Genomic DNA, 57671 nt, shown 5'->3' on the forward strand with positions numbered 1-57671 from the left:
TACCGAAACGCGCCCCGTAGGTCAGGATGGCCGCTCGGCCATATCTGCGCCCAATCAGGTAGGCAACGTTATCCCCGGCAATGGCCGCAACCGTTGCAACCACTGCGACCGCGACGATGTTCAAAGACCCTTTTGCCGCAAGCGCCGATGTTGCAACCAAGGCGCTTTCGCCCGGAAGGGGCAACCCAAACGTCTCAAAGAAAATCGTAGGGAACAAGGCGATGAGCCCGTAGTTTTCAACAAGACTTGCAAAATGTTCTGCGAGGTTGTGCATCTTGAAGTCAGACCCTAACGAAATCGATTGCAAGTTCTAGGTGAATAACTTGAACCTGATACGCCAAGCTTTGCGTGCAGTTCACAAGCCCGAGCATCCGGCAAAGTAAAAAGGCTTTGAGAGGTCCGTCAAGCGGCACAACCGGGTCTGATTGAACGCAAGCGTGAACGAGGACAAGAGAGCCTTGACTGAGATCAACAGGAACGGTGTAGTTTCTGCAAAACCCAAATTCAAACAGGGAATCCGATGAAACAATTGCTGCTCACCATTAAGATCGCTCTATTTCTGCCGCTACTGGCAACCGCCGCCCTGTCCCAGACACAGGGCTTCACAACCACATCAGTCCACATGCGCGCCGGACCCGGTACAAACTATCCTGTCGTCGCGACGCTGCCGCAAGATGCGACGATCGAGATTTACGGCTGTCAGACAGGCTATAGCTGGTGCGACACGGGGTGGAATAGCGCCAGAGGCTGGATTTCATCCAATTACATTCTGACCGAAAGCGACGGCACAAAAAAAGTCATGAACCCGGTTGTTGCCGCCGCTCTGGGAATTGCGATTGTGGAATTCAGTCAGGCCTATTGGGAAAACCATTACCAAGCCTATCCGTGGTTCGCCTACTGGAACCAGTATTACCATCCGTACCACCCTTACCATCCCGTTCCGGGACCGTACTGCTATCACGCGCCTCAGGACCCGGCATGTCACTATGGCCCGTACTATCCCAACCGGCTGTATCAGCCCGCCCCCAACCAGCATCCGCATGGAAACGGCCACGGGCATCCGCACCATCACGGAGGGCACGGCCATCACCACCATTGATGCGGGGCCTTGGATTCCGGACAATGCACCGACTGTATCACTGATCTCGGTGAATATGAGAAATGCAAGCGCGCGCTCAACCACAAGCGCGCGCCGTTTTTGAGGCAGACGTACCAGCCAATTGCGCTCATCGAAACCTAAGTAGTTTCAGTTTTCCCAAGCAATGAAAATAACCCAAAGCCGGTGATCTTCCTCATGCTTTTGGGGGAGAATTCGCACGCACTACGCCCAAGCCGGCCTCGGAGTTTCATGCACCATCAACCGCTTTCGAAGGGTTCCAATTTGAACGCAGAACTCAAATCGACATGAGCCATTTCTTGAAAATTCTCACCGTGACCCGCTCCTGATCGCCGGGGCGGCAGACAAAGTATAGCGCTCGGTCCAAGGGAACGCTGGTTTCATCCAGGCGGATCAACCGACCAAGCTCCAAATCCCTCTCTGCCAAGAGATGTCTGGCCAACGCCACGCCTTGGCCGTCTATCGCCGCCTCCAACAGAACCGCGCTGTCTACGTATTTGATGCTCTGCGCATTGATCCGATCTGTTCCAAGCCCAACTTGCGCGGCCCAGCTTTCCCAACCGACGTTGAAGGCATCTTGCAGCAATGGCAGGTCGGCCACATCGCAGGCACGCATTGGCAACTGCGTTTTCTGCACAAGAGACGGCGCAGCAACAACAACCAGTTCCTCTTTTCGTATTTGCTCATGATACAGCCCGTCCCAACCGGGTTCCCCAAACCGCAGGGCGACATCGACCTCGGACGTATCAAAGTCCGCGAAGGCATCATTGGTGTCCAGCAACAAAGCGATACCTGGATGTTCCTGCTGAAACGAACTGAGCAACGGGACCAGCCATTTAAGCGCAAGTGATGTGGACAGAGACACCGTAATCGACTGGCGGTGATGTAACCGCTTCACCTCCATGACGCCCAGTTGCAGGGCAGAAAATGCCCCACGTGTTGACTGATGCAGGCGTTCCCCGGCCTTGGTCAGCTCAACGCCATTGGGGCGACGGTGAAACAGCGTCACGCCAAGGTGCAGTTCCAGCAGCTTGATCTGCCGACTGATCGCCCCGTGGGTGACGTTCAGAACATCCGCTGCCTTGGTCAGGCTGGAGTGAGTCGCGGTTTCGTCAAAGGCTTGAAGGGCACGAAGGTGCCTGAGGTTTTCTGCCATGTGAGGAAATCTAACAGCAAAGCCTCAAAACTCGATAGGCGCGTTTGTTCTCGAGTAGTTACACTGATTTCATCTCAAAAAACCTCACACGCAACGCGCTCAACGAAAGGAAACACTATGCCCGAGGTCAAAGTCGCTTTGATGACAGGCACAGGACAAGGGATCGGTCGGGGCTGCGCCATCGAAATGGCAAAGGCTGGATACAAAGTCTCGCTGATGTCTCCGTCCAACCGGTCTGTGGAACTGGCTGAGGAGCTTGGAGGGATTGGTCGCCGAGGCTCGGTGCTGGATGTGGACGATCTGCAAGCAATGATCGACGACACCATGAGCAAATATGGCCGAATAGATGCAATCGTCAGCAACATGGGCCACGGCGGAACGGTGCCGGAGGCCATCAAGACGGTGGGATTTGATCCCGACTTTGATGGGCCGCTTTTGGAACTCAGTGACGAATTGTGGCACGAAAGTCTGGACATGTACGTGCTGAACGTCGTCAAAATCGCCCGCATCGTCACCCCTATTCTGATCGAACAAGGCGGCGGCGCTTTCGTAAACATCTCGTCCATGAACGCGGTCGAACCACGTGCGCCCTATCCAATGAGCATGTTGCGCGGCGCATTGCACAGTTTCTCAAAGCTATACGGGGATCGTTACGCGCGGCACAACATCCGCATGAACAACCTGCTTCCTGGGTTCTGCGAAAACGTGAACCTTTCCGAACGCGCCCGTCGGGAAATCCCTGCCCAGCGGCCCGCAACATTCGAAGAAATTGGGCAAGCCTGCGTGTTTCTCGCCAGCGACGCAGCCCGATATATCAACGGGCAGAGTATTCTGTCCGATGGTGGTATGAATCGCGCGGTACGTTAGCAAATAGGCGGTGAAACATGATCGTTACGGCACTGAAAGATATCCTTGAAACAGATCGGGACGTTTCCGGCCCGGGTTGGAGCAGCAGAAGGTTGCTGCTGGCCTCTGATGGAATGGGGTTTTCTCTGACGGATACGATCATCAAAAAAGGAGCAGAGCTTGAGCTTGAATACACCCATCATCTAGAGGCGTGTTATTGCATCGAGGGTAAGGGTCAGGTCAGGGCGTTTGACAACGAAACCTGGAATGCTCTTGAACCGTTCACCCTCTATGCACTGGATCGGCATGACCGGCACGTGGTCCGGGCTACAGACGCTGACTTGCGGCTTGTCTGCGTCTTCACCCCACCGTTAAGTGGGCGCGAGGTGCACCGCGAAGACGGGAGTTATGCGCCGGCTGAAACCTGAGATCGCTAGGGGCCTTTCCAGCCCCCGCTTTTTGCTTCGGCGCAGGGTAGTTTCGATGGGCTATGCCGGGATCGGCCCGACGGGCAGACCAATGGCCTCTCTGACCGGGTCAGGCAGATGTAGGTTTTGGGCGAGGATATCTGCCTTCTCTGGCAGCGTTTCGGCCCGCTCCGCAGCTGTTTCGGCATCGGCCTGCCGCCCCGAATTTCTGAGAATCCACGCCGTTACCAACCACAAATGCCGGGAGTGCGGGCGCATTTCCGTCGCGTCCGAGATGGCCTCAATCGCTCGTTGCTGATCGCCTGCCATCATGTGGGCAATCGCCAGCGGATAAAGCCGATAGGGCAGAAAGGGATCTTCGGCGGAGCGATCGACAGCGTCAACTAAACTCTTCTGGGCAGCCTCCCAGTTGCCCGCAATAAGTTCGGTGTAACCGCTGGCCTCCATGCCCAGAACGTAGCTCGGGTTCAGCCGAATAACCCGCTCAATGTCCTTCCGTGCACCATGCAGATCACCCGCGATGCGCGCGCGCACCTGCGCCCGCGTGTACCAGCAATAGTCCGAGCGTGGCGCGGCCTGTACAGCCTTATTCGCTGCCTCGATGATCCGCGTGCGCAGGTCCGGACCAGCCTCGCGATAACAGGCCTCTAACGGGTACAGTTTGGCCTCGCACCACATGGCTAGCCCGGACCCATTCTCGGGATCAAGGCGCAGCGCCCGCTCGAGCAGTTTACCGGCATTGTGATAATCCTCGACCGTGGCACGATAGAACAGCATGGCCGCGCGGGATCTCAGCTCGCTGGGGCTGAGTTGATCGTCCGGAATGTCGCTCAATCGGTCGCCGTCAAAGGCGTTGATCTGTAGGCGCAACGCGTCTGAAAGCTGTTCAGCGGCCCGGTCGGTCAGTTCAAACAGATCCTGCGCATCTCCGTTCAAAAAGCGCGACCAGGTCACCTGCCCGTCGCCAAGGCGGGTCAGGGTTGAAGATATCCGTGCCTCACGGTTTCTGCAGCGCAACCTGCACTTCAAACTATAGGTCGCCTCGGTCTCGAATGTCGCATCCGTTGCGATCACGCGCACGCCGGTGCGGCGCGAAAGCCTGTGAACCAGTTGCTCTTGCAAATCGGCGCAGACCTCAAGCGTCTCTTGTGTTTCCGGGGCGCTTGTAACCGGCTCCACTGCAATCGAGGGCAAATCGGTATGCGCAATGTCGCGCGTCGCTTTGGGTCGCCACTGAAACCCGTTCACCGGATTTGCGAGGTTCTTCAGATCGAAGGTCCCGGCATCGCTGAATCCCTCGGCAAGCCGTTCGTCCAACTGCCGCTTGAGGTCTTCCGAGATCATCACACCGCCCGGTGGCGCCTCGGTCTGTAGGCGCGCAGTGATGTTGATGCCTGCACCATAAATGTCGGTCTCATCCTGAACGATCTCGCCCAGATGCGCAGCCATCCGCAGCCTTATTTTCTCATGACTGGCCAATGCCAGTTGCACGGACTGGGCGGTTTCGATGGCAGCTGACACCGATGGAAAAGCTATGATCCACCCATCGCCCATCCGCTTGAGTATCTCGCCGCCGCGTCGTACGGCCTCGGGTTCTAGGTGCCTATCCCGAAGTTCACGGACCAACTCGATTGCGCCCGACTGATCCGCCTCCATCGCGGATGTGTAGCCGACCATGTCGGCCATCAAGATCACGGCAAGGCGGGGTCCCATGCGGTAAGAGTATGTCAGCGCTCAAGTTTTGTCATCTTTTGAAAGCGAACGATGCGATTGCAGGCCTTCGCCATACTCGCCTGCAACTCAACCAATGTCGGCTCAGGCGGATTGGTATTACAACTTTGCCTCAACGCCGGTCGATGACACACTGGTCTTGAAACGGGTAAGATGTTCGCAAGTAGCCGTTCTGCAATACAGGGAATACATCGGATTGCCGTCGGTCAGGGGTAGATTGAGGTCCCTTGGCCAAACGATCGAACAGATTAATTCGCTCACAGAGTGTCAGAAGGCTGGAAGGCAAGATGGATCGACAAACGCCCGAGATACCCAAGGAAACGGTTCAAAGTTGGCAGCGAATCGTAAATCTGATCGCCAACTTGGCGGATGTTCCTGCCAGTCTGGTCATGCGAACGCATTCCCCGCACCATTCTGTGTTTGTTGCAAACGACACGAAGGACAGCCCCTACAAGGTCGGATTGAGGTTCAAGCTGCATGAAAAACTGTATTGCCACGGCGTTTTGAAACATGGCGAATTGCTGGTGGAAGATGCCACCCACGATGCCGAATGGGCAGACAATGACGACATGGAACATGGCATGAGTTTCTATGCCGGCTATCCGCTTTATTGGCCCGACAAAACTGTGTTCGGTACGATTTGTGTTCTAGACAAGCGACGCAATCCCAAGGCGATGTTGTTTCTCGAGGGGTTGAGGGAATTTGCACGGGTCATCGAGGCCGACCTGAAACTGCTGGTCGAGGCAGACACCCGCGCGCGGCTTGAGCGTCAGCTTCAGGACAGTCTGGACCAGCTGGAAAACCGGGTAGATGAACGCACCGCCGAGTTGGAAGAGGCAAACATTGCCTTGCGCGTTCTTCTCGAGAACGTGGAGCAATCGAAGGACGAATACGAAAGACGGGTCGCTCGCAAGATAAAAGGCCTCGTGGCGCCAGTCGTTGCAAAGTTGCGTGGCCGTCTGACCGGAAACCCGCGCGCAATGCTGTACTTGGACCTTCTGGAAGACAACCTAAGATCGGTTACATCCTCGGTGTCAGATCGTCTGGCTGATGTAATCGAAGACCTGACGCCCGCCGAGCAAGAGATCGCACTGATGGTCATGCGCGGGCACACCACCAAGGATATCGCGGCCACTTTGGCCCGCGAGCCAAGCACAATTGAGTTCCACCGGAACAACATTCGGAAAAAGCTTGGACTGAGAAAGTCCGGCCAGAACCTGCGCAGCAAGCTGCTTTCCATTCAGTAAACATGGGTTTTTCCCCCATGTTTTCCCCTTTCTTTTCCCATGTCAGCTTACAGTCGACGCGCTGTTAGGCTTTTCCCGGGCCGGAACCAGAGCCCAACTTCAACGGGGAAACACAAAATGGAAAGAGAAGATCTTAACCTCAAGCCAACATTGATCAATGGTCAGAAAGACGAGTTGACACAAGGCCTATCGCGCCGATCCTTCTTCATCGCGGCCGGAGCAGCGGGCGTAGGCGGGGCTGCCTCGCTTTTGTCCACAACTTCGGCACAAGCGCAATCGACCGACTGGACGCAGCCGGGCAACAACAACGGCGTCATCGAACTGCAAAAGACCACCGGCACTGCAGTCGACGGCGATCTGGGCATTGATTTCTACGGCCATTGTGCCTTGAAGTTTACTTCACCCAGCGGGGCAACGGTCCTGTTCGATCCGTGGCGCGATGATCCGTCCGGGGCTTGGGGTCTGTGGTTCAAGAATGAATTCCCGGAAACTCCGGTCGACATCTGTATGTCCACCCATACCCATTTCGATCACGACGCCATTCACCGGCCTGTCTCGACCATGGTTCTGGACCGGATGGTCGGCAATTTTGAATTCGCCGACATCAAGATCACCGGGTTTGCCGACAAACACGCCTGCAAGGCTCCGGGATGGTACAATTGGACGAATGCTCTGGCCGAATTCGGTGTCGAGGCCTGCCCGCCCAACAACGTCAGCCATATGGACATGGTGGTCTACGTGATCGAGGCCGGTGGCCTGCGAACCCTGATCTGGGGTGACAACCGGCACAACCCGCCGCAGGAATTCTGGGATGCCATTGGTGAGATCGACATTCTGACCCTGCCGGTCGATGGCTCGCAACATATCCTGAGCTACGGCCAAGGCGATGACATCGTTTCGCGTCTGAACCCCAAAGTGATCATCCCAACGCACTATCTGAGTGAAACGACCAGCTACACTCTGACGACGCTTCAGGACGCGGATGAGTGGGTTAAGTCGCAAGCCAGCTACAAGATGCTGGACGGTCCCAGTCTCTCGCTCGACGCGGGCGAGGTCGCTGGAATGGACAAAGAATTCATGTATTTCGGGAACCACGCACAAACCTCGTGATGGCATAACCGTAAGGCTGCTGCCTTGTTCGGACGGAAATGAAACGAGCGGCCATAGGAAATCAAAATGGCCGCTCGTTCGTCGTTTGATTTGTCTCGCAGTGGGCGTGAGACAAAGGTCACTACCGGTCAAGTTCTACCTCAGCAAAGTATCAATCACTGGCTGGAGTGGCACAACTTTACCCACGCTCATCCGGCTTCAACTTGTGTCCACCGGTGCCAGAAACCATGCTGGAAAACACCAAATCAGCGACCCAAAGACAGCTGGTGAATTGAGCTCTTATCGATTGAGTTCAACGAACCGGTGTGTCGGATTGAACGTTTCTGCGGTGCTAGTTGCTCCCTGACAGTTTTGAGATTCCTAGGTACGAGTCTGAGCCTTCTCTAGCGTGTCAGCTATGCCCAGAAGGCCATGAAACTGGCCCCGCGCGAACCATTCACCCCGAGGTCGCGCGCCTTTTTGTCAAACGTTCTCGCAGTCGTTCAATAACGACATACAAAACAGGTACAAGCACCAGGCTCAGGACCGTCGCGACAATCATCCCGCCAAAGACAGCCGTCCCAAGGGACCTGCGAGCCGCGGATCCGGCACCGCTGGCAATCACCAGCGGTATGACGCCAAGAATGAAAGCGAAGGCCGTCATCAATAGGGGCCTTATACGGATACGCGCGGCTTCCATCGCCGAGTCCTCAATCGTAAGACCCTCCTGACGTTGACGTCGGGCGAACTCAACGATCAGGATGGCTCCTTTGCTTGCGAGACCGATCAGCATGACCAATCCGATCTGGCAATAAATGTTGTTGTCGTAGCCGCGCAGCCACTGCGCGACCAGAGCCCCGAATATCGCAAGCGGTACTGCCAGCAATACCATCAGGGGCATAACGAAACTTTCATACTGGGCGGCCAGAAACAGAAAGGCGAAGATGACTGCCAGCGAAAAGAGGATCGGAGCGACGTTCCCGGCCTTGATTTCCTGATAGGCGTTGCCCGTCCACTCATAGGTGTACCCTCGGGGCAGCGTCTGTTTCGCCAAACTGTCCATTGCGGCGATCGCCTGACTGGAACTATGCCCCTCTCCGGCAGCACCGTTGATGCTGGTCGAGCGGAACAGGTTGTAGTGATTGATGCTACGCGCCCCGATCTGCGGTTGAACCTTAACCAAAGCGCTGAGCGGAACCATACTGCCTGCGTCGTTGCGGACGTACAGCCGACCAATATCTTCTTCCGCCTGCCGGGCATCTACGTCGGCTTGCAGATAGACTTTATAAACTCTGCCGTAGACGTTGAAATCATTGACGTAAACGCCGCCCAAAAACGTCTGCAACGCATCGAAAACGTCGCCAATTGAAATCCCTTCGGTCAGGGCCTTGGTTCGGTCAAGCTCGATATTTAGCTGCGGTGTGCTTGCGGAAAACGGGCTGTAGAGGCCAGACAGCTCAGGTCGGGCGTTTCCGGCCGCGACCATGTCCCTTGTCACCTGCTCCAGTTCCTGAAGCGAGCCACCGGTCGTGTCCTGCAGTTCGAACTGGAACCCGCCGGTGGGCGAAAGGCCAAAGATTGGGGGTGGGTTGAATGTGGCAAGTACGCCGCCCGGAATTTGGTCGAATTGCGCCTGCGCCTTGGCCATGATCTCAGTCACGCCCTCATCCGCACCCTTCCGTTGGTCCCAGGATTCGAGAACTGCGAACAGGTTGCCTTGGTTGGGGGCGGATGTGTTTGTCAAAATGCTGAAGCCGGTGAAGGTAATTACGCCTTTGACACCGGGCAGATCATGCAGAATTTCGTAAGCCTCATCGACGACCTTTTCGGTCTGGCCCAGCGCGGTGCCTTCCGGCGTTTCCAGACTGATGATGAAATAACCCTGATCTTCGTTCGGGATAAATCCGGCGGGGACGACGGTGAACATATAGACAGTCCCCGCCAACAAAGCCGCGAAACCCAGCGCCACTGGCTGCCAGACCCTTATGAACCAGCCAACCACCGCCTCGTAACGCCGTGTGAACCATGCAAATCCGACATCGAACTTCTGGATGATCTTTGCCTTTGGTCGTGCGCCACCCAGCAGCAACCCACATAGGGCCGGGCTGAGTGTCAGGGCATTGATGGCCGAAATCGCAACAGCGGATGCAATTGTCAGGGCGAATTGCTGGTACAGCTTCCCTGTCAGCCCGGGCATCAAGGCAACAGGAATGAAAACCGCCATCAAAACCAATGAGGTGGCGACAATCGGGCTGGTAACCTCGTCCATTGCGCGACGGGCCGCTACCTGTGCGTCCTTTTCGCCGTTTTCGATGTGCCGCGATACGTTCTCGACCACGACGATAGCGTCATCAACAACCAGACCGACGGCCAGCACGAGGCCGAACAACGTCAGCAGATTGATGGAAAAGCCCAAGGCCAGCATCAACGCGAAAGTGCCGATCAGACAAACCGGGATTGTGATCACTGGAATAAGCGCTGCCCGCAGGTTCGGCAGGAAGATGACAATGACAAAAACAACAAGCAGGATGGCCTGCCCAAGTGTCAAAAGCACATCCCGAATGGCCTCGCGATCGAAATTCGTAGTGTCGTAGATTACCGTATATTCCAGACCCTCAGGGAAGTCCTGCGACAGTTCGGTCATGGTTTCGCGAACCTGCGATGCCAGTTGCAAGGCGTTGGCACCGGGTAGCTGCATGATGCCAAGGCCCACCGTCGGGCTGCTATCGAGCGTTGAACTGAAGGAATAGTCCTCTGCGCCCAATTCCACACGCGCCACGTCTTTGAGCCTGATGACGGCACTATCACCGCCTACGCCCAGAACGATGTCTTCGAACTCTTCCTTGCTTTGCAGCCGGCCCTGTGCGGTCAGTGTCAGTTGGAACTTCTGGCTGTCACCGATGGGTGGCGCACCCAACGCACCAGCCGCAACTTGCTGGTTTTGTTCTGTGATCGCGTCATACACATCGGACGTGGTCAGGCCAAGGCTCGCCATCTTTTCGGGATCAAGCCAGATCCGCATGGCATAGACCCGCTCCCCCCAAACCATCACCGTACCAACACCCGGGATACGTTTCAGGCGATCCGTTATGTGAATGTCCGCGTAATTTGAGATGAACAATTCGTCGAATTGGCCGCTCGGAGAGATGAGGTTGACCCCCATGATCAGGTCAACCGACTCTTTTGTAACAGTCACGCCGGAGGCCACGACCTCGTCCGGAAGTTGCGCCATCGCCGTGGACACCCTGTTTTGCGTGTCCACGGCTGCGATACTCAGGTCGTACCCTTCCTCGAACGTAACCGTTATGTTCGAGGTGCCGTCGTTAGAGCTGGTCGAGGCCATGTAAACCATGCCCTCGACACCGTTGATCTGTTCCTCAAGGGGAATGGTCACTGCCTCTTCAACGACCTCGGCGCTGCCGCCGGTATAGGTGGCACTGACGACAACTGTTGGGGGCACGACTTCGGGGAACTCGCCAACGGGCAGCAGCGGGATCGAAATCAACCCGGCGATCACAATCACCAGCGCGATAACCGAAGCGAAGACGGGCCTGAAGATGAAGAACCGGCTCAGCATTCAGCCATCAGCCTTGTCTGCGGATGGCTTTTTGACATCCACAGCCATGCCCGATCGGACGCGTTGTTGCCCTTGCACGATCACTGCTTCTCCGTCCTTAAGCCCAGTCTCGACGATGCGACGACCTTCATAGCTGCGGCCAACGGTAACCCTGCGCATTTCGGCCTTGTCATCGGTACCCACGACGAAAACAAAGAAACCGGCCTGATCCTGAGCAACAGCCTCAGAGGGTACGGTGATCTGGCCTGACTGCTTGGTAAGCTGGATGTTCACGCTGGCATATTGACCGGGGCGGAGCGTTTTTTCCGGGTTCGGAAACACGGCACGCACGGCGATCGTACCTGTCGTTGGGTCAAGACCCGGTGCCGAGAAGTCAAGCCCACCTGCGTGCGGGTGTACGCTGCCATCAATCAACGCCACCTCAACCTTCAGGTTTGGGTTTGCCGATCTGTATTTTTCCAGTTCCAGAAACTGCGTTTCGCTGGGGCTGACATAGACAAACAACGGATCCATCTGGACCAGTTCGGTCAGAACGGTGTCGTTTGCCGAAACGACATTACCGATATCCTGATAAACCCGCCCGATCCGCCCATTGATCGGGGCGGATACGGTTGCGTAGTCAAGATTGACCTGCGCCGAGTCCACCGCTCCCTGACTACTGTCGAGATCCCCTTTGGCTTGGGCCGCGTCGGTAGTTGACCTGTCCAACTGTTCCTGCGCGACCGTCCCATCACTCGCCAGTGCGGAATAACGCGCCTCCTCTCTGCTTGCAAAATCGAAACCGGCCTGGTTTTTGTCTCGCTCGCCCTTGAGGCGTCTGAGTTCAGTTGCGTAAGGGCGTTTATCTATTACGAAGAGGGTATCGCCTTTGACGATATCCGTGCCCTCTTTGAAAGGGCGAGTTTCAATGTGACCATCGACACGCGACCGAATGGACACTGTGTTGGGAGACTCGGTGCGCCCGGTCAACTTTAGAAAAAGCGGCACCTCTTCCGTCGTTGCCTTGGCGACGACGACCTTCGGTGCGGAGGCATTTGTTGCCTCCGTCTCTTTCTCATAACAACCGGCAGTCAGGACCAGCAGGCCCAATGCAAGAAGATGGCGTGCACCCCTCTTTTCGTCCGTTTTCCCCTGCCTTCTACGCACTCAACCCTCCCCAAATCCAATGACCTGAATAACTTATAGCTTAATTTGCCAATATTCTCACCAACAACAGTTTCCTGGGTGCCTGCGATCATAGTTTTCCGCGGAAATAGCTGACGGGTGACGCTCGGCATTTGGACCGCTATTTCCCGACCTCGAATTCGACCGGAAGCGCATCAACTTTGGCCAATGTCGTACTGATCGGCCCAGCGCAGGCGGCTGCTAGTTCCAGCCCGTCAACGATGCTGGAAAGCGAACTAACGGTTCCAATGATGTTTTAAGTGTGCCGCGAAAGCATCCGGGCGTTCGCAAATACCCCAATGCCCCACGCCCTTTTCATCTGCCAAAGAGATGCTCCAACGATCGCAAAACGTCTTTGCAAACTTGATCGGTACAAATGGATCATCAGCGCCCCACATGACCAATCCTCGATCGGCGATGCCGGAAAAATCCGCTGACCACTCTGCCGGATTTTTGGCCGAGCGATAAAGCTTAAGAATGGCGCGTTTCATGTGGTTGTCGATACGTGGGGCTTCGTGATCAGCGATGGTTTCGGGCATGCCCGCAGCAACTAGTTGCTGATGGAACTTCTTCGTGCTGCCAAGTGCCATCATGAGCTCACCCAAAATCGGCGTCTGCCATTTCCGAGCCAGGGAATGCCACTCATAGCTGGGTTCCGGCACCGCGTTCACGACGGTCCAGGTCCTGACCGCCTCTGGGTTCTGTTGCGCTGCCATGGCGCTGAGGGGGGCTCCCCAGTCGTGGCCCACGATATCAACCGGTCCATGTGAAGCTGCGGCCTCTACCAATGTCTGGCTCACCCAAGCAAGGTAAGCCTCTTTGGTTGCGGCAAACCCGCTTGGTGTCGCTCCATCGAAGCCGGGCAGCGTGGGCGCGAGGAACTCTTCCTCGGCTAACCCGAGGGCCTTGATCAGAGAGCCCCACATGTATCCCGTATCCGGCACTCCATGGACAAATAGCTTCATAACATCATTCCTTTGAAACGGCTGAGAAAGTGAACACGCGAGAATGCGTGATTGCAAGCATCTGCGTTTCGTGCTTGCCCCACACTGCAGCTATCGCCACCTCGGCCTGCGCCAATCTGTTTGTAATTTGGGTTATCCCTGATCGCATGGGCAAAATTTCCCAAGACATGTCAGATCTGTTCCGGCAAGATGACGTAGGGGAAGTGTTGGGGGCGCCTATGCTTGATAAGGATCGCGTTGATACCAAAATTTTTGCATCGAACACGGACTACGACCTTGTGGTCGTCGGTGCCGGAATTGCAGGTTTGAACGCCCTAAACGCAGCATGTGAGTATCTTCCCAAGACAGCGCGGGTTCTGTTGCTTGACGAAAAGGATAAGGCGGGTGGCATGTGGAACACCGCCTATGACTACGTGCGCTTGCATCAACCGCATCCGATGTTCACGGTCGGTAATCTGAAATGGAACTGGCGCAAGCCGCGTCATTATCTGGCAGCACGGGACGAGGTGCGGGATCACCTGGTCGGTGCCCTGAACGCGGTTCGTGAACGCGTTTCGCTGACTACAGAGTTCGGCCAAACCGTAAGCCGTTGTGAAGAGGTAACGACAGACCAGGGGCCGCTCGCAGAGATAGACTACCACCCGGCAGGCGCGGAAGCGGGTAAAAAGACCGTACGTACGAAAAGGGCGATACATGCGCCGGGCCTGAACTACGCTTTGGCGGAGCCCTTGTCGCTTTCCAGTCAGAAAATTGTTTCGATTATTCCGCAGGACTTGCGCAAAACACTGGCAGATCACCCCAAGGCGCAGGTTTACGTGATCGGCGGCGGCAAGACCGGAATGGATACGATCCTGGCGGCACTTGCCGAAAATCCCGAACGAAGCGTCACCCTGATCAATGGTCGGGGAACCAACTTCATCAACCGGACAAAGTATATCCCGACTGGTCTTAAGCGGTGGACCTCCGGTGAATTGGTGTCACGCCTGTTTCGCGACGTTGCGCTACATTTCGACGGAGAAAACGAAGATCATACGCTCGCCCACCTGCGCGCTGAGCATTCAACGGATCCACACACAAAAAACGGCGTGTTTCTTTACGGACTTCAGTCGGAAGATGAGCACGAAAGGATCCAAAACGGCGTGGAGGCAATTCACTGTGATTATCTGACGGATGTCGTGGATACATCGACCGGCCCCGAAATGAGTTTGCGCGGCGGCAAGAGTGTTGCGGTTCAAGAAGGCAGTATTTTTGTGAATTGCACCGGCAGCTTTTTCCGCGCTCAGACATTTGCTATTGAGAGGCCACTGGTATCGCCAAACGATTGCATTTTGTCGATCAACCCACGCAACGCTTTTCACTTCCTTACAAGCGTCTCGGGGTTCTTCGTAACGCACCTGCTTTATCGAAACCAACTGCGTGGCCAGGGTTTCTATGCTCTTGATCTAGAAGCGCTGTTTCGGGAAAACCGAAACGCCTGGGTCGGGGCGTCCGCGGCACAGGCCTATATGAACCAAGTGATTGCGGTGCAAACCCTGCCGCTTATGCTCCTGGATCGTTGCGGGCTTGATCTGGACCGCTGGTACCCCCTGCCCCGCCGCATGGCAGGTTTACTGCGAATGAAAGCAAGCGCAGCAAAAGACATAGCGCATTGTCGCGACGCGTTAGATCGCGTTGCAGATCGATTTGGTATCGAAGCCGGCCCTGTTCGGTAACGATCATGACGTGGTGCGTCCTTGGCAAAACGCGGATACACTATCACAGACCTGTACAGAGTATTCTTAGCAGTAGATAACGTTATCCCATTTCGGACCGTCGATGTCTCTTCGGATGATGCGGGGCTGCCGTTTTAAGCTGTCATTCGCGGCCATTGCGCAACTCATATTGCCCGCGATGTAGACCCGCGGCCTAATGCGAGCCTTTGCTGCAGTCGCGCGAAAGACCGGAAACAGGTCAGAGCAAAGAAAAAAGCGATCCGAGTGATATACAGCTTGCTAGGGTCCCGACAGGCCCCACACGCATTTATTCGATGTCACTTATTCTTTGACACGTCCCAGTGGTCGCGAGTGCGTCGGCTCATGACCAAAATTTGCCAGACATTGATTTCGTCACCATTTGCAGACTTGGGACGGCGCGCGCATCCAAGGTAAATGTGAAGGTTTATGAAGCGATCTATGCCGGTGCGACCTTCGCCCAGCAGCTTAGAAACCGCAGTATTGAGTTCTGCGAATAAATTCGGGACGATATCAACTCCAACGCTATATTCCGAGCGAAACTGGGCCCACTTTGCCCCGCTTCGCACCAACATAATTGAGGCTGACCGATGCCAGGACCTCACTTTTCTCTCCGCGTAGACGGAATTTTGTCGGCCGAACATGGCGCTAAAGAAATGTGGCACAGTCTTTGCCTTAAACCTGTGAGGCCGTCATGAATCAGCCGCTGTCCTGGCCCGACGCTTTGGCCGCGATGAACGCCTGTGTTTGCGCGTACCAAATCCGCCGGGCGACCACCGCTCCGGGTTCACAGGCTCCAATCCTGCGCAGTGAGACACGCGGCGATGGCGACCGGGCCTTCGTATATGATGTGATGCCCGTTTTTCAGGATGCAGCCGGTTTCACTGCACCGAGCAAGACCTACACGCCCGCCTTTGAAGCCTGCGGCGCCGACGATATTGACGCTGCTCTGATCGGGACCCTTACGGGTGATCGCGCGGTGCTCGCCCTGCGCGGCACGTTATCACCCAATCTGAAGCGAAACGACGTTATCGGGTGGATCAGAGATTGGCTCCAGGATGCCGAGGCCAAACCTGAACCCTGGTCTTTTGGGGGTCAAGGGGCCGATGACGCCGAAACCGGATTTGCAACCGCCACTATGCGTCTGTGGCCGTGGATCGAAAGAGAACTTGGGCCGCGCGTCCCCTCGCTTTCGGGCGGACTGGTGATTACAGGGCACAGCAAAGGCGGAGCGATGACCTTTCTGGTCGCCTCGCTCGTCCGAGCGAAATGGCCCGATCTTCCGATTGTGGTTTACGCTATCGCGCCGCCTGTTGCTGGCAACACCGGGTTTGCACGGGCCTACGATGCGTGCGGGCTCAGCCAGGTGACGCACAGAATTCAAGTGATCCGAGATGCCGTTCCTTACCTGCCGCGCTGGGATCGCGCGGATATTTGGGAGGCACTTAAACCTTCAGGGGTTCTGGAACGCGTCGGCTGGGACCTGGTCGCACGGCTTGCGAGTGACCTAACAGGCAAAGGCTATTCCGCTGTCGGCAACTCCATCGTCGTTACCGACGACCAAGGATCTGTCTCTTACGGGATCGAAGCTGTCCGCACATCACTGGCAGCAGTTGCGACCGCGCTAGAGGCGAAGGACTATGAAGCGGTCGCGGCGGCACATTCAAGCGTCTCCAGCTATCTTCGGATGATGAAAACAGCGGCAAAAAAAGGCGGGTCAATTGTCTGAGCAATCCGAATGAAGAGAGCAAGAGGTATGGCCAGTTGGACCGTCTGGCCACAGGGCACCGGTTTGTACGCCACGGATTTACAGATGCTCAACGCTGAATTGCGACCTCAACCAGCGTGGGTTTTCAGTTGGGAACGAAATCCGTTCTAGGCTGTCCTGTCATTGGGAGCACAGTTCGGCATCGCGGCGTGGAGCTTGAGGACGCGCCAACTGAAATCCAGTGGCTCCAGGCCGCCTTGGCAGACGGCCCGAAACCGACTTTGAGTGCTCGAATTAGATGCAGCACCGCAACTCGCGAAAAGAGACATTCGCTGCAGTTGCGACGTTCTAATCCTGAAGAACTTTCGGAACGCGAGTGAAGCCTTCGACTACAAGTCGTCAGTGACAGACTGCTTGACCTGCATACATCCCAAGGCCAGCGCCAGCCGCCGTAGACAGGGTCTTGCCCGTACCGCCACCGAAGCGGTTCCCGACAACTCCTCCAAGGGCAGCCCCACCCAGAACACCCGCTGCACACCGAGCATCATGCTGTACCTGAGCCTGCGTCGGCGTTGTTGGCGCTCCGCATGCAGCCAACAGCAATGAACCACCAAGAATGCTGGTCAACACTATCTTTTTCATCATGATCGCCTCTCAATTTGGCAAATGTGTTACCCTGTTAGGTGGTTCGTGAGGGGTTTTCGTACAAGGCTTCAGCCTCCAAGTTAAGAAATGTTAACCTATGGCCCCTTGCTCAACCCTATTTGGTGAGAAGTTGGCAAGCGAACATAAGAGGCTGGCGTTTGATCAATTCTCCTATAACGATTTCTACTACAAGCCCGAGGCAGTGAAGGCCGCAACAGATACCGTGGAGGAGTTCCTCAACAGACAGAAATTTGACATAGGTTACGGCGTGGCCTCTGCCGAACCATCCCAAAGCGGAGCTTTGCCGTCCGCGCGAATGCCGCAGTGCGACACTTCCCTAGCTGACTGTCATGAGTTTCAAGCCAATACGCAATGCAAGTATTACTGACGCACCAGAAGAGAACTCAGGATAAAATCCTCAACGCACCCGATGATCCTGGTCATTGGTGTTTCTGACAGAACACTACGATAGGCACTGCCCTCCAGAACCTCTATCACCAGTTGTGATGCTTGAAGAGGATCAGGAACAGCGCGCAAGTCACCGCCTGTTATCCCTCGCCTCACAACGGTTTCCAGCGCATCGGTCAAGCTAGAGCGGTTCTCGACAAACAACTGCGCGATGTCCGGCTGGCGAACGGCTTCGCTCGAAATCTCCAATGTGAGAATAACGTTTTCAGGCGCAGCCAGGTATTTGGCATAGGCCCTGATGAACTTTTTCAACACCTTGGGCGTGGGCGCTTTGGTGTTTAGAATTTTCAGAAACGGCTCCATCTCGCGGCGTTCGAGCATTGCGATTTCCACAAGCACATCATGTTTGCCACGAAAATGGTTGTAGAGGTTTCCAAGGCTGACGCCCGCCCGGGTTGCGATGTCGCGGACACCTGTCTGATGATAGCCGCGCTCAAGGAAACACATAACTGCGGCCTCCAAAATCTGGTTACGCCGCTTGGCCGTTGCCTTTTCCCGGATTGAACCTGGCTTTTGGCTGTCTTTGGTCATTTTCACATTTAATATTGAACGAACGATCGTTCATAGTATATGAAATTCTACCGCACTCTACAAGGTGCGATGGATTCGGCGGCATAGGAAAAACAAGACTGTGACAGACAAAACTTTGGAAACCAGGCAAAGGCCCGCCCGACGGTGGCTCTGGATTGGTGTATCAGTGGCGCTGTTTGTCGCAGTCGTCATGCTGTTGTTCGACACCGAAGATACAATTGATGTTCAGGCTACGAACACCGAACCGCCTCCCCCGACTGTATCTTTCGTCCGCGTTGCACCGGAAACCGTGCAAGCGCAGGTAACGGCGTTCGCCGAAGTTCGGCCTCGGTGGGATGCCGAGCTGCGATCTGCCGTGTCCGGGCGTATCACCGCAGTACACCCCGCCGCTTTGGCCGGGGCGCAGGTGGAACGGGGTGACCCATTGTTTTCAGTCGAAAACGCGCCTTATCAGAGCACCGTTGCGGAAGCCGAGATGGCGCTTGAGCAAGCGAAACTGGCATTGTTGCGCGCGCAGAACAACGTAACCGTTGCGCAACGCCAGTTCGACCGGGATGAAACAGAACCGCCGAACGAACTGGCTGTGAACCTGCCGCAATTGCGCATCGCTGAAAAATCCGTTGCGGCGGCACAGGCACGCCTGAATGCGGCGCAAAATGAACTGAGGGACGCAGAAGTTGTTGCCCCGTTTTCGGGTTTTGTTACCCATCGTTTTGCCAGCCTCGGCCAGACGGTTAACCCAGGCGATGCTCTGATACATCTTTCGGACGACCGGCAATTCGAACTGGTTGCCGAATTCAGTCAAGCGGATTGGACGCTTCTGGATCATCCGATCTCTGGCGTTACGGCTGATCTGACACAGCGCTCGGGCGAAGAGTTGGGGCAGGCCCAAGTCCGGCGTGGAGGCGGTTTCCTGGATCAAGACACGCGACAGGTGCGGGTCTTTTTGGACGTCACACATCCCGATGACGGCATTCTCGCCAGAGATTTCGTGCAGGTTCACATTCCCGGACGCCGGATCACAGACACCGTGACCCTACCGGAAAGCGCCCTGACCCGTGCAGGGTACATATGGCTTGTTGATAACAAGGACCATCTGCAGAGGCTCAGCCCGAACATCCTGTTCCGCAGCGAAGGTACAGTCACAGTCATGGCCCCCGATGGGAATGGCCCGTGGCGCGTGGCCAGAACACCTCTGGCTTCGTTTCTGCCCGGTCAGCGAGTAACGCCGCAATCGGATGGGGGATGAGCCATGCACACGCTGACATCCTGGTTTATCCGCAATCCGGTCGCGGCCAATCTGATGATGGCGTTAATCCTTTTCCTAGGCGTGCAGACGCTGCTGAACATTCGGATCGAAGGCTTCCCGCGTATTCCGCCAGAAAGCGTCACAATCGCTATCGAGTTTCCTGACGCTACGGCCGAACAGGTCGATGAATTGGTGACCCAAAAAGTCGAGCAGGCGCTTGAAGGCTTGGAGGGCGTGCGTAGCGTGACCTCCCAATCCCAAAATGATCTGAGTGTGGTGACTGTGCGTCGCGCAGGTGGCCAGAAACTTCAAGCTGTTCTGGACCGGGTCCGTATTCGGATCGACGGGTTGACCGATCTGCCCGAAACCGCGCGACGCCCTGTGATAGAAGCGTCGGGTTTCGATTTTCCCGCGCTGTATCTAAACCTTTACGGTGAAACGGACCCGGCCACATTGCAGAGCCTGGCGCAACGTCTGAAAGAAGAACTACTGGCGGAACCGGAACTGTCCCGGCTGCAAATCTGGGGTCTGATCCCCCGGGAATTGCGCATCGAAATCGACCCGGCGCTGTTGCGCCATTATGGCCTGACCGTTTCGGATGTAACTCGCGCCATCGAAGGGAATTCACTGGTCTTTCAGGCAGGCCGTCTTCGGACCGAGGGCGGCACGATTTATCTGCGAGCCGATGACAGGGCGAAATACGTGCCGGAATACGCTGCCCTGCCTGTCATTGAACGCAGAGACGGGTCTTTTGTTCCTTTGGGCGATATTGCCAAAATCGAGGACGGGTTTCAGGACGGCGAGTACCTGTTCCGCCTGAACGGCAAGCCGACCGTGGGGATGGAGGTTCTGGTCGGGCAGAAAGAGAACCTGCTTGAAATCAGCGATGTTGTGCGCAGCACGGTGGATGAGTTCAGCCGCCAGTTGCCTTCGCAGGTTCAGGTTGAGGTCTGGGGCGACAGTGCTGGTTACATCTCGGACCGCCTGGCGCTGTTGCGGTCGAACGGGGTGCAGGGGTTGATCCTTGTCACCCTGATGCTGTCGGTGTTCTTGAACGTTAGGTTGGCCTTCTGGGTCGCTATGGGTATTCCGGTTTCGGTCATGGGGGCGATTGCGGTCTCGGGCTCGAAATGGGTGGACTATTCGCTGAACGATGTCACCACGTTTGGCCTGATCATCGCTTTGGGCATTCTAGTCGATGACGCCGTAGTGGTCGGCGAGAGCGTTTTCGAGGAGCGTCGCAAGGGCAAGGCTCCAATCAAGGACACCGAGCGCGGCGTGCATCGCGTGGCGGTTGCGACCGTCTTTGGCGTGCTGACCACAATCGCGGCTTTCTTCCCAATGCTGCTGATCGACAATCCGCTGGGCAAGGTGCTGGCAGGGTTCGCAGGCATCGTGATCCTGACGCTGATCTTCTCACTGATCGAAAGCAAATTCATCCTGCCCGCCCATCTGGCGCAGGTTTCTATGAGGCAAGAGCGTCGGTATCTGCTGACCCGCCTGTGGGGCCGGGTACAGGATGCTGCGCAGCGCGGGTTGGACTGGGTTCGGGACCGCCTCTACCAGCCTCTGCTCGTTGCGGCCATACGACAGCGATACGCCGTGCTGATCCTGTTCATTGCCGCTGCAACGCTGGGGCTTGGCCTGATGTACAAGGGTAAGGTCAGGACGGTGTTCTTTCCCGAGGTGCCCGGTCAGATCATCACGATGAATCTGGAGATGGACGCCCGCGCGCCCTTCCCTCTGACCCGCTCGAACGTGAACCGGATCGAAGCCGTATTGAACGGCCTGAACGCCGAGCTTGCCGCGGACTCGGGTATGGCCAGGCCGCCCGTTCAGACGGTGTTTGCCATCATCAACAGCGCAGGAAGCGCGCAAATATACGCCGAACTGATCCCGGTGGCCGAACGCCCCGACGTTCCGATCCTCACTGTGGTCCGTGAATGGCGCGACCGGGTTGGCGCGGTCGAAGGTGCAACCGAGCTGGAGTTTACCGGGTCGGAAACACTCGCCGGTGGGTTTCGCATCCGGTTGGCATCAAAAGATGAAGACTTGCTGCAACAAGCCAGCGCCGAGATGAAAGACTTCCTGTCGAACATCAAGGGCGTGGCGAATGTGCGGGATGGCCTGGCGGGCGGTCAGCCCGAACTGAAACTCCGCCTGCGCCCGGATGCGCGGCACCTTGGATTCAACGCCGAGGCCTTGGCCAGACAAATTGGCTATGGGTTTGGCGGGGCCGAGGTGACCAAGGTCAGACGCGATGGATCCGAAGTCCGCGTGGTCGTGCAGAACGCGCGGGAAAACCGCGATACGTTGGCCGATCTGATGCAGACTCAGTTGCGCAGCGCGTCCGGCGCCTGGGTGCCGCTTGAGACGGTGGCTGAAATCGAAGGCACCTACACTTCTGGCACCATCGATCGTCGTGACGGAAAGCGCATGAATATCGTGGCCGCGTCCATCGACCGTGATCGTGTCGCCCCCGAAGAGGTTGGTCAGGCGGTGTTCGAGCAACTGGTCCCGAAACTGCGAGCCAAATATCCCAGTGTAACAGTCCTGCCTGCTGGCGAACTGGAAGAGATGGCGGATATCAGCGATGGCCTGAAACGTGCGCTGCTGCTTGCGGCAGTTCTGATCTATGTGCTGATGGCCGTGCCGCTGAAAAGCTATTGGCAACCCTTTGTCATTCTGGCCATTGTCCCCTTTGGCTTTATCGCGGCCGCCGTCGGGCACCTGATCATGGATGTCTCGCTGTCGCTGTTTTCGTTCTTCGGCATGCTGGCTCTGACCGGTGTGATCGTGAACGACAGTCTGGTCATGATCACCCGTTACAACCAGGGGCGAGAGGAAGGTCAGCCCGTGGATCTGGCGCTGAAAAGCGCAGGCGTCGGACGTTTCAAGGCGATCTTTCTGACCACTGCAACGACGGTGATTGGTCTGCTTCCTTTGCTGACCGAAACCTCTGAGCAGGCGCAGTATCTGATCCCTGCGGCAATCTCTCTGGCCTTTGGCGAACTCTTCGGCACCGCCTTGATGCTGCTGCTGGTGCCGGTGCTGATCGCCATCACCGAAGATGTTCTCGGCGTTTTCAAGCCATCCCTTCCGCGGTTTTCTGAAGAAAGGACAAAGACATGACACGGACCCTTCTGGCTCCGGCATTCACCCTGATGGCGCTGGCGACACCTGCCGCTGCAGATGGTCTGAATGTCACCGTCGACGGCATCCGCAATGCCAAAGGAAACATCGTGATCCTCGTGTTTGATGACGCCCGCGCCTTTGACAGCCTGGATGTCTGGGGTGCCATCGACTATGCCCAGATTCCGTCGCGCAAAGGCAGTGTCAGCCATGAGTTCGCCAATCTGAACGCGGGCCCCTACGCAGTGCTGCTGTTTCACGATGAAAACAAGGACGAAGACCTGAACATGACTGCGACGAAACTGTTGGAGGGCTTGGGTTCGACAGGTGCCCCAAACCCAGAGGATGAACCCGATTTCAAGGCCGCCTCGGTCTGGCCGGGCGATGTCCGCGTTCGCATTCACTATGATCAGTAGTGCACCATGTTGGCAGATCGAAAACTGACAATCGGCGCGCTTCTGAGCGTGTTTAGCTGGCGGGTGGGACTCACGTGGTTTTTGATCCTGGCGGAAACGGCACTGACCGTGTTGATCCCGCTTTTCATCGGCTTCGCCATAGATGGATTGCTTAGAGCAGAGTTTCAGTCCTTTCTGCACTTAGGTGCCATCATGATCATTCTAACACTGATCAGCGTGATCCGCCGGATTTACGATACACGTGTGTACGGAACGATCCGAGTTGAATTGGGCAAGGCGTTAGCTTCCCGGTTTTCGAACCTGCCGGTTTCATCGCTGAACGCCCGGATCGGAATGGGGCGCGAACTGGCCGACTTTCTGGAAGAGGTGTTACCCAACGCGATTGCCGGGGTTGTACAGTTCGTTGTTTCGGCGGTTTTGCTGTTCTACTTTTCGCCAATTCTGGCTCTTTCAGCCTGCGGAGTTCTGGTCGGAATGGTATCCGTCTACGTCTTGTTTCACTCGACATTTTGGCACTGGAACCGGGCACTGAACCAGCAAATGGAGCATCAGGTCAGTCTTCTGGAAAACCGCAAAGAACGCCCCGTTCTGGTACATCTGAAAAGACTGCGCAAATATGAAGTGAAGCTCTCGGATACCGAAGCGTTCTTATATGGCACGATTTTCATCCTTCTGATCGGTCTGATCCTGTTCAACCTTTGGTTCGCGACGCAAAACCTGGATGCGACACCTGGAATGCTCTTTTCGATTGTCAGCTATTCGTGGGAATTTGCCGAAGCTGCGCTTGCTTTGCCGGCCACGTTCCAATCGTGGTCACGGCTGTCCGAAATCACGACCCGTTTGCAGGGCGGTTGATCAGATTTTGCAAGCCATAAATTGTGTGGCGCGGTTTATGAAATCAGGCACTGACGACCCAGAGCGAACCCTCTATGCCTTTTCGGATGCTGCAGTGTGGCCCTTCTGAGCCACCATTCGTCGCAAGCTGTCTTTGGTCACTTTTGACGCAATCTGATGACAACCGTGAAAAAACCTTCGATCCGCCTTTGCACCCAAGATTTGCAAAGACCTCTGGTCACTCCATTGACTGCAATTGGCGTTGCAGTCCTGGTCACTGTTCAGGAAGAACGCGGCGGAAATACAACACTTGAAAACCCATGTGCGGCAGAAAGCTGATGATTAAAATGTTAATTTGACGACTGTCAGAGAAGGCGCAATCTCCCCAACTAGTCTTTCAATATTTTGCGCGGGTGACACGTATATGGCGATCAAGAGCAGGCAAGGTTTTGGCATCAGTTTTCCGGCAGTTTTTGGCCTGGCTAGCCTAATACAGCCAACCCAAGCAGATGCGCAGAGTGTTTGTCTGGACCATCGCGCCCCAGGTGATCCGGTTAATACGGTCCCTTGTGTTGTGCCCAGCGGAACAACTCTTGGACGTGTTGAATCCACCGGCGACGGTTCGACTATTCTGATTGAAGGGGACGTGACCGGCGGCGTTGTCAGCTTTGGGAACAATTCCGGTGTGACCAATAACGGGGGCGGTGGGTTTTTCATCGCCACAAGGGGCGACGACTCGGACATCGTGAATAAGAGCAGCACATTCCCGTTTCGGTTTCCCGACCTGAGCACCATTGGCGCGGGCTCGGACATCACCAATTCCGGAACCGTAAACGAAATAGCGATCAACGGGGATGGCAGCACAATCAACAACTCGGGCATTTCGGGGAATGTACGGCTCGGATCTCGGGATGGCGTTCTGACGAACACCGGCAACCTCGCCAGCAATTCCTTTAATGTCATCAACATCACAGGCACGAACGCGCGGTTTATCAATCAGGGAACCGCTGGCTTCACCGTTGTCGGCGGCGACAACATCACGATCAGCAATTCCGGTACGCTGTCCGAGATCATCTCGATCCCCGTGGGGCAAAACCTGCGGATCGAAAACTCTGACACGATCACCGGCGATATTGATCTGGACAACATCGGGACCGTGATCGAAAACACCGGCACAATAGGTGGGTTTGTTTCCCAGAGCCGCAGCGACTTTGTTCTGAATAACTTTGGGAATATAGGCGGCAGCGTCACCGCGTCCGGGGCCAACTCGCACGTGACAAATACTCAATCCGTTGGCAGTTTCATCACGGTGCAGGGAGACAACTCCAGCATCTTCAACTCGGGCACAGCCACGCAGTTGATCAGCCAGGGCGACGCTTCGTCAATCGAGAACGAAGGTACCGTAAACAGCATCGTCACATTCGGGGACAACTCGTTGATCACGAATGCAGGTGTTGTAAACAGCTTCATTACGACCAGCGGCCAAAACGCAGGAGTCGTGAATTCGGGCACTGTTGCCCAGACTGTCAGCACAAGTTCAGCGAATTCCGACATCGTGAACACAGGTGTCATCAACCTGAATGTTCTGACCTTCGCGACCGGCTCGGACATCACGAACCTCAACACCATAGGCGGCAGCATCCTTGCGGCCGGAAATGACGCAGTCATAACCAATCAGGGCCTGATCGGCGCAAACCTTCGCAGCTTTAGCGACAACGCGCAGGTTATCAACTCCGGCGACGTCACCGACCAAATTGAAATCCGGGGGGTGGGGTCGCGAATTGTCAATTCCGGCAGCGCCAACGACATCCTTGTCGAGGCTCGGGCAATGGGGGCCAGCGTACAGAACTCAGGCACAATTGCAGATGATATCTTTGTTGAGGCGGATAGTGTTTCCGTCACCAACTCTGGTACTGTGGGTGGCGCAATTGAGATGACGGCAAACAACGCCAGCATCGCCAATTCCGGCCAGGTTGCCGCGCTGGTGGCAGATGGTTCAGGTTCCACAATCACCAACGCAGGGACAGTATCCGGGCTGGTCCGGGCGGATGGGACAGGCGCGCGCTTTGCCAACACCGGGCGCGCAGGATCATTTGTTGGTGCGGGCAGCAACACGTCAATCGATAACGCAGGTCAGATTGATCTGATCGGCACGTCCGGCGACAATGTTCGCGTCGTGAATTCGGGTTCAGTTGGGTCCGGCAACGCTGGCGATGGCATCGAATTTCTGGGGGCAAATGCCTATCTGGAACTTCGCAGGGGATCGGTGATCGAGGGTCAGATTGCCTTTCAGGGCAGCGGAACGCAGACACTGTCACTCGGCGATCTTGGTGAGATAAACTATACCTTCAATGGTGCCCCGAACCAAATCGTGACCAATGGTGCCCCGTTTGTTCTGTCCGGCAACCGGCTTTCTGTGTTCAACACAACGGCGCTGTCCACGCAAGACGAACAGCTTGCCGATCTGGTCGGCGGGATTTCCTCGGTTCTGGACAGCAGGTTTCAAAGCCTCAGATCGTCCGGCGAGCCTACGGCCACACGCACGCGCCCGGTCTTCAACTTTGTCGAACCCCAAGACGGGCAATCTGTTTGGCTGGACACGTTCGGTTCATACCGTGATCAGGACGCGGATGGTCAGGTTGCCGAAAACACGCAATGGGTCGGGGGGCTTATCGCAGGTATCGACCCGGTCAATATCGCCGGATTGGAAGCGGGTTTCTTTCTCGGCGGCTCGCGCGGCGGCGTTAATGCCGATGACGTATCGCAATCTGTAGACAGCAAAAGCTTCTTTCTGGGGTCCTATGCTTCTGCCCATTGGGGCCGTTCAATTGTCGATATGTCGTTTACGGTTGGTTACTCCGACTTCGATCAGGAAAGGCAGGCGGCCAACAACACCGTCGCTGGGGGTACCGAGACTATCTCGGCAAATTTCGATGGCTGGTTTGTATCCCCTGCCGTGTCAGTGACAAAGCCAGCGCAAATAGCCGGGCATGCGATCGAAGGAAGTTTTGGTGTGCAATACGCTGGCCTGTTTCTGGACAGCTATACCGAGACCGGAACAACCTCGCCGCAAACCATCGAAAGCCGCGCGGTTCACGTGGGCGTGGCCCGCCTGAAGATCGCTGCGCCGAAACAGAAGATCACTGGTGACGGGTCGATATTGACCTATCGTGTGCAAGCTGGGCTCGACGCGCGGACGAATTTTGGTGGCGACAGCATTGATGGGGTTTTGCTTGGCCAGAACATTAATTTCAACACCGGCGGCGACAACAATACCTTGGGTGGCTTCGTAAACGTGTCCGGAGAATACCAGACGCAAAACGGGGTGATTGTCAGCGCCGGAACAGAAGCCATTTTTGAAGCGTCTGGTTCCTATCAATTGTCTGGCCGAGTTGGACTGGAATTCAGGTTTTAATGGCACGGCTGAAGGATCGTTGACAGCGCGGTGCCGTCAGACGAATTCGAACCAGTCTCAGTTTGCGGCGGAAATCGCGAACCGACCCGGAACAGAGTTGACGCCCCTCAGAAAGAGCGGCGGTGCGCTTCGGCTTGAAGGTGTCGCGGCAAGCGAGCGATCTTTCCTGGTCGAAGTGGTTACATACGGAGGAATGAGCGACGGCGAATTTCCGACGAGAACATCGGGCCGAAACAATTCTAGTAATAGCGGACAGTTTCCTGGCTCATTTCGATGCCACGCTCGTGCAAAAGGTCTTCCACGTTACTCAGAGATAGAGGGAAGCGAACGTACGGCATCACAGTCGAACTGATGATCGCTGGACTGGTTTTAATGTACTCGAATGGCAACCGCATACTCATGGATCGTGACTACAAAAGCCCCCTGCCCACCTCAACCCAAGCTCTTCTGACAAGACCTGTCAAAGACCAAGCGATCTGAGCTGCTTGCCCTCAGAGTGCCGGGCTCGACAGGCTCGTCCATGGCGGTTTCCTCTGGGCAAACGACCTGACGTGCCGAGCCGTCAATCACCTCGGCCGGATTGTAATCCAGCTTGATCGACTAACTCGGTCCCGTCCCCCCCATTCTTTGCCCAGTCCGGCCACGAAACGTTCAGCCATTCAAATGCGACGATTTCTAACAAAGCTCAATTTAGTTTCTTCACACAACGCAGTTCGGTACCCTCTTAGTGCAGACGTTTTCAAGGACGCAGGCGATGTGCGCCAAATGTGGTGGGATGCTATGAGGGTGATCTTGCGAAAAACAGGACGTGCAGCGTTACTCGCCGTTCTTGTTGTCGTGCTGTTTTGGTCCGTTTTAGCTTTGCCTGTTTTCTCTGGGTTTCGAACCCCGATTTTGGAAAAGATGCTCTCAGAACAAATCGGCCAGACGGTGTATATTGAAGGTGATGTCAGCATCATTCTGGGGGCAACAAGCCACGTTCGCGCAACCGACGTAGAAGTGCCCAGCGAGGCCATTGAAAATGTGAATCTGGCGACCTTGAACGTCCTGGAGTTGGAATTGAACCTGCCCGCGTTGATGTCCGGTCAGATTGATATCGACAACCTGGTTATCGATGGCCTGAAAGTTCGAATGCTGACCGACACGGACGGGAACCAAAGCTGGGTCGCGAACGATCGGCCTGAAGTCAGTACGACAGCGTTGGGAATACAGAACGAAACGGATGGTATTCTGGAGTTCCTGAGCGACAAAACAGCTGCATTCACGTCGGTCGCGCTGATCGTCGATAACGAAACAACGGGCTTCAAGTTCGATTTCAGACTGACGGACCTGCACTTGAACCAATTAGGTGATGATGCAGGCGCAACGGTGACAAGCCATGGAACTGTAAACGGGCAGAGCTTTCAGATCGAAGGCGACTATCCACGAGGGCAACCATTCACAACAAATGCGAATTTCGGTGCGATGAAACTTGATTTCAACGGCAACCCGATCTCAGCGGAAAATGGTGGCGGCTTCGAAGGCAGACTGACTTTGGATACCGGCGAGATCGGCGATCTATTGGACCTTCTCCGACTCGATCGCGAAATTGAAGGTCAGGCAACGTTGTCGGCCGAAATACACAACCAGAACCCAAAGTTGAAAATCACGGATTTCAGCACGGCTTTGAACCTTTCAAACGGCCAATTGCTGACAGCGGAAGGCTCGGTCGAAGATCTGATCGGTTTTGAAGGTATCGATCTGGCAATTGACGGGCGCTTCTATCCGCAGGGCGATCCGCCTGAAACGGCTACCGACCTAAAGGATTTGAAGCTCACCAACCTTTCGACCCAGATCGTCGGTACGGAAAATGCGCTGGAGTTTCAGAACCTGACCCTCACAACAAATGCGTTTGACAACGAGTTGAAGCAGATCGGTCCGGTTCGTTTTGGCCGCCTGTTTCGTGCTGATAATGGGAACCTCACGCTGGAAAACATCGCGCTGCAGGCAGGACCGCAGGATCAGCCCTACTTTACGGCCAAAGGCGACATCAAAGACCTGTTGCGCCTGAAAGAGATCAACTTTGACGGCACGATGTCGATCCCGTCTTCCTTGTTTTTTCGAGACCCTAGCGCAAAGTCGCTTGGCGGCGTCGAAGGCAGCTTTTCTGTAGACGATCTTCAAGGGTTCCTCAGTCTCAACCAGTTCGATGCGCACACGGTTGATACCGAGATTTGGGAGCTGAGCACCCGGGCTAAACTCGGGAACGTCAATGACTTTGAAAACCTGTCCTTCGATTTCAATCTGGACATCAAAGACAGCGCGCAATTCCTGGCGGCCATTGGCCAGAAAGCGGTCAACACCGGACCGTTAACGGTCAGCCTGTCCGCGGGCGGAGAACAAGACGACTTCTCAAGTGCAATTGCGCTGGTATCCGGCAGCTCGGAGTTGAGCGCCAACCTAAAGACGTCCACTGCTGGCACCCGCGCCCTGACACAAGGCAAGATTGCCAGCCAAAGCATCGCATTGCAGGACATCAAAAACGCTGTCGCCGTTGTTTCACGCATCGCGACAAGCTTTCGCCAACCGGGCACTCGGGGTGCAAACCGCAGCGGGCCGAATGGGAAACCTACCGACCTCATTGAGGCAGAAGATTTCCTGCTCGATCAGGATGTCGATGTGTCCATTGACATCAAGAAAATCGAGGGCGAAGAGGCAATAACCAGTTTATCCAGCCACCTGAAAGCAAAGAACGGCCTTGCCCAGCTTGGGCCCGTCGAGGTTGCTTATGATGGCGGTCATTTCTCTGCCACCGCAAAAATGAACATGGTCAAGAGCCCTCAGTTGCTTTCACTTCAGGGTACGATAAGGGATTGGAATCTGGCGACGCTGTTCAAAGAGTTCGATACCAAATATTCGGCTGTCGGGCGGCTGCATGGAAATTTTGAAATTACCGGAAACAGGCGCTCGGCAGATGCCTATATTAACTCGATGAAAGGCTCGGCATCTATCGTGATGTCAGATGGCGGAATATCAACCAGTCTTCTCGAACTGTCCGGACTTGGCATCTTTCCATGGTTGATTTCCGAAGAGTTAAGAAAAGGGTACAGCAAGATCACGTGCCTCGCCGCGCCGATCAAAATCAATGCCGGCGACGTTTCATTCAGCTCGTTTGTTGCAGAGACCCAAAAGGTACAGCTTGTGGCCCATGGCGATCTGGATTGGATCAAAGACACGATTTCAATTCAGGCTGAGGCCCGAAAACTGGGCAAGCCTTTGTCGCGGAGCGCATGGCCATTCGAAGTCGTCGGGACGCTGACGCATCCGAGAATTAAGCTTCTTCATCACAACATTTTCCAAAGGCGCGCGGATGGAGCTACTGAGTTCCCCGAACACCGAAAGTCCTGCGTCCCGGATATCAATCAGCTGAGACAATAGGTGCCATCTCCGATGTCATGAATTGAGTTTCTTTTGTTCCGCTTACGTCAGCAAAGTTTGATATTCACTGGACTTACAGAGCCCCGCCCCTAAGCTTGCAGCATTTTCGGAAAGAGGGGCCGGTATGTTGACGAGAACCGCTTTACTCGTTTTTGCGGCATGGGTTTGGCTGTGTTTCACGGTTTTGTCTTCCAAAGCTGACGTGCTGCATCATTGGGTCCAACTCGGACCGGATAATCAGATCATTGTAAGAGCAATCACTGCATCGCCTGACTGCCCCTTGTTGCAAATCGATGATCAGGCTGTTGCGATGAAAAAGCGAGCGATGCCACAGGACCAGTTTCCCCATTTGGTTTGCGACTACCACGCGCCAAAACTGGCTCAGAAGATAATGCTTGAAGGAAACCCACTACCGACGCTAAATCCAAGCGTGCAACGGATTGCCGTAATCGGGGATACCGGGTGCCGAATTCGCGGCAACAGAGTCCAGAATTGCTATGATCCAGCCGCCTGGCCGTTGAATTCCATCCTCGAGGAGATCGCGTCCAGATCGCCAGATCTGGTTATCCATGTTGGTGACTACGTTTATCGGGCATCGGAATGCCCGGACGCAGAAAAATGCGGCGGGTCTCCTTTTGGCGACACCTTCAAATCCTGGTCGGCAGACTGGCTGGAACCGGCGGACAGTCTGTTCCGGCGCGTCCCCTTTCTTTTCCTGAGGGGCAATCACGAGAACTGTGGACGCGGCGACAATGGGTGGTTCCGGTATTTCGAATCCGGGCCCGTTCCCTCGAGTTGTCCCGCTGTAACCTTGCCGTGGATAGCTTCCGTAGATGGTCTTGATCTGATTTCATTCGACTCCTCCGCCGGACCGGCGCCACATAGCAGCCCCGACCTAACAAATGTCTACCGAGGAATGGCCCAAGACCTGTTTGAAACAACCAGCCGCGACGCTTGGTTTCTCACGCACCGTCCGCTTTGGGTAAACATGCACGCGTTCGGAGAGCTGATTGATGGTGACGACACGCAGCGAGCGGCGTTCAGCGGGATCATTCCGGAAACAGTCAACCTTGTTTTGTCAGGCCACATTCACGCCTTTCAGGCGATCGACATACTGGAAGGGCCAGTCCAGGGGATAAGCGGCAATGGAGGAACCCAGCTTGATCCCATGCCCGCCGATCTTGCTACCAACGTTGAAGTTGCTGGTAGCCTGGCAAGCACCGTCGTGAGCAACAGCGATTTCGGCTTCATGATGTTGACGCTGGAAACAGATGGCAGCTGGTCGATGGACGCAATCAATGCGGAAGGAAAAACCCAAAGTCGATGTCGTCTTGTTAAGCATACGCTTTCCTGCGAGTGAAATCATGCCGAGTAAGGTTCAAAAGCCCTCGTAATCTACTTTGGGTACTTCGGTACTTCGACTTGAATAGTTGTGGTCAGCGCGGTCCGCGCCGCATCAAACTGCGGCACGTCTAGTTCTGATAGCACCATGTCCAAAACTCACCACAACAAGCCTTTGTGGTCGCTAAAGAAAGTGTGCATGCTCCTAGGGACAAAGTTAACAACTCGCGTTTCTCGGCCCGTTCGCGAAGTTAGAAGAGCAGTGTCAGCCAGCCGACATTCTCTGTAGAAACCGCCGTGCCCGTCTGAACCGCGCACTACGTTTGGGACGAACCCTTCGGCCTTTTAGTATCGGATAGTATCAACTTTGAGCCCAGACCGGGCGGCGGCTTCAGAGATGCGCATGACGAAAAACCTCCCACAGACCGGCAGATACCGGCCTTGAGTAGCTCCAGGTCAAGAAGAAATCCGAGAAAAAAGTCCCGGTCCAAAGCTGAACTTTAAACGGGCAATAGGACACTGCAGTCCGCAGTTGAGACCTTAGCTGGGTTCTCTCAATCCACCGCCGGATTGGTCCATTTTGATGGCGCGAATGGCTGCGAAAGCGCGCGTTCGACCAGTTCAAGGTGATCCTGTCCATAAAACGGATCACCATCGACAAGATATGTTGGTGATCCAAAAACGTTTTGCTCTCTTGCCCAGGCCGAATTTGCATGCAGCTTATTTTGAATCGAACCGGACGCGGCCAGTTCCAGCAAGCTTTCCGCATCATGCCCCAGGTTTGTTGCTATCCCTTTAAGCGTCGGGCGGGATGACAGGTCGGCATCGTCGCGCCAATGTGCTTCAAGTAGACTATGCGCCATGCTGTCTGCTTCCGGGCCCCTATCCCCAAGAGCGAGGATCATGCCAGAAGCCAGGCTGTAATCTGCATCATGATGGGTCGGTCGAAATTTTACCACAGGAACACCTCGGTACTCTGCCCACCGCTCGATCTCACGGCCAAAAAAGTAGTCCACATGCGCCTGTGTTCGCGCCGCAAATGGAAGACTTCCTTGTGCTTCAACTACAGGGGACAACAAAACAGGTTTATGGATCAGGGTGACGTGATGCCTAGAACAGATGTCACTCAATTTCCTAGAGCCCAGATACGCGAAGGCAGAGTGTGCCGAGTAGATGTATTCAATGACAGACATCTTTCTATCATGAGGGCTCTTCTGCGAGATTTCTAGAGCGCCACAGCCCATACCGGTCAATGACCTTCGGCAGCCGCTTCTGAGACACGCCCTTCGAACCTTCCGTTCACGGCGAGCGCGAAACCATCGGCTGACTGAAGTCACGCAATGCGAACAAAGAACAAATTCCGCTGTTGCACAAACGGTCGCTTCTAGAAAATTGATTGCGTCGAAACACTTGGCTCGTGACAGGACTACCTCGTTTGAGCTTTATCCGTGCAGCCCTATTGGACAGGCCCGGAAACGCGGTCCTGTCTCGGGGAACGTCCGAATTTGCGGGCATATTCTCGTGAGAATTGAGCCGGGCTTTCATAGCCGACCCCGTAAGCAATCTCTGAGATCTTTGAGCCGGTGGTTTGAAGCTCATTCCGGGCCTGAAGCAAGCGCAGGTCTTTCTGGTATTGCAGCGGCGAGGTTCCCGTGACGGCCTTGAACTGTTCAAAAAAGGCCGAGCTGCTCATACCCACGCGCCCGGCAAGCTCTCTGACGTCAAGGGGACTAGCCAGATCTGACCGGATTTCGTGCGTTGCCGCGAAAATTCGGCTGGACGTGTTTTCGTGCCACACCAGTTTTTGCAGCGTGCCGCCATGTTGCCCGATCAGCAGGCGGGCATGGATTTCCCGCGCGGTGATCGGCGCCAGCATGTGGCGCGTCTCTTCGGTTTCACACTGCTGAAAATACCGCAACAGGGCGCTCTTCATGTCATCATCGGTGTCGGCGAGGCAGATCGAAAATGGATCCGACACGCGATGGGTGGATGACTGCGGCAGGGACGCGGCAAGGGCGCGCAAGATATTCAGATCAAGAGGGAACACGAGCGCGACATAGGGGCGTTCTGGGCTGGCCTCGGTAATCCTTGAGACAACCGGCAGCGCGTTGCTGACGATCAGCGACTGCCCGGCCCGCACGGTCAGTGTTCTGGTACTGGTCCCAACCTCTTTGGCGCCTTGCAGGACCGCGCATAACAGCGGGCGGTAGACATTTGCGTCATGTTGCGTGGTCGACGGGTGGGTCAGAAAAACCGTCCCGCTTTCCTTATGTGTCAGCGCACCTTGCACGATGCCTGCTTGGTCAAGCAGTGCCCGAACATAGTCCAATAGAGTCCGAGGTCCCATGACTGCCTCCTGTCGTTGCCCGACCGTTAGCACAGAAGCAACCAACGCTATTACTGAAAATTCTCATTTCTGGAGGATTAAGCAAGAAAAGCGGAAAATACTGAAAGATACGTCGCCTTTAGATGGATATTGTGTGTTTATAAACTTGCGGAGCAACAACATGAAAACCATTCTGATCACCGGGGCCTCATCCGGCATTGGCGCGGCAACTGCCCGACACTTCCAAGCGAATGGTTGGAATGTCATTGCCACCATGCGCAACCCTGCGGACAGCGCGGATCTGGGGACTTTGGACAACGTGCATCTAACCCAACTGGATGTGACGGATTCAGACTCAATCGCATCAGCTGTGGGCGCTGGCATCGAACGGTTCGGGCAGATTGATGTGCTGCTGAACAATGCGGGTTACGGCGCTTACGGGGCGTTAGAGGCCTTTTCGATGGATCGCATCCGGCGTCAGTTTGACACCAACGTGCTTGGGTTGATGGAGGTGACCAAAGCGGTTCTGCCTCATTTCCGTCAGAACCGGTCGGGAACGGTCATAAATATCTCTTCCATCGGAGGACAGATCACCTTTCCACTTGGCGCGCTCTATCATGGTACCAAGTTCGCGGTAGAGGGGCTTTCTGAGGCGCTGCATTACGAATTGGAGCCGCTTGGCATTCGTGTCCGTATTGTCCAGCCGGGAATGATCCGGACCAACTTCGGCGGCAGCTCTTTCGATTTTGCGATGGATGAGAATCTGCCGGATTACGCGCCTATGGCCGAAGCCATGGGGCGTCTTTTTGGCAAGTTGGCCGCGACCCCTTCTGAACCGGAAACTGTCGCGCAGGTCATTTGGGATGCGGCCAACGAGACCGGAAACCGCCTACGTTTTCGCGCAGGGCCTGATGCCGAAGAATTGCTCGATGCGCGCAAACAACAGGATGACGAGACGTTCATCGGTGGCCTCAAGCAAAAAATGGCACCCTGAGGGGCGGCTTAGCCCTTCATAGAAAACGAGGATGATCGATGTACCGCAAAGCAATCGATAAAGGTGGTCTGGCCGTTGTAACCGGGGCCGCAAACGGTGTCGGCAAGGCCGCGGCCCAACGATTTATTCAAGACGGTCTGGGGGTTGTACTGGTCGATCTGGCTGGTGAGGCCTTGGACAGGGCCGAGGCGGACTTGCGCGATCAGGCCGGGGCGTCCGCAATTGTTCAGCCGGTTCCGACGGATGTTACTGACGCCAAAGCTGTGAATGCCTTGGCGGATCAAGTCTTTGCTCTTGGCGAGGTGGCTGTCCTGATGAACAACGCCGGTATCGCGGTGCCGTCCGGCAGTTGGGAAAACGCGGAAAACTGGCGAAAACTGTTAGAGGTCAATCTGTTTGGCGTCATGAACGGCGTACACGCTTTCCTGCCGCGTATGATCAAAGCAGAGCGCCCGGCTGCGGTGATCAACACCGGGTCAAAACAGGGCATCACCACACCGCCCGGAAACCCCGCCTATAACACTAGCAAAGCCGCCGTGAAGGTCATGACAGAAATGCTGGCGCATGATTTGCGACAGGCCGAAACGGATATTACCGCCCATCTGTTCGTGCCGGGATTTACCTATACGGGTATGATTGAAAAGTTCATGCCGGAAAAACCCGCAGCCGCTTGGACAAGCGAAGAGGCAGTTGACTATCTGCTGAAGCGCATGTCGGACGGGGATTTCTATATACTTTGCCCGGACAATGATGTCTCCGAAGAGCGCGACCGCAAACGGATTGAATGGGCCGTGGGCGATATTATCAATAATCGCCCGGCTCTTTCACGATGGCATCCCGACTATGCCGATGCCTTTGCGGCGCACGAGGCCTTGGAATAGTCGAACCAAACAAGAGACCGTCAAAAAGCACCGAGCGTGCTGATGGATGGAGGGAGAAAGACTGTTGTGCATCCAACAGGGCTCATTTGAAACTGATCGGACGAAACCGGGTGCTGTGCCCGAACCTTAACAATCGGACCTTCGTACGAAGCGCAGTATCAAATACTTTGGGCTGTCTAGCACAATCGGTGCAAAAGCAGCAGCTAGATTCGTGTCCTCAGATCGTATTCCGAGGACGTCTCGAAGCGGACCTTCATTTGTATGTGGTGATGCTGCGTTGCAGCCGGTTGAAATGGGTTTGGTCCACGATCGCACAATCCTCGGGCAATCAAATTCGAACACAGAGACAGTCGCGTGACAGCTGCTGACGGCGTTTTTGGCAATAGTCCACATGGCGTCTACGACGACCAGCAGCTTCTCAGCGTCGAAACTGAAATTCGGCCACGCTTACAGCAAACGCAAGACCTCCTCACTGATCCAAGGCTGACATTCACTGCAGCCTATCAATTTCCCTGATTGCGCGCTTCCAGCCGTTCCAGATTTACAACGGTGGAAAGCATCAGGCGATCGTGGCTCCAATCCTCGGTCTGACGCACGGATGCCGAACCGACGGCAAGCACAGTTGCCAGCGACAGGGTCAGCCCAAGGAAAACAGCAGGCAATTGTGCGGTTGCCTTTGGTCCTTCGGTCAGGGCAATCACGCGCTGGCGCAAGGCATGCTTTGCTTTTGGTCCGTTCACCAAAGCGACGTGAAGAATGCGCGGGCTTTGCAGCTTAACCGAGCGCGTACAGTAGTCCAGCAAACAGGCCGTATAGTCCGTTGTATCAATCCCTTTGCGCGAGACGACAGATTGATCGCAGGCCAATTCGCGAAGCCGATCAAACTGATGCTTCATTGCCAGATAAGCCGGGTTCCAGAAGAGTAGAGGGCGCAGAAGCTCGAAACCCAGTTCCCACTCCACGTCCAGTGCGCGGATATGCTGGAATTCATGCGCCAGTGCAAAGCGCAGGTCACGCGGCGTATTCAGCAAATGGCTTGGCAGCACCACATGACGACGGCGCAGGCCGCGCACTGCGAATGGCACGGTAATACGGTCCGACAAACGAATGTCCACCTTGGCGGACTGCCGCCACAGAAAGCTGGTCTTTACTGACTTACGAATTGCCAGAGCGTTGCGCACGACCCGGATTGCCAGGACCGCCGACACCACTGCAAGTGCCACCAACACGCAAGTTACAACCACGTAAGTTCCGGAAAGAACGTGATCCAACCAGCGTCCGCGTGTATTCAGAAGAGCTTCGAACTGCGCAGCCGGCATGGCAATGTCGCCGCGCAGATAGGCCGCCACGGCAATATCCCCAAGCGCGACAACGCGCCCCGGCCATATCAGACCGACAACAGCCGAGACACCCATGGCCAGAACCGGGCTCACAATAACACAGATGCACAGTGCTTTCAGGGAACGAAGCTGAGCGACAAAGCCATGGCGCAACGAAGTACGCGCCAAGGTCGCACGGGCCGCCAGCCAGATGAGCGCTGCCAATCCAAGCACAACATTGAACTCGAGAAACGCGTCGAGAACCGGTTTAACCGCTGTCATTTTGCAGTCTCCTCTCTACAAGTGCTCGAATTTCCTCCAGATCATCTTCTGTCAGTCCCGCATCGTCGACCAGCCTTGCGACCAGTGTCGCGGGGGTGTCGTCGAACAAGGTCCGGGAGAGATTTTGCAGCGATCGCGACTGGTACCTGTCCTTTTCCAGCAGCGGTCTGTAGATCAGTGACTTGCCATTCTTTTTACTTTCAACGAACCCTTTTTCGTCAAGGATACGCAGAATTGTCGCGCCTGATGTGTACGCCAGATTGCGTTCAGGTGGCAGGCGATCAAGGACATCCCGGACCGAACCCTGACCAAGCGCCCAAAGCTCGTTCATGAACTCCAGTTCCACTTCGGTCAGAAGGTTTGTTGTCTTTTTCTTTCGCATCGATCTTGGTGTCGTCATTTTTTAGTATGCCTGACAGACAAGCATCCTTTCGCTGTTTCGCAAAGCTTAAACTTTCCAGAAGACGAAGACGCCCCAGCCGATGGACAGGAAAAGAGGTGTCCAGACCGGCTGGCCCACCAGCCCGAGCCAGGCCAGGAAGATATAGGCCGATCCCAGCAGAGTGATGAACAACCGATCCCCCAGCGTGGTGGTCAGGCCAAGCACACCGCGCCGTTCAAGGCCGTCGCGGAACTTGAACCCTTCCAGCACGCCGATCAAGGCGATTGCCGAGAAGATACCCACGAATACCGCCAGCGTTGCCGGGGTCCACGCCATCCAGAAATCGGGCCACAGAGGGGCAGTCCACGAGAACCCCTTTTCCTCTTGTTGGCCGACACTGCCCCATCCGGCCTGTTGGGCAGAAACCATCGACGGCAACAAGGTAAGAGTGAGAAAAAGTTTACGCATATCGAACCTCACACACGTCCCATCGCGAAACCGCGCGCGATGTAGTTGCGGACAAACCAGATGACGATGGCACCGGGGATGATGGTCAGGGTGCCTGCTGCCGCCAGCAGGCCCAATTCGTACCCTGCGCTGGATGCGGTGCGGGTCATCACGGCAGCGATGGGTTTGGCCTCGACCGCGGTCAGGGTTTTGGCCAGTAGCATTTCGACCCACGAGAACATGAAGCAGAAGAAAGCCGCTACGCCCACGCCCGCTTTGATGTTGGGCAGGAAGATCGTCACGAAGAAGCGCGGGAAGGAATAGCCGTCGACATAGGCTGTCTCATCCAATTCTTTGGGGATGCCGCGCATGAAACCTTCCAGAATCCACACCGCCAACGGCACATTGAATAAGGTGTGCGCCAGCGCGACGGCCAGATGCGTGTCAAACAGCCCAATCGAGGAATAAAGCTGGAAGAACGGCAGCGCAAACACCGCAGCCGGGGCCATCCGGTTGGTCAACAGCCAGAAAAACAGCTGCTTGTCGCCCAGAAACCGATAGCGCGAGAACGCATAGGCCGCAGGCAGCGCCACACAGACCGACAGCACCGTGTTCAGTGTCACGTAGGTGATCGAATTGATATAGCCCCAATACCACGTCGGGTCCGTGAAGATGGTGATATAATTCTCCAGCGTAAAGGTCTGGGGAAACAGGGAAAAGCCCGACAGGATCTCGTTCGTGGTCTTGAAGGACATCGCCACCAGCCAGTAGATCGGCAACATCAGGAACGCGATATAGAGGATCGGGATGAGGGATCGCTTCTTCATTGCGCGTCATCCTTTGTCATCAGAGTGTAGAAGACCCAGCTGACCAGCAGCGTGATGGCGAAATAGATCAGGCTCATCGCGGCTGCAGGGCCAAGGTCGAACTGTCCCAGCGCGATCTTCACAAGGTCGATCGATAGCAAGGTGGTTGAGTTGCCGGGGCCGCCGCCGGTCAGAACGAAGGGCTCGGTATAGATGTTGAAACTGTCCATGAACCGCAGCAGAACGGCGATGGTCAGGACGGTCTTCATCTTGGGCAACTGGATGTAGCGGAAAACCGACCAAGGGCTGGCCCCGTCGATCTTGGCCGCTTGGTAGTAGGCATCCGGGATCGATACAAGACCCGCATAGCACAGCAGCACCACCAGCGAGGTCCAGTGCCAGACATCCATCACGACGATGGTTATCCACGCCGACAGCGGCTGTTGGGTCATGTCATAGTTGATGCCCAGAACGTCATTCAGGAAATATCCCATCAGGCCGATTTTCGGCAGGGTGAAGATGTTCCACATCGAGCCGACCACGTTCCAAGGGATCAGCATCGGCAAGGCCATCAGCACCAGGCAGACCGGCACCCAGAAGCCTTTTCTTGGCATCGACAAGGCGACGATGATGCCCAGCGGCACCTCAATCAGCAGGATCAGGAAGGTGAACAGGAATTGCCTACCGAGGGCTGCTTGGAACCGGTCCGAGCGCAGGATTTGTTCGAACCAGCCCAACCCCTCCCAGAAGAACTGGTTATTGCCAAAGGTTTCCTGCACCGAGTAGTTGACCACCGTCATCATCGGCACCAGCGCGTTGAAGGCGACCAGCGCCAGCACGGGCAGCACAAAGAACCAGGCTTTTTGGTTTTCGGTTCTCATTGCGCCCGCTCCTCGGTTGCGATCCAGCCGTCACGATAGACGCGGGATTGTTCTTGTTTGAATTGCAGGAAGACTTGTGATCCGGGTTCGGGCACGCTGTGTTCGGTCACGGCCTTCAGGGCGGTGTTGCCGACCATGGCGCTGACCACAAAGTGGCGGCCAATGTCCGAAACTTTGGTCACATGCGCCGGGATGCCGGTGTCGCCAAATCCCACATATTCGGGTCGGATGCCAAGATCGGTGCGACCCCCGTCGCCGTGGGTCGGGCCTTCCAGCATGACCTCATGTCCTTCGAACAGGGCGCGGTCGCCTTTGGCCTCGCAGGGCAGAACGTTCATGCCGGGCGAGCCGATGAAGTGGCCGACAAATGTGTGCTGAGGACGTTCAAAAAGTTCAACCGGCGTGCCGATCTGCACGACCTCGCCTTCCTGCATCACCACAACCTCATCGGCGAAGGTCAACGCCTCGGTCTGGTCATGGGTCACGTAGATCATCGTGGCTTTAACGCGCTGATGCAGCTCTTTCAGCTTGGACCGCAGTTTCCATTTCAAATGCGGATCGATCACGGTGAGAGGCTCATCGAACATCACTGCGTTCACGTCATCACGGACCAGACCGCGCCCCATCGAGATCTTCTGTTTGTTATCCGGGCTGAGGCCGCTGGCGCGGGTGTTCAGCATATCCGTAACGTCCAGCATCTCGGCGATCTCATCGACGCGGCGCTTGATCGTTGCCGGGTCAACGCCCCGGTTCTTCAGCGGAAAGGCCAAGTTTTCGCCCACGGTCATCGTGTCGTAGATCACCGGGAACTGAAAAACCTGAGCGATATTGCGTTGATCAGGTGGCAGAGCGGTCACGTCCTGACCGTCGAACAGAATCTGTCCTTCGGATGGAGTCAGCAGGCCTGAAATGATGTTCAACAACGTGGACTTGCCGCAGCCCGAGGGCCCAAGCAGCGCATAAGCACCGCCGTCGCGCCACGTCACGTCCACTTCTTTCAAGGCGTAATCCTGCGGACCTTTCGGCGTGGGGAAATAGCTGTGTCGCAGGTTTGAAAGCTTGATCTGTGCCATGTCAGGCCACCCTTTGGCCATCTTGGCCGAAATACCGGCAATGCGCCGGGTTCATGTAGAAACTGTGATCCTCGCCCACCTGATAGGGATGCACGCCAGCGGCCAGAGACACCCAGTCATCCGCCCCGTGCCGGAAATGGGCGCTGGAATCCGAGCCCGACAATTCGGTCACGATCACGCGTCCGGTCAGTTCCACGTCAGCATCGGAAGTGCGGAACGGTGTCACCCGGTGGGGGCGCACGGCGACCATGTAATCTCCGTCAGCCATGTTCGAGACGGTCCAGCCGCCGCCGCCCGCAAGCTGCGCCCGCGCGCCGGATACCGTGATGCGTGCCACATTGATCGGCGGGTCCGAGAACACCCGGGCGGCGGCGATGTTTTCCGGGTTGCGATAGATGTCTGCGGTGGGACCGAACTGCGTGACTTGGCCATCGTCCATCAACGCGGTGTACCCCCCCAGCAACAGCGCCTCTTCCGGCTCCGAGGTGGCGTAGACCACGACAGCACCGCGCCCGGCGAACAGATCGGGCAGCTGCTCACGCAATTCCTCGCGCAGCTTGTAGTCGAGGTTCGCCAGCGGCTCATCCAGAAACACCGCACGGCTTTCCTTGGCAATTGCGCGGGCCAGTGCAGTGCGTTGCTGTTGCCCGCCCGACAACTCATGCGGGCGGCGGTTTAGCATCGGGCGCAATTGCAGCAGGTCGGCAGCCTCTTCAACGCGGCCTTCGATCTCGGACTGTGCCATGCCTGCCACGCGCAGGGGCGAGGCGATGTTGTCGAAAACACTCATATGCGGGTAGTTGACGAAGAATTGGTGCACCAGACTGATCTGCCGTTTCTGCGTGTTCAGCCGCGTGACGTCCTGCCCATCCATGAAGACCTTGCCCGAGGCGATCGGGTCCAGCCCGGCCATCATCTTGATCAAAGAGGTCTTGCCCGATCCCGTTGCGCCCAGCAGCACGTTGAAATGGCCGGTCTGCAGCGTCAGGTTGGTGGGCTTGATATGGATGACATTGCCAACCCGTTTGGTGGCATCTTGAAGTTCGATCATGTCCGTGGATTCCGGTCCTTCAGTGCCGCGCACTGGTCGTGGGGTGGGGATGCCGCGCACGGCACCCCCGGTTGCTAGGGCTTACTGAGACTGCCAGCGCTTGACCAGTTCGTCATAGTTGACAGTCTGGCCTTGCGGCTTTTCGTTCTCAAGCTTGGCCTTGGGCGAGCCCGGCTTTTCCAGCCAGAAGGCGGCATCCTGCGGCTCATTCAGGCGCGGGCCACAGCCGCCATAGACGTTGGCGGCCTCGTCCGCGGCCTGCATCCGGGCCATGGTGATGTCCATCTCTTCTGCCAGACGGTCCATCGCCTCTTGCGGGGTGAACGCGCCCGAGTTCACGTCACCGATCTGCTGCCACCAGATCTGGGCCAGCTTCGGATAGTCAGGCACGTTGATGCCGGTCGGCGACCATGCCACGCGGTCAGGCGAGCGATAGAACTCGACCAGACCACCCAGCTTGGGTGCGCGTTCGGTGAACGACTCGTGGTTGACCGAGCTGTCGCGGATGAAGGTCAGACCCACATGGGACTTCTTCACGTCAACAGTCTTGGACGTCACGAACTGAGCATAGAGCCAAGCCGCCTGAGCACGATCCGCAGGGGTCGATTTCAGGAAGGTCCACGACCCCACGTCCTGATACCCAACCTTCTGGCCTTCTTCCCAGTAGGGGCCATGCGGGCTGGGCGCCATCCGCCACAGCGGCGTGCCTTCGTCATCCACGGTGTTGTTGCCTTCGGACTTCGGCTTCACCATGTCGGCAGTAAAGGCAGTGTACCAGAAGATCTGCTGGGCCACGTTGCCTTGGCTGAGTGCCGGCAGCGATTGGTAGAAGTCATAAGACGCCGCACCCGGAGGCGCATAAGCCCGCAGCCACTCATCCCACTTGCGAATCGCATAAACCGCAGCCGGGCCGTTTGCAGCACCCCCGCGCGAGACGGATGCCCCAACCGGGTTACAGGTGCCCGCTTCCATGCGGATGCCCCATTCGTCGACCGGAACACCGTTTGGCTCACCTACGTCACCGGCACCTGCCATCGACAGCCACGCATCGGTCATACGCCAGCCCAGGTCAGGCGCACGTTTGCCGTAGTCCATATGGCCATAGATCGTAACGCCATCGACTTCTTTCACGTCGTTGGTAAAGAACTCGGCGATGTCCTCGTAGGCTGACCAGTTGACCGGTACACCAAGGTCATAGCCGTATTTCTCTTTGAATGCGGCCTTGTTGTCCTCATCATCGAACCAGTCCTTGCGGAACCAATAGAGGTTCGCGAACTGCTGGTCGGGCAGCTGATACAGTTTGCCGTCCGGGCCGGTGGTGAACTGAATGCCCATGAAGTCATCCAGATCCAGCGTCGGCGAAGTCGTCGCCGCCCAGTCGCCTTCCATCATGTCGGTCAACGGATAGGCCAGTTGCAGGCGCGAATGCGTGCCGATCAGATCGCTGTCATTGACATAACCGTCATACAGGTTCCGGCCAGTCTGTAGCTGGGTCTGAACGGCCTGAACCACTTCGCCCTCGCCGAGGATCTGGTGGTTGACCTTGATTCCGGTGATTTCCTCGAACGCCTTGGTCAGAACCTCGGATTCGTAGGAGTGCGTCGGAATGCCCTCGGACAGGACGTTGATTTCCATGCCCGAGTAAGGTTGAGCGGCCTCGATGAACCACTTCATCTCGGACAGCTGTTCATCCTTCGTCAGTGTCGATGGCTGGAACTCGTCGTCGATCCAACGTTGTGCTGCGGCTTCGTCGGCCCAAGCAAAACCATGGCCCGCAATAACGGCAGCTGCCGCCACTGCGGATAGTAGATGTCTGCGCATCTGTCTCCTCCCAAAGATTATGTGATCCGGTGCAGACCGGATGACGATTAGCATCGGCGATTTTTCGCACCTCTGTCAAACTAAAATTTTAGTAATAGAGAGGCACCTCTTTAAACATATGATAAAAATCACTTTTTTTGAATCTGAAGTTGTTAGCAATTGAAGCATTTTCCGATCAGCTATTGCCCGTAAATGTCGAAACCACCGCAAGAAGGTGCTGTCAGATGAATTCTGAACCAGTCTCAGTTTGCCACGGAAACCGTGAACCTAACCGGAACAAAGTTGACGCCACTCAGCGAGAGCGGCGGTACGTGTCAGTTTGAAGATGCCTCGGCTGGCTAGCGATCTTTCCTGATTGAAGTGATTGTTGACAGAGGTATGGACGGAGGCGAATTTCTGCAAACTTCGCATGCGCCTGAAACGCTGCATCGCGCGTTCGCGTCGTCGAAACGGAAGGTGCCAATTCTCAACGCAGTTGCTGAGCCACCTGCCGGTTTTCTGTTTTTTGACGGCACCAATTCTAGGTTTTTTTCAACATTCGACGAATATCTTTGTGCCGTAGATATGGGCCTAATCAGACACACGTTATACCAGCAGCATTCGATTCTAGACTCGTGGCTGAAAAGCGCCCCAAGTTTGATCGTTCAGTACTTCGATTCGGAAGGGTTACATTCCTTTTGGCGACGCTTTCCGTTCCCAAAATATCATTGCCAAGTATACCGGTAATTTTAACTGCGACAAATGCGAGACCCTTTGGGATCAAACACTTGATCAATGAACATTTGGCTGGATTTCGGTCATACGACTGATAACTTGCCCACGCATCGGTTTTTAGCTGCAACATCTCTGTACAGAAAGTCTATTGGAGCGCGCTATTGGTCATTCCGTTTCACGTTCGGGAAATGCTGCAACGCATAAAAAGGCGATTTGACGCCGATCAGATACCTCAGCAGATGGCGCCCAGCGACGCCGAGTATTCGACATTGCGCCCCTCTCGCAAGCCGACCAAAGAGATGGTTGAACGCTTTTGGGGTAAGTTGAAACCTACGGCCAACGCAGAGGATCAAGACCAGATTGCAGATCCGGCGACCATTGAAGACGCCGAAATCTACGGGGCCAATATCGAGAATTTCATCGGGACGGTTAAGCTGCCTGTCGGGGTTATTGGCCCCCTGCGCCTGAACGGGATGAACGCAAACGGCGATTTCCATGTCCCTCTCGCCACGACCGAGGCAGCGCTGGTCGCATCTTATGCCCGGGGCGCTTACGCCACCACCCGGTCGGGCGGTGTCAGCACTGCCGTTTTGTACGAAGGTGTACTGCGTACACCGGCCTTTGTATTTGAAAGCCTGCTAAAGGCCGGGCAATTCGTGGATTGGGTGGTGACAAATGTCGACATGCTCCAGTCTGCGGCCGAAGCGACGACCCGTCATGGCAAGCTTGTATCACTGGAGCCGTTCATCGACACCAACGTCGTTTTCCTGATTTGCCGATATACCACAGGGGATGCGGCGGGTCAGAACATGGTGACCATCGCCACCGACGCTTTGTGCCACGCCATCGCGGATAGCTGCCCTGTCGCGATTGAAAACTGGTATGTCGAAGGTAATTTCTCGGGCGACAAAAAGGCCTCGGCTTTGGGTTTGATGACGGGGCGCGGGCGCAAGGTCAGCGCTTCGGTCACGCTTCCAACTGAGATTGTCGAGAAGACGCTGGGAACCACGGTTGAGGCGATGCTGGACTATGGCCGTGTCGCCAATCTGGGGGCGCATTTGTCGGGCCAATTCGGCGCGCAGGCGCACTATGCCAACGGGCTGGCGGCGTTCTATATCGCAACCGGACAGGACGCGGCCTGCGTTGCCGAAAGCGCAATGGGCGTCACGCGCATGGAACCAAGGGGCAACGATCTGTTCTGCTCGGTGACGCTTCCCAACATCCTTGTTGGATCAGTCGGCGGCGGAACCAGTTTACCAAGCCAGACAGCGGCACTGAATATACTTGGCCTCAGGGGCAGCGGGTGTGCCACGGCTTTGGCCGAGGTGGCCGCAGCCACATGCCTGTGCGGTGAAATCTCCATCGTCGCTGCGATCGCTGCGGGCCATTTTACCCGCGCGCATGAAAGTCTGGCACGCCACAGATGAGCATTCAGAACCGATTCTGGATTTACCAGTCCGAGCGATTTCCGCTGAAGAAAACCGTCCCTCTGCTGCTTGTGTTTTCCTCGGCCAGCATCTGCGTGTCTGCCCGACTGGCCGAACGCCCCCTGCCCGAGTGGCCCGCCTTTGCCGCCGGTTTTGTGCTCGCCATGGCGTTGTTCTTCCAGATGCGGGTCTGCGATGAGTTCAAAGACGCCGAGGATGACCGGCGGTACCGGCCGGACAGGCCGATCCCACGCGGATTGGTCTCATCAGGCGAAGTCTTGAGCCTGGGATTGCTAACCATCCCGCTTGCCCTCGCGGCGGCCTGGTTCTGGCACCCTCCCGTTTTGTGGCTGTTGGGGGCGGTCTGGATATGGCTCGCGGCAATGACGGTTGAATTCGGTGTCCCGGCCTGGCTGAAGGCCCGGCCGGTCCTGTATCTGCTAAGCCATATGGCCATCATGCCATTGATAGATCTTTTGCTGACCGGTCTTGAATGGTTTCCGGCAGGCGGGGCGGCACCCTCGCTGTGGCTGTTTCTGGCGTTGTCCTTCGTGAATGGCTGCGTCCTTGAGATCGGGCGCAAACTGTGGGCACCCGAAAACGAGATTGCCGGGGTCGACACCTATTCCACGCTATGGGGTCCGCGTCTGGCGGGACGAATCTGGGTCGGCTGCGTCCTACTGTCCTACGCGCTTCTTGTCGGCACGGGCAGCGCCACCGGAGTTGGCTGGCCAAGCGCCCTGATCGGCACATTGGCGCTGGTGCCCTGCGGGGCTGCCGCATTGCGCTACAGTCAGGCACCAACCGTGAAAGCCCAAAACAGGATGGACACAGTTTCCGGCCAGTGGGTGTTCTTCTGCTATGCCACGGCTGGTTTCCTGCCCTTCCTGATCGGAGGCGTTGCATGACTTTCATCATCGCCCAATCGGATGCCAACGATGTCTCGGTTGTCGGAGGTAAAGCAGCGGCCCTGTCGCATCTGACACAACACGGATTTTCCCCGCCCGCGTTCTTTGTCATCAACAACAACGCGTTTCGCATGGGGCAATCAGGACCCATCGCGCAAAAGGGCCTGAAATCGGCTGTAACCGCCGCGCTTGAAACACTCGGGCCCGGGCTATACGCAGTGCGCAGCTCTGGCCGGTCCGAAGATGGCCTGGACCACAGCCATGCGGGACAGTTCGAGTCGGTTCTGAACGTTTCGGGCAAAAATGTGATCGCGGCGGCCAAGCAGGTTTGGCAATCCGGTTTCTCAACGACGGTCGAAACCTATCGCGCGGTCAAATCCGGCGGCAAGGCCGAGACCCCTGCTATCATCGTACAGCGCATGGTCGATGCAAAGGCGGCCGGTGTCGCCTTTTCCGCCGATCCGGTCAGTGGTCGGCGCGATGTGGTCGTGATCTCGGCAATTGATGGGCTTGCAGAACAGCTTGTGTCAGGTGAAGCGGACGGAGAAGACTGGGTCATCGGTGCGGATGGCGCACCGGAAAGCGCGCCAGACACCCCCGCACATTTGACCGTGCCTGAGGTGCAATCCATCGCAGCCCTTGCCCGAAAGGCCGAAACGCTGTTCGGCCCTCCTCAGGACATCGAATGGGCCATTGATGCGCAGGGGCTTCATATTCTGCAAGCTCGCCCGATCACCACAACCCTGCGTTCTGCGCCGCTCGAAGATCAGACGCTGACCATTTTCGACAATTCCAATATCGTCGAAAGCTATCCGGGTATTGTCAGCCCGCTGACCTATTCCTTTGCCCTGCATGTGTATTCTCAGGTGTATCGCGCTTTCGTCAGGCTGTTGGGCGTGTCCCGGCACACAGTTGCCAAGAACCCAACTGTGTTTGACAATTTGCTCGGGCGGGTGGACGGGCGCGCCTATTACAATCTGATCCACTGGTATCGCGCGCTGGCGCTATTGCCCGGGTTTTCGCTAAACCGCGACTACATGGAAACGATGATGGGCGTTTCTGAACCGATGCCGCGTGAGGTCACGGACGCTCTTGCTCCGCCCCCAACCATCGGCTGGCGCAAGGTCGTGGAATACGCGAAATTGGCCAAGGTTGCGGGCGGCCTGATCTGGCAGGCCATCCTTTTGCCGCAGACCCGGCGCGGCTTCTACCGCAGGCTGAATGATATTTTGCAGACGGGGCTGGATGTGGATGCCTCGAATGCGACCGAACTGGCCGCAGAGTATCGTCGCATTGAAAGCACCCTGCTGGATCGGTGGGATGCCCCGCTGATCAACGATTTCCTGTGCATGATTGCATTTGGTGGCTCGCGCAACCTGCTGCAGAAGTGGCTGGGCGAGGACGGGTTGACCCTGCACAATGACCTCATGATCGGGCAAGGCGATATCGTTTCAGCGGAACCCGCGCAACGCATTGCCCGGATGGGAGAGCTGGTCCGGCAGGCAGGTCTTGCCGAGCCGCTAAAGGCCAGTGCGCATCTGTCGGTTTTGTCCGGACACCCCCAGATCGAAGAAGAGGTTGAAGCCTATCTTGAGAAGTTCGGCGACCGGTGTACTGAGGAACTCAAACTGGAAAGTGTTCCACTGAGCGACGACCCGACCAGCCTTCTGTTGGCGATTGCAGCCAGCGCCGAACGTCCCCCGTCCGCGTGTCAGGAAGGTGCTGAGCCGGACTGGAAGGCGTTGTTTCCGTCAAACCCTCTCAAACGGCATTTGGCCAAATGGATTTTGGGCTGGACCAAGGCGCGAGTGCGCGACCGGGAAAACCTGCGCTTTGAACGCACACGTATCTTCGGCTATGCGCGTCGAGTGTTTTTTGGCATCGGCCGGGAATTCGCCGCCCGTGATCTGCTTTCCTCACCTAAGGACATATTCTTCCTAACAACACATGAAGTTCTCGGAGCGGTCGAAGGCTACAGCCTGTCACCAGACCTGAAAGGCATCGCGGCGCAGCGCAAACACGAGGATGACGCCTCCTCTCGACGCCCCGACCCGCCGGAACGTATCGAAATCCGTGGCCCCGCCATCGCGCCGGTCTGGTCCGAAGACGTGGAAACAGAGGTAGACACTGCACGCGTGAAACACGGCACGGGCTGTTCTGCGGGGCAGACCAAAGCGCGCGCGCGAGTGATCCGCGACCCACGCACCGAAGCCCTGAACCCCGGAGACATTCTGGTCGCCCGCCACACCGACCCGGGCTGGATCGCCGTATTCTCGAACGCGTCAGCCATCGTTGTCGAACGAGGGTCGCTGTTGTCACATTCGGCCATCGTCGCGCGCGAGTTAGGCATCCCTTGCGTGGTCGGCCTGAAAGGCGCCACGAACTGGATCGAAGATGGCGAGGTGATCCGTGTAGACGGCGCAAGTGGCACTGTGGAGCGGTGCGATGGATAGCAGCGAGATCGAGACAAAAGCGGATTTCGACCATATCCGCTATGCCCAACTTTGGGAGGACGCAGATGTCCTCACCTCTGCCTTGGGTGAGTGTGCGGGCAAGACCTTGGCGTCCATCTGCTCGGCCGGGGACAATGCGCTGGCGATGCTGACACTCGATCCTTCGCGCATTGTAGTTCTGGACTTGTCACCATCTCAGATCGCCTGCCTCAAGCTTCGGGTCGCGGCCTATCAGGTTCTGACTCATTCCGAATTCATTGAACTCACAGGTTCGCGCGCAAGTACGCGACGGGGTGCCCTGCTGAACCGGGTTTTGGAGGCCACTGATGTCGAAACGCGCGCCTTCTGGAAGGCGCTGACCTCGGAGGTTGAAAGATACGGCATCGGCGGCGTCGGCAAGTTCGAGCGCTATTTTCGTATCTTTCGAACCTGGCTGTTGCCGCTCGTCCATTCTCGCCGGACCATTGACGCAGTGTTCACCCCCCGCTCGCCGACAGAGCGCCAGACCTTTTTTGACACGCGGTTCAACACGGTGCGATGGCGGCTTTTGCTAAACCTCTTCTTCTCGCGTTTCGTCATGGGACGCATGGGTCGGGACAGTGCGTTCTTCGACCATGTCGAGGGCAGCCCCGCCCAACATGTCGCCCGCCGTATCCATCACGCGGGGGTCACCACTGATCCCTCGCAAAACCCCTATTTGCACTGGATTCTCAAAGGCAATCACGGCGACGCACTGCCGATGGCCTGGCGCCCCGAACACTATGAGACGATCCGATCCCGGTTGGATCGTCTGGACATCCGCCTCGGATCACTGGAGACTTTTGTATCGACCGGTGAGAAAGCCAACGGTTTCAACCTGTCCGACATCTTTGAGTACATGTCCCCCGAGACCTTCCCTCAGGTCTACGGCTCTGTCCTGACTGCTGCTGAACCAAACGCCCGGTTAGTCTATTGGAACATGATGGCACCCCGGCGGGTTCCGCCAGAATACAGTGATCAGGTAAAAACCCTGACCGACATCGAAACGCAGCAGAAAGCCCGCGACATGGCGTTTTTCTATTCGGATTTCGTTGTCGAAAAGGTGCAGCCATGACTGTTATTGGGCAGATCCTGCTGGCGGCGGGGTCCGTGCTGGCTTTGATCGGAGTAATGATGGTCACACGCCATCTGGCCAAAACGGCGGGGTTGAGTGCCGAAGTACAGCGCAAACTAATGCATGTCAGCACCGGCCTCTTTGCTTTGCTTTTACCTTGGCTCTTTCCCGATCGCTGGCCGGTTTACATGCTGATTGCAGCCACGATCCTGGTGATGCTGGTGCTCCGCCTGCCCCGATTCTCTTCAGGTCTGGGCGCCACCCTGCATGGAGTGGAGCGTACGTCCTACGGTGACTTTCTGCTCGCTCTGTCGGTTGGGCTGTGCTTCCTGCTGGCTGGAGAAAACACACTGTTCTACATCCTGCCAATCGCCGTTCTGACACTTGCGGATGCCGCCGCTGCGCTGGCCGGGACCACCTATGGAACCAAACGCTACGTGGTGGAAGACGGCGACAAGAGCTTGGAAGGCTCAGTCGTGTTTTTTGTCGTAACGCTGTTGGTTGCGATCATCTGCTTCTTGTTCATGTCGAGCCTCCCACCGTCCAACATCATGATGTTATGCCTTATGGTGGCGGCCTTTGGCACATTGGTTGAAGCGCAAAGTTGGCGGGGGTTTGACAACCTGTTCCTGCCGCTCGGCCTGTTGATATTCCTGAACGGCCATTATTACAGCTCTTTGGCAGAGCTCGCTTTGTTGGCCGCAATGTTCTTCGCCGCCCTTGCCAGTTTCGGCGTGGTGGGAACCAAGCTGGGCCTGACCAAACATGCGACACGAGTGTATGTCGTTGCAGTTTTTCTACTGCTGGCTGCGGCAAAATTGCAGAACACGATACTGCCGATCATGGTCCTTGCCGCACACGGGTGGGCGCGCACCGCTTCTCCCTGTGACAGTAAGTATCCCGATCTGGATATCATAGCCGCCTTGGGGCTTTTGGGATTCGGTTGGCTTGCGGCTGGAAATGCAACGGGATGGGATGCAATTTCCTTCTTTGGATTAAGTACGATGGGGCTGGCCATGGGGCATATTGCAGTTGCGCTGCGTTCCAACCCTATCGCGATACCGCTTGCTGCGGCTGTTCTGTTTCTCATTCGGAATTGGGCAGTTTCCCAGAATTCTGAACAGTCAAACTGGGCCGAGCCGTTGACGGCTCTAGCCCTGTTCTCATTGTTTTGTACAGTCACAGTGCCGCTGGCCCGGCCACTCTGGTTCGAAAAAGACAGAGTGTTCAGGCTGACGCTGTTGGCCCTTGGCCCGCCCTTGCTTTACTACGTTTGGATCGTTGCCGGATTGCTTGGTGCGGGGTTCTTTGCCGGAGTCGCTTCATGACAAAAGAGACCATCAAAACAGCGGATGCAAAGCTGACCGTCTATCTTAACGGCCCAGAGTGGGAGGGCGTGCCCGCCGCAACCTTCGGCGATTTTTCATGCAAAACGCCCGAAGCCGGCGCTGAAATCCTGCGCAAAGGGATAGAGAGGGTGCAAGACGCGGGCCTCGATCGCATCATTGGTCCAATGTCGGGCGATACCTGGCACAGCTACCGGTTCGTCTCGGACAGCGACGGGTCCGCTCCGTTCCTGATGGAGCCCAGCAACAAACCGCATGAGCCCGAGGTGTTCCGGTCGGCGGGGTTTGCGGAGATCAGCCGGTACTTCTCGGCCCGGGTGCCGCTGCAGGCCGCCGACGGGTCGGCACCCCCGGAAACCGACGGGTTCGTGGTGGAAGAATGGGACGGAACAGACCCCGAGGCTCTGTTCCGTCAGGTCTTCGAACTTTCGACCCGGGCATTCTCAAACAACGCATTCTACAAGCCGATTTCTGAGACAGATTTTCTGGCCATGTATATGCCGTTTGTGCCGATGATGAAGCGCGACCTGATCCTGTTTGCGCGCCGCCGCGACGGGACACTGACGGGGTTTCTGTTCGGCATTCCCAACTATGCCGAAGGCCCCAATCCGAATTCTGCCATCCTGAAGACCTATGCCAGTCTCGAACCTGGTGTGGGGCGGCATTTGGCCTACAGGTTTCACAAGTCGGCATTCAGCATGGGATACGAAACCGCCATCCACGCACTGATCCATGATGACAACACTTCTGCCGACCGCAGCGCCGCCGAAGGCGCGAAGATCTTCCGGCGCTATAGCCTGCTTGGGCAGAAGCTGAATGGCTGATCTGCTGTCCCATTTCGCCGCTGCGGTTGAGCGGGCTCCGAACCGAACAGCCATCGTGGATGGCAAGGGGCGCCAGATCAGCTTTCAAGGCCTTCAGTCGCGCGTTCAGCACTTGGCCGGTCGATGGCAGGACAAGGGTATAAAGCCGGGGGATCGAGTGCTGATGGCCATGCCTGTCAACGCGGACCTCTATGCCAGTCTGGCCGCCCTGTGGTCCCTTGGCGCCACCGTTGTCTTGCCGGAACCGGCTATGGGACTGCCTGGTCTGCGCCACGCCGCCCGGACCACAAAACCAAAAGCTTTCTGTGCGGCCGGCGCATATTCGTTACTGAAGTTTCTGCTTCCCAGCCTTTGGACCCTCCCCCTACTGACGCCCGGCGAAGGCCACAGCACCCCAACGGTACACAAGGTGCAACCGGATGATATCGCCCTTATCTCCTTTACCTCCGGCACGACCGGTCAGCCCAAAGCCATCCCACGCTCGCACGCGTTTCTGATGGCTCAACACAATGCCATCGCGCCCCTCCTCGACAGTGGTAAGACCGAGCGCGATCTGGTCGCCTTTCCGGTGTTCACCCTGATCAATCTGGCGGCCGGGCGCACAAGTGTTTTACCGAATTGGAGACTCAGCAAGCTGAACCGTCTGTCGCCCGCGCAGTTGGAAAATTGGCTGCAGACGCAACAGATCACTCGGGCCCTGATCCCGCCATCGCTATGTGAAAGACTGGTTCGATCCGACGACACCGGGCCGCTGCACACGGTCTTCACGGGCGGCGGTCCGGTGTTCCCAAACCTTGTCGAAGCTTTGTGTAGCCAGCACCAGCTTTCCGTCATATGCGTCTACGGATCGACCGAAGCTGAACCGATTGCCCATCTCAATGCCAAGGAAATCTCGGTGGAGGATCACCGCGACATGGATGCCGGAAGGGGTCTTCTCGTGGGTTATCCAGTGCCCGGCATCATTCTCCGCATTCGTGACAACGAGATTCAAGTCGCCGGCGCACATGTCAATGAAGGGTATTTGGATCCAACTCACTCAAAGAAAAACAAAATCAAGGAAGGTGCAGTGGTATGGCACCGGACTGGTGACGCTGGTACTTTGGATGAGAACGGACGTTTATGGCTGTGGGGGCGGGTCGGGTCCGAAATTGAAGTCGCTTCAGGCCTGCTCTTCCCCTTTGCTATCGAAGTCGCAGCACGGCAATGGCCAGGCGTAGATCACTGCGCGTTTGTCAATTCGAAAGCAGGCCCCACACTTTGCGTCCAAGGATCCCCGGATCACCATGAGGATTGGTGTAAATCTGCGCTTGGTTTTGGCGTTCCAAATGTGATTTCGGTAAATAGTATTCCTATGGACAAGCGTCATGACTCCAAAGTCGATCGCGCGAAACTTAAACGTATCTTAGAGACTTAACGCAATACGGCTCAAAAGCCGCCGTGCTGCCCAAGCTTAGCGAGCCCATCGCTACGAGCGGTAGAAAGAGGACTGAGAATAGCAACGAGTACCTCAACTAAGTGTATACCATCAGGTGCTGTCAGACGAATTCGAACCGGTCTCAGTTTGCCGCGGAAACCGTGAACCTAACCGGAACAAAGTTGACGCCACTCAGCAAGAGCGGCGGTGCCTGTCATTTTGAAGATGCCTCGACTGGTGAGGGATCTTTCCTGATTGAAGTGATTGTAGACAGAGAAATGGACGGAAGCGAATTTCTGTAAACTTCGCATGCGCCTGAAACGCTGCATCGCGCGTTCGCGTCGTCGGAAAGGAAGGTGCGGATTCTCGGCGCGGTTGTTGAGCCACCTTCCCTTCTTTTGTTTTTCGAGCGCGCCAATTTCTCTGAGCGCAGCCTTGTAGGAAGCGAAGCGATCCGTGACGACGTTTTCCGCTTTACCGTGTCGCTTGATCAATTTCTTGAGGAATTTCAGTGCTGCAGCTTTGTTTCGGCGTTTGGTAACAACGGCTTCCAGCACCTCGCCCTCGTGATCAACAGCTCGCCAAAGATAATGCCGCTTGCCATTTACCTTCACGAAAACCTCGTCCACGTGCCACTTCCATTTGGAGAACGCGCGCAGCTGCTGAACACGCTTTCGTCTGATCTCAGCAGCACACATCGGGCCAAACCTGTTCCACCAATACCGGACAGTTTCGGGGCTCACGTCGATGCCTTGCTAGTGCAAAAGATCTTCGACATTCCGAAACGACAGAGGGAACCGGACGTACAGCATCACCGCCAGGCGGATGATCTCGGGACTAGTTTTAAAGTATTTGAAAGAGGCAGGTCTGGTTATGGGCAAAAACTGCGCAACCGCCCTGCCCCGCTCAAGCAAAGTTCTTCTGACCAGGCCGCTCCGAGATTAGAAACGCAATCCAATTGCTATGCTGTTTCAAACAAAGCACCGGAAAGCGCATGTTCCGAAAGGGCTCCTGGCGCACCAATCGCTACGAGCCTAGTTTCAGGTTTTCGGTCGCCCCAGGCTCCATCTCTCGCGATGTCCATGCGTTTTCCGACGACCTGTACAAGGATGCGATGATCTGGATCGTCCTTGCTGAAGACAAAACCCTTGAGACGATAGACGTTTCCCGGAAGCTTCCTGATTGCAGTGCGAAGAGAAGACAGGCTTATCGGTCGTTCAGCTTTCATCATAGTCGTTGAAAAGCTGTCCGAATGATCAGAGTGATGGCAACCACAGCCAGGCCCATGTTCATGAAGATCTGGTATTTCTGTTTCCAGTTGCTCGGCGGCAAAGCGACCAACCGAAAGTAGGATGTCCAACGGGACGTCCGCCTTGACCGCTTCAACCAAACGATACCGACGAAAGCGACTGCCAAGCCAATCGTGCACTTTCCGAACCGTTTCCTTGTCGACAAGGTCAACCTTGTTCAGAATAACCATGTCGGAAAACGCGATCTGCCGAAGCTTCAGTTCCATTTGTTCCGGCGCGGCAAACAATTGTTCCGCATCGACCAGACACATAAGGCTGTCCAGGCGGATCATGTCCCGGAACTTGTGATCCGTGAAAGTCATCGCGATTGACGACGGGTCTGACACGCCACTAGCTTCAAGGACGATGTATTGTGGTTTCTCAGGCCGGGCGAGAACGGCTTCGACCGTTTCGATCAGGTCATCGCGGATCGAGCAGCAAACACAACCATTCGCCAGACTCATCACATCATCTTCAAGGCCGACTACAAGATCAGCATCGACATTGATGGATCCAAAATCGTTGACCAGAACTGCCACCCGCAATCCGTGATTCCCCGTCAGGATGCGGTTCAAAAGCGTTGTCTTACCGGCCCCAAGAAAGCCGGTAAGGATCGTGACAGGGATCGCGGACTTAGAACCGAATTCGATCATGCTATCACTCCGACTTCTTCTTGCGGTTCGGGATGACGTCATCAACTTTAATGACGAAATCGCTGGGCCATTCGGGATCGGGAGCCCGGAATACATCAACGGGGTAGTATTCCTTGGGATCAATCTCCATGTCGCGGTATTTCTGGTCTTGCTGTTCTGCGCGTGATGACCGCGGTGCTGGCGGCTTGATTTCATCCGGCAACGTAATCCGGCCCTCGGCTTCCATCTTGCCCAATTCGCGGAACGGTGCGACGGAACCGGATTTTCCTGGTAGTGTCGCCTTGCGATACCAGATTGCATCCTTGGTGACGTTGACGACGGCGACATCCAATCCCCAGGCGAACAACCCGTCGTAATGGGCGCGAATACCCGCCAGCATCTCGGCATCGATATCCTCGTCTTGCGTGTAGTGGGTCACCATTGCCAGCCGCGGGCGCGCCTCTGCCATCATCTTACCAACAGCGTAGTGAGAAGTATGGTGCGTATCGATTGTGTAGTTGAACAGCTCTTGCGGCAGACCGTATTTGTAGGTCATGAGCTGACCGATATCCTGACCGGACATTTCTGTCACAAACACGTCGACGCCTTTACCGTATTCAAGACTCAGTTCATCTGGACGGCCATCGCCAGTCCAAACAAAGCTCAGGCCATTCCAATCCAGCCTATACCCGACAGCACCGTCCTTGGCGTGGCTACGCGGCCATGACCGAACAGTCACACCATCTTCGTCATAAACGATGCCGCCTTCCTGACGGAAATCGAATTCGTTGACTTCGATCTCATAACCGTCCCCGATTGGGAACACATCGAAAGCTTCAAGATGCCATTTGAGCATCTGTTGCATCCCTTTGACCATTCCCGCCGTTCCAAGCTCGGGCGTCCGACCAGACGGGCCGTGAATGCGCAGCGGTGTGTATCCTCCGGACCAGGCCCGGAACGGGTAGATGTAAGGGATGTCGGCATAGTGATCGACGTGCAGGTGGGTAATGAAGATATCATTGATCAACTGACCGGGGACCTGCATTCCGATGATATTGCGGACGCAGCCTGACCCGAAATCAAAGAAGAATCGTTTTCCGTT

Annotated in this window: 44 protein-coding genes and 3 pseudogenes (2 of these 47 cut by a window edge); 24 read left to right on the top strand and 23 right to left on the bottom strand. The window is 56.1% G+C overall.

The features are described from left to right. Positions 1-274 carry the beginning of a DedA family protein gene (locus ACR0NJ_RS12550; protein ID WP_480817474.1) on the bottom strand. It extends 332 nt beyond the left edge of the window, so 274 of the gene's 606 nt are visible here — the first part of the coding sequence; it begins with the start codon at positions 272-274; its stop codon lies beyond the left edge, outside the window. Between the two features lie 246 nt (positions 275-520). Here ACR0NJ_RS12550 and ACR0NJ_RS12555 point away from each other — a divergent pair, with 246 nt between their 5' ends. Next, the gene (locus ACR0NJ_RS12555) at positions 521-1099 is read left to right on the top strand and encodes an SH3 domain-containing protein (RefSeq protein ID WP_480817475.1); all 579 of its coding nucleotides are present in this window, start codon (positions 521-523) and stop codon (positions 1097-1099) included. Positions 1100-1394: 295 nt separating this feature from the next. Here the strand turns inward: ACR0NJ_RS12555 and ACR0NJ_RS12560 are convergent, their stop codons facing one another. Beyond that, positions 1395-2273, bottom strand: coding sequence for a LysR substrate-binding domain-containing protein (locus ACR0NJ_RS12560; protein ID WP_480817476.1), 879 nt, complete (start codon positions 2271-2273; stop codon positions 1395-1397). Positions 2274-2390: 117 nt separating this feature from the next. On the opposite strand from ACR0NJ_RS12560, the gene ACR0NJ_RS12565 reads away from it, so the two are divergent. Together ACR0NJ_RS12565 and ACR0NJ_RS12570 are read left to right on the top strand one after the other, a co-directional pair. Next, positions 2391-3140, top strand: a complete 750-nt coding sequence (locus tag ACR0NJ_RS12565; protein ID WP_480817477.1) for an SDR family oxidoreductase — start codon at positions 2391-2393, stop codon at positions 3138-3140. Positions 3141-3157: 17 nt separating this feature from the next. After that, complete coding sequence (locus ACR0NJ_RS12570) at positions 3158-3547, top strand: ectoine synthase (protein WP_480817478.1); 390 nt, start codon at positions 3158-3160, stop codon at positions 3545-3547. A 60-nt stretch (positions 3548-3607) separates the two neighbouring features. Here the strand turns inward: ACR0NJ_RS12570 and ACR0NJ_RS12575 are convergent, their stop codons facing one another. After that, positions 3608-5260 (bottom strand): adenylate/guanylate cyclase domain-containing protein, encoded by a 1653-nt coding sequence (locus ACR0NJ_RS12575; RefSeq protein WP_480817479.1) that lies wholly within the window; start codon positions 5258-5260, stop codon positions 3608-3610. Between the two features lie 305 nt (positions 5261-5565). On the opposite strand from ACR0NJ_RS12575, the gene ACR0NJ_RS12580 reads away from it, so the two are divergent. Next, positions 5566-6525 carry a helix-turn-helix transcriptional regulator gene (locus ACR0NJ_RS12580; RefSeq protein WP_480817480.1) on the top strand — a complete coding sequence of 320 codons (960 nt, stop codon included), beginning with the start codon at positions 5566-5568 and terminating at the stop codon, positions 6523-6525. A 117-nt stretch (positions 6526-6642) separates the two neighbouring features. Continuing rightward, positions 6643-7635, top strand: a complete 993-nt coding sequence (locus ACR0NJ_RS12585; RefSeq protein ID WP_480817481.1) for an MBL fold metallo-hydrolase — start codon at positions 6643-6645, stop codon at positions 7633-7635. Positions 7636-8071: 436 nt separating this feature from the next. On the opposite strand, the gene ACR0NJ_RS12590 is transcribed toward ACR0NJ_RS12585, so the two are convergent. The 3 genes from ACR0NJ_RS12590 to ACR0NJ_RS12600 form a co-directional block, all read right to left on the bottom strand. Then, complete coding sequence (locus ACR0NJ_RS12590; protein ID WP_480817482.1) at positions 8072-11191, bottom strand: efflux RND transporter permease subunit; 3120 nt, start codon at positions 11189-11191, stop codon at positions 8072-8074. Next, entirely contained in the window at positions 11192-12337 is a 1146-nt protein-coding gene (locus tag ACR0NJ_RS12595; RefSeq protein ID WP_480817483.1) for an efflux RND transporter periplasmic adaptor subunit, read from the bottom strand. It lies immediately after the preceding gene. 254 nt (positions 12338-12591) lie between these two features. Next, positions 12592-13320 carry an alpha/beta fold hydrolase gene (locus ACR0NJ_RS12600; RefSeq protein ID WP_480817484.1) on the bottom strand — a complete coding sequence of 243 codons (729 nt, stop codon included), beginning with the start codon at positions 13318-13320 and terminating at the stop codon, positions 12592-12594. Positions 13321-13367: 47 nt separating this feature from the next. Here ACR0NJ_RS12600 and ACR0NJ_RS12605 point away from each other — a divergent pair, with 47 nt between their 5' ends. Both ACR0NJ_RS12605 and ACR0NJ_RS12610 read left to right on the top strand, forming a co-directional pair. After that, on the top strand, positions 13368-15032 hold the full coding sequence (locus tag ACR0NJ_RS12605) for an FAD-dependent oxidoreductase (protein WP_480817485.1): 1665 nt from the start codon (positions 13368-13370) through the stop codon (positions 15030-15032). Positions 15033-15744: 712 nt separating this feature from the next. Continuing rightward, positions 15745-16779, top strand: coding sequence for a lipase family protein (locus ACR0NJ_RS12610; protein WP_480817486.1), 1035 nt, complete (start codon positions 15745-15747; stop codon positions 16777-16779). 378 nt (positions 16780-17157) lie between these two features. On the opposite strand, the gene ACR0NJ_RS12615 is transcribed toward ACR0NJ_RS12610, so the two are convergent. Then, positions 17158-17403 carry a glycine zipper 2TM domain-containing protein gene (locus ACR0NJ_RS12615; protein WP_480817487.1) on the bottom strand — a complete coding sequence of 82 codons (246 nt, stop codon included), beginning with the start codon at positions 17401-17403 and terminating at the stop codon, positions 17158-17160. A gap of 381 nt (positions 17404-17784) precedes the next feature. Then, entirely contained in the window at positions 17785-18402 is a 618-nt protein-coding gene (locus tag ACR0NJ_RS12620; protein WP_480817488.1) for a TetR/AcrR family transcriptional regulator, read from the bottom strand. 166 nt (positions 18403-18568) lie between these two features. On the opposite strand from ACR0NJ_RS12620, the gene ACR0NJ_RS12625 reads away from it, so the two are divergent. The 6 genes from ACR0NJ_RS12625 to ACR0NJ_RS12650 all read left to right on the top strand — a co-directional run bounded on the left by ACR0NJ_RS12625 (position 18569) and on the right by ACR0NJ_RS12650 (position 27448). Continuing rightward, entirely contained in the window at positions 18569-19651 is a 1083-nt protein-coding gene (locus ACR0NJ_RS12625) for an efflux RND transporter periplasmic adaptor subunit (RefSeq protein WP_480817489.1), read from the top strand. Between the two features lie 3 nt (positions 19652-19654). Beyond that, on the top strand, positions 19655-22783 hold the full coding sequence (locus tag ACR0NJ_RS12630; protein WP_480817490.1) for an efflux RND transporter permease subunit: 3129 nt from the start codon (positions 19655-19657) through the stop codon (positions 22781-22783). Further along, positions 22780-23199 carry a DUF2141 domain-containing protein gene (locus ACR0NJ_RS12635; RefSeq protein ID WP_480817491.1) on the top strand — a complete coding sequence of 140 codons (420 nt, stop codon included), beginning with the start codon at positions 22780-22782 and terminating at the stop codon, positions 23197-23199. The genes ACR0NJ_RS12630 and ACR0NJ_RS12635 overlap by 4 nt, the downstream gene beginning before the upstream one ends. A gap of 6 nt (positions 23200-23205) precedes the next feature. Further along, positions 23206-24054: an ABC transporter six-transmembrane domain-containing protein gene (locus ACR0NJ_RS12640; protein ID WP_480817492.1), complete on the top strand. Its 849-nt coding sequence runs from the start codon at positions 23206-23208 to the stop codon at positions 24052-24054. Between the two features lie 156 nt (positions 24055-24210). Then, positions 24211-24372 (top strand): hypothetical protein, encoded by a 162-nt coding sequence (locus tag ACR0NJ_RS12645; RefSeq protein ID WP_480817493.1) that lies wholly within the window; start codon positions 24211-24213, stop codon positions 24370-24372. Positions 24373-24607: 235 nt separating this feature from the next. Further along, positions 24608-27448 (top strand): autotransporter outer membrane beta-barrel domain-containing protein, encoded by a 2841-nt coding sequence (locus ACR0NJ_RS12650; RefSeq protein ID WP_480817494.1) that lies wholly within the window; start codon positions 24608-24610, stop codon positions 27446-27448. Positions 27449-27690: 242 nt separating this feature from the next. Here ACR0NJ_RS12650 and ACR0NJ_RS12655 read toward each other — a convergent pair. Beyond that, positions 27691-27849 (bottom strand): annotated as a pseudogene (locus ACR0NJ_RS12655) (IS6 family transposase); the annotation flags it as partial. A gap of 379 nt (positions 27850-28228) precedes the next feature. Here ACR0NJ_RS12655 and ACR0NJ_RS12660 point away from each other — a divergent pair. Both ACR0NJ_RS12660 and ACR0NJ_RS12665 read left to right on the top strand, forming a co-directional pair. Next, a complete protein-coding gene (locus ACR0NJ_RS12660) occupies positions 28229-30865 on the top strand; it encodes an AsmA family protein (RefSeq protein ID WP_480817495.1) in 2637 nt (878 codons plus the stop codon). 124 nt (positions 30866-30989) lie between these two features. After that, complete coding sequence (locus tag ACR0NJ_RS12665) at positions 30990-32225, top strand: metallophosphoesterase (RefSeq protein ID WP_480817496.1); 1236 nt, start codon at positions 30990-30992, stop codon at positions 32223-32225. A 535-nt stretch (positions 32226-32760) separates the two neighbouring features. On the opposite strand, the gene ACR0NJ_RS12670 is transcribed toward ACR0NJ_RS12665, so the two are convergent. Both ACR0NJ_RS12670 and ACR0NJ_RS12675 read right to left on the bottom strand, forming a co-directional pair. Further along, positions 32761-33399, bottom strand: a complete 639-nt coding sequence (locus ACR0NJ_RS12670; RefSeq protein ID WP_480817497.1) for a DsbA family protein — start codon at positions 33397-33399, stop codon at positions 32761-32763. 263 nt (positions 33400-33662) lie between these two features. Further along, positions 33663-34553: an AraC family transcriptional regulator gene (locus tag ACR0NJ_RS12675; protein WP_480817498.1), complete on the bottom strand. Its 891-nt coding sequence runs from the start codon at positions 34551-34553 to the stop codon at positions 33663-33665. Here ACR0NJ_RS12675 and ACR0NJ_RS12680 point away from each other — a divergent pair. Continuing rightward, complete coding sequence (locus ACR0NJ_RS12680; RefSeq protein ID WP_480817499.1) at positions 34552-35526, top strand: SDR family oxidoreductase; 975 nt, start codon at positions 34552-34554, stop codon at positions 35524-35526. The genes ACR0NJ_RS12675 and ACR0NJ_RS12680 overlap by 2 nt on opposite strands. 38 nt (positions 35527-35564) lie before the next feature. Continuing rightward, complete coding sequence (locus ACR0NJ_RS12685; protein ID WP_480817500.1) at positions 35565-36407, top strand: SDR family NAD(P)-dependent oxidoreductase; 843 nt, start codon at positions 35565-35567, stop codon at positions 36405-36407. 503 nt (positions 36408-36910) lie between these two features. On the opposite strand, the gene ACR0NJ_RS12690 is transcribed toward ACR0NJ_RS12685, so the two are convergent. The 9 genes and pseudogenes from ACR0NJ_RS12690 to ACR0NJ_RS12730 form a co-directional block, all read right to left on the bottom strand. Continuing rightward, complete coding sequence (locus ACR0NJ_RS12690) at positions 36911-38008, bottom strand: M56 family metallopeptidase (RefSeq protein ID WP_480817501.1); 1098 nt, start codon at positions 38006-38008, stop codon at positions 36911-36913. Next, positions 37995-38390, bottom strand: a complete 396-nt coding sequence (locus ACR0NJ_RS12695) for a BlaI/MecI/CopY family transcriptional regulator (protein ID WP_480817502.1) — start codon at positions 38388-38390, stop codon at positions 37995-37997. Before ACR0NJ_RS12695 ends, ACR0NJ_RS12690 begins: the two co-directional genes overlap by 14 nt. Before the next feature lie 66 nt (positions 38391-38456). After that, positions 38457-38858 (bottom strand): DUF2160 domain-containing protein, encoded by a 402-nt coding sequence (locus ACR0NJ_RS12700; protein WP_480817503.1) that lies wholly within the window; start codon positions 38856-38858, stop codon positions 38457-38459. A gap of 8 nt (positions 38859-38866) precedes the next feature. Continuing rightward, on the bottom strand, positions 38867-39664 hold the full coding sequence (locus tag ACR0NJ_RS12705; RefSeq protein ID WP_480607990.1) for a carbohydrate ABC transporter permease: 798 nt from the start codon (positions 39662-39664) through the stop codon (positions 38867-38869). Next, the gene (locus tag ACR0NJ_RS12710) at positions 39661-40524 is read right to left on the bottom strand and encodes a carbohydrate ABC transporter permease (protein ID WP_480817504.1); all 864 of its coding nucleotides are present in this window, start codon (positions 40522-40524) and stop codon (positions 39661-39663) included. The genes ACR0NJ_RS12705 and ACR0NJ_RS12710 overlap by 4 nt, the downstream gene beginning before the upstream one ends. Then, entirely contained in the window at positions 40521-41597 is a 1077-nt protein-coding gene (locus ACR0NJ_RS12715) for an ABC transporter ATP-binding protein (protein ID WP_480817505.1), read from the bottom strand. Before ACR0NJ_RS12715 ends, ACR0NJ_RS12710 begins: the two co-directional genes overlap by 4 nt. Position 41598: 1 nt before the next feature. Further along, positions 41599-42648 (bottom strand): ABC transporter ATP-binding protein, encoded by a 1050-nt coding sequence (locus tag ACR0NJ_RS12720; protein WP_480817506.1) that lies wholly within the window; start codon positions 42646-42648, stop codon positions 41599-41601. Positions 42649-42729: 81 nt separating this feature from the next. Continuing rightward, positions 42730-44469: an ABC transporter substrate-binding protein gene (locus ACR0NJ_RS12725; protein ID WP_480817507.1), complete on the bottom strand. Its 1740-nt coding sequence runs from the start codon at positions 44467-44469 to the stop codon at positions 42730-42732. Positions 44470-44736: 267 nt separating this feature from the next. Next, positions 44737-44988 (bottom strand): annotated as a pseudogene (locus ACR0NJ_RS12730) (DDE-type integrase/transposase/recombinase); the annotation flags it as partial. Between the two features lie 434 nt (positions 44989-45422). Here ACR0NJ_RS12730 and ACR0NJ_RS12735 point away from each other — a divergent pair. The 7 genes from ACR0NJ_RS12735 to ACR0NJ_RS12765 are packed head-to-tail and all read left to right on the top strand — an operon-like array spanning position 45423 to position 54648. Beyond that, positions 45423-46610, top strand: a complete 1188-nt coding sequence (locus tag ACR0NJ_RS12735; RefSeq protein WP_480817508.1) for a hydroxymethylglutaryl-CoA reductase — start codon at positions 45423-45425, stop codon at positions 46608-46610. Continuing rightward, entirely contained in the window at positions 46607-47518 is a 912-nt protein-coding gene (locus tag ACR0NJ_RS12740) for a UbiA family prenyltransferase (protein ID WP_480817509.1), read from the top strand. Before ACR0NJ_RS12735 ends, ACR0NJ_RS12740 begins: the two co-directional genes overlap by 4 nt. Next, complete coding sequence (locus tag ACR0NJ_RS12745; RefSeq protein ID WP_480817510.1) at positions 47515-49971, top strand: PEP/pyruvate-binding domain-containing protein; 2457 nt, start codon at positions 47515-47517, stop codon at positions 49969-49971. Before ACR0NJ_RS12740 ends, ACR0NJ_RS12745 begins: the two co-directional genes overlap by 4 nt. Further along, on the top strand, positions 49964-51064 hold the full coding sequence (locus ACR0NJ_RS12750) for a BtaA family protein (protein ID WP_480817511.1): 1101 nt from the start codon (positions 49964-49966) through the stop codon (positions 51062-51064). The genes ACR0NJ_RS12745 and ACR0NJ_RS12750 overlap by 8 nt, the downstream gene beginning before the upstream one ends. Continuing rightward, positions 51061-52392 (top strand): hypothetical protein, encoded by a 1332-nt coding sequence (locus tag ACR0NJ_RS12755; RefSeq protein WP_480817512.1) that lies wholly within the window; start codon positions 51061-51063, stop codon positions 52390-52392. The genes ACR0NJ_RS12750 and ACR0NJ_RS12755 overlap by 4 nt, the downstream gene beginning before the upstream one ends. Next, entirely contained in the window at positions 52389-53234 is an 846-nt protein-coding gene (locus ACR0NJ_RS12760) for a hypothetical protein (protein WP_480817513.1), read from the top strand. The genes ACR0NJ_RS12755 and ACR0NJ_RS12760 overlap by 4 nt, the downstream gene beginning before the upstream one ends. Then, the gene (locus ACR0NJ_RS12765; RefSeq protein WP_480817514.1) at positions 53227-54648 is read left to right on the top strand and encodes an AMP-binding protein; all 1422 of its coding nucleotides are present in this window, start codon (positions 53227-53229) and stop codon (positions 54646-54648) included. Before ACR0NJ_RS12760 ends, ACR0NJ_RS12765 begins: the two co-directional genes overlap by 8 nt. A gap of 167 nt (positions 54649-54815) precedes the next feature. On the opposite strand, the pseudogene ACR0NJ_RS12770 reads toward ACR0NJ_RS12765, so the two are convergent. The 3 genes and pseudogenes from ACR0NJ_RS12770 to gntH all read right to left on the bottom strand — a co-directional run. Further along, positions 54816-55523: pseudogene (locus ACR0NJ_RS12770) on the bottom strand (IS6 family transposase). Positions 55524-55609: 86 nt separating this feature from the next. Further along, positions 55610-56590, bottom strand: a complete 981-nt coding sequence (locus ACR0NJ_RS12775; RefSeq protein WP_480817515.1) for a CobW family GTP-binding protein — start codon at positions 56588-56590, stop codon at positions 55610-55612. 4 nt (positions 56591-56594) lie between these two features. Further along, positions 56595-57671: the 3' portion of a guanitoxin biosynthesis MBL fold metallo-hydrolase GntH gene (gntH, locus tag ACR0NJ_RS12780; protein ID WP_480817516.1), read on the bottom strand. It continues 396 nt past the right edge of the window; only the last 1077 of its 1473 coding nucleotides appear in the window; its start codon lies off the right edge, out of view — the gene reads right to left on this strand; the stop codon is at positions 56595-56597.

This window comes from Ruegeria sp. F11 (genome assembly GCF_056533855.1).

Excerpts from the sequence above, each read along its gene's own strand:
- ACR0NJ_RS12755 (WP_480817512.1), top strand. The coding sequence starts at position 51,061 with ATGACTGTTATTGGGCAGATCCTGCTGGCGGCGGGGTCCGTGCTGGCT.
- ACR0NJ_RS12590 (WP_480817482.1), bottom strand. The coding sequence starts at position 11,191 with ATGCTGAGCCGGTTCTTCATCTTCAGGCCCGTCTTCGCTTCGGTTATC.
- ACR0NJ_RS12760 (WP_480817513.1), top strand. The coding sequence starts at position 52,389 with ATGACAAAAGAGACCATCAAAACAGCGGATGCAAAGCTGACCGTCTAT.
- ACR0NJ_RS12615 (WP_480817487.1), bottom strand. The coding sequence starts at position 17,403 with ATGATGAAAAAGATAGTGTTGACCAGCATTCTTGGTGGTTCATTGCTG.
- ACR0NJ_RS12740 (WP_480817509.1), top strand. The coding sequence starts at position 46,607 with ATGAGCATTCAGAACCGATTCTGGATTTACCAGTCCGAGCGATTTCCG.
- ACR0NJ_RS12670 (WP_480817497.1), bottom strand. The coding sequence starts at position 33,399 with ATGTCTGTCATTGAATACATCTACTCGGCACACTCTGCCTTCGCGTAT.
- ACR0NJ_RS12610 (WP_480817486.1), top strand. The coding sequence starts at position 15,745 with ATGAATCAGCCGCTGTCCTGGCCCGACGCTTTGGCCGCGATGAACGCC.
- ACR0NJ_RS12700 (WP_480817503.1), bottom strand. The coding sequence starts at position 38,858 with ATGCGTAAACTTTTTCTCACTCTTACCTTGTTGCCGTCGATGGTTTCT.
- ACR0NJ_RS12765 (WP_480817514.1), top strand. The coding sequence starts at position 53,227 with ATGGCTGATCTGCTGTCCCATTTCGCCGCTGCGGTTGAGCGGGCTCCG.
- ACR0NJ_RS12560 (WP_480817476.1), bottom strand. The coding sequence starts at position 2,273 with ATGGCAGAAAACCTCAGGCACCTTCGTGCCCTTCAAGCCTTTGACGAA.
- ACR0NJ_RS12715 (WP_480817505.1), bottom strand. The coding sequence starts at position 41,597 with ATGGCACAGATCAAGCTTTCAAACCTGCGACACAGCTATTTCCCCACG.
- ACR0NJ_RS12710 (WP_480817504.1), bottom strand. The coding sequence starts at position 40,524 with ATGAGAACCGAAAACCAAAAAGCCTGGTTCTTTGTGCTGCCCGTGCTG.
- ACR0NJ_RS12725 (WP_480817507.1), bottom strand. The coding sequence starts at position 44,469 with ATGCGCAGACATCTACTATCCGCAGTGGCGGCAGCTGCCGTTATTGCG.
- ACR0NJ_RS12690 (WP_480817501.1), bottom strand. The coding sequence starts at position 38,008 with ATGACAGCGGTTAAACCGGTTCTCGACGCGTTTCTCGAGTTCAATGTT.
- ACR0NJ_RS12640 (WP_480817492.1), top strand. The coding sequence starts at position 23,206 with ATGTTGGCAGATCGAAAACTGACAATCGGCGCGCTTCTGAGCGTGTTT.
- ACR0NJ_RS12750 (WP_480817511.1), top strand. The coding sequence starts at position 49,964 with ATGGATAGCAGCGAGATCGAGACAAAAGCGGATTTCGACCATATCCGC.
- ACR0NJ_RS12745 (WP_480817510.1), top strand. The coding sequence starts at position 47,515 with ATGACTTTCATCATCGCCCAATCGGATGCCAACGATGTCTCGGTTGTC.
- ACR0NJ_RS12775 (WP_480817515.1), bottom strand. The coding sequence starts at position 56,590 with ATGATCGAATTCGGTTCTAAGTCCGCGATCCCTGTCACGATCCTTACC.
- ACR0NJ_RS12675 (WP_480817498.1), bottom strand. The coding sequence starts at position 34,553 with ATGGGACCTCGGACTCTATTGGACTATGTTCGGGCACTGCTTGACCAA.
- ACR0NJ_RS12635 (WP_480817491.1), top strand. The coding sequence starts at position 22,780 with ATGACACGGACCCTTCTGGCTCCGGCATTCACCCTGATGGCGCTGGCG.
- ACR0NJ_RS12685 (WP_480817500.1), top strand. The coding sequence starts at position 35,565 with ATGTACCGCAAAGCAATCGATAAAGGTGGTCTGGCCGTTGTAACCGGG.
- ACR0NJ_RS12565 (WP_480817477.1), top strand. The coding sequence starts at position 2,391 with ATGCCCGAGGTCAAAGTCGCTTTGATGACAGGCACAGGACAAGGGATC.
- ACR0NJ_RS12570 (WP_480817478.1), top strand. The coding sequence starts at position 3,158 with ATGATCGTTACGGCACTGAAAGATATCCTTGAAACAGATCGGGACGTT.
- ACR0NJ_RS12600 (WP_480817484.1), bottom strand. The coding sequence starts at position 13,320 with ATGAAGCTATTTGTCCATGGAGTGCCGGATACGGGATACATGTGGGGC.
- ACR0NJ_RS12630 (WP_480817490.1), top strand. The coding sequence starts at position 19,655 with ATGCACACGCTGACATCCTGGTTTATCCGCAATCCGGTCGCGGCCAAT.
- ACR0NJ_RS12585 (WP_480817481.1), top strand. The coding sequence starts at position 6,643 with ATGGAAAGAGAAGATCTTAACCTCAAGCCAACATTGATCAATGGTCAG.
- ACR0NJ_RS12580 (WP_480817480.1), top strand. The coding sequence starts at position 5,566 with ATGGATCGACAAACGCCCGAGATACCCAAGGAAACGGTTCAAAGTTGG.
- ACR0NJ_RS12645 (WP_480817493.1), top strand. The coding sequence starts at position 24,211 with ATGACAACCGTGAAAAAACCTTCGATCCGCCTTTGCACCCAAGATTTG.
- ACR0NJ_RS12705 (WP_480607990.1), bottom strand. The coding sequence starts at position 39,664 with ATGAAGAAGCGATCCCTCATCCCGATCCTCTATATCGCGTTCCTGATG.
- ACR0NJ_RS12680 (WP_480817499.1), top strand. The coding sequence starts at position 34,552 with ATGACTGCCTCCTGTCGTTGCCCGACCGTTAGCACAGAAGCAACCAAC.
- ACR0NJ_RS12620 (WP_480817488.1), bottom strand. The coding sequence starts at position 18,402 with ATGACCAAAGACAGCCAAAAGCCAGGTTCAATCCGGGAAAAGGCAACG.
- ACR0NJ_RS12695 (WP_480817502.1), bottom strand. The coding sequence starts at position 38,390 with ATGCGAAAGAAAAAGACAACAAACCTTCTGACCGAAGTGGAACTGGAG.
- ACR0NJ_RS12720 (WP_480817506.1), bottom strand. The coding sequence starts at position 42,648 with ATGATCGAACTTCAAGATGCCACCAAACGGGTTGGCAATGTCATCCAT.
- ACR0NJ_RS12660 (WP_480817495.1), top strand. The coding sequence starts at position 28,229 with ATGAGGGTGATCTTGCGAAAAACAGGACGTGCAGCGTTACTCGCCGTT.
- ACR0NJ_RS12665 (WP_480817496.1), top strand. The coding sequence starts at position 30,990 with ATGTTGACGAGAACCGCTTTACTCGTTTTTGCGGCATGGGTTTGGCTG.
- ACR0NJ_RS12735 (WP_480817508.1), top strand. The coding sequence starts at position 45,423 with ATGGCGCCCAGCGACGCCGAGTATTCGACATTGCGCCCCTCTCGCAAG.
- ACR0NJ_RS12555 (WP_480817475.1), top strand. The coding sequence starts at position 521 with ATGAAACAATTGCTGCTCACCATTAAGATCGCTCTATTTCTGCCGCTA.
- ACR0NJ_RS12575 (WP_480817479.1), bottom strand. The coding sequence starts at position 5,260 with ATGGGACCCCGCCTTGCCGTGATCTTGATGGCCGACATGGTCGGCTAC.